Origin of the sequence: Streptomyces sp. NPDC005962 (assembly GCF_040629205.1) — a bacterium.
Taxonomy (GTDB): Bacteria; Actinomycetota; Actinomycetes; order Streptomycetales; family Streptomycetaceae; genus Streptomyces.
Map to the genome: position 1 here is coordinate 286,200 of NZ_JBEXVE010000008.1, position 43,901 is coordinate 330,100.

Consider the following 43,901-nt stretch of genomic DNA (forward strand, 5'->3'; position numbering starts at 1 on the left):
GAGTGCGACGCCCAGATCGGACTTACCGGCCGCGGTGGGGCCGACGACGGCGATGACTCGCGGCGGATGGCCTGCTGTATTCACCCGCCCAGTCTCGCAAACCCCCGGGGGCCTCCTCGAACGAGCGACGTGACGGGGGATGGCCGTGGTCGTTGCCTGTTGCGAGGTTCCGAGGTCCGGTTCGGGGAACCGGTGCCCGCGAGCGGCGCAATGGGACGCTCCGAGCGGCACGGGATTTCGCCCACACGAGTAAGCTATGGAGTAGATATGGGCGTGTTTTCCAGGTTTCGTCGTGCGCCGAAGGAGACGAGTCGTTCGTCCGACGTGGCGCCATCCGAGCAGTCCGCGGCCGACGCTGTGACGGCGGCACCGGCCCCCGGGGCCCCCGCCGAGGCGGAGCCGGAGCGGAGCGAGAGCGAGGAGGCGTCCGCGGCGGGCGAGGGGGCGTCGATCCCGAAGCAGCAGTCCGCGGCCGAGACGGCCGACAGCGAGGCCGGTGAGGGCGCCCGCACATAAGGCATCCGATGAGGGAAGGTGGCCCATGGGCCTGATGGACAATCTCAAGGCCAAGGCCGGTGTCATGAAGGACCGGGCCGGGAGCTTCGCACAGCAGCACGAGGCCAAGATCGGGCGAGGTCTCGACAAGGCTGCCAAGAAGGTCGACACCGGGACCAAGGGCAAGTACAGCGCAAAGATCGAGACTGGCACGGGCAAGGCGAAGGACGCCCTCAACCGCTTCTCCCACCGGAACGAGCCGAACGAGGATCTCGGCGGGAACGAGCGCAAGGACCAGGGCGGCGACAAGGCCTGAGCCCCGCCGGTACGCGGCCGCGACGCGGATGCCTCGCGGCCGCGGGGGCTGTGTGCCCATAACCCGCGCCGCGACACCCCGCGCCCCGATACCCCGCGCCGCCATAGCCCGCGCCACCGTGCGCCCATCCGCCCCGGCACCGGCCCGCGCCGCACGCCGCGCCGCCCGAGCGGCGGCTCGTCCCGGGACGCCGTGGTCCGGCGCCCGCGGCCGGCGACGCCCGCGCTACGCCCAGCGGGCCACGAAATACCCCACGCCGTATGGCGCCTCGTCATACCGCAACTCCCCCTTCAGCCCCGCCCCTTCGGCCGCTCCCGCGAGCACCTGCAGCGGGGCGCGGCCAGCCGCCTTCAGCTCGTAGGCCAGGTGCTCGTCGAGCGCCGCGAGAGCCGCGGTGTCGGCCGCCGCCAGCGCCCGCGCCACCTCGGCGTCGAACGCGGCGGCACGCTCGTCGAGATAGCCCGGCGCCTTCAGCGTCCGGCACGCGCTGCCGTCGCCCATGACCAGCAGCGCGACCCGCTCCGCCGACGCCGCGAGCTTCCTTCCGACTTGGATACACCGCTCGGCCGCCAAAGGTTCCCCCACCCCCAGCCCCTCGACGGGCGAAACGTCCCACCCGGCGCGCTCCAGCAGCCAGGCGCCGACCGCCAGCGACGGCGGCAGCGGCCGCCCGGACGCCCCGTCCCCGGCCTCGCCACCGCGTTCCGCGCCCGGCTCCGGCGCCACGCCCCCGAGGCGTACCTCCACATCCACGCCGAAGCCGTGGAACGATCCGGTCGCGCCCTGCGCATGGGCGCCGCGTCCGGCCTGCTCCGCCGGTCCGGCCACGATCAGCCGCTCGGGCCGGGCCGCCGCGAGCGCCGCGACCGCGTCCAGGCAGGCCGCGCGCAGCGCGTCCAGCTCGGGGGCCGCTCCGGCGGCCACCTCGGGCACCAGCAGCGGCGGACACGGACAGACGGCGGCGGCGATCAGCATGATCGCCAGCCTATCCGGCGGGGCGGCCCCGCGGCCGGGTCGGTCAGCCGCGGCCGCAGCCCGTCGCGGGCTCCGGGGCAGGGGCGGGCGCGCCGATGGTGGGCAGCCCCAGCATCACGCCCGCCGGCTTCTTCTCCCCGGCCGCGTTCCGCCGCTCCCAGGCGTCACCGGCGCGCGTGCGCCGCACACCCCGGGCCGGGCCCTCGGCCAGCAGATGGTGCGGCGCGGCGTAGGTGATGTCGACGGTGACGACGTCACCGGGGCGCACCGGCTCCTCGGGCCGGGAGAAGTGCACCAGGCGGTTGTCGGGGGCGCGGCCGGACAGCCGCCGGGTGGCGTCGTCCTTGCGGCCCTCGCCCTCGGCGACCAGCACCTCCAGCGTGCGGCCCACCTGCTTCTTGTTCTCCTCCCAGGAGATCTCCTCCTGGAGGGCGACCAGCCGCTCGTACCGCTCCTGGACGACCGCCTTCGGCAGCTGCCCGTCCATCTCGGCGGCGGGCGTCCCAGGCCGCTTGGAGTACTGGAAGGTGAACGCCTGGGCGAACCGCGCCTCGCGCACCACGTGCAGCGTCTGCTCGAAGTCCTCGTCCGTCTCGCCGGGGAAGCCGACGATGATGTCGGTCGAGATGGCGGCATCCGGCATCGCGGCGCGCACCTTCTCGATGATGCCGAGGTAGCGCTCCTGCCGGTACGAACGGCGCATCGCCTTCAGCACGGTGTCCGAGCCGGACTGCAGCGGCATGTGCAGCTGCGGCATCACGTTCTCCGTCTCCGCCATGGCGGAGATGACGTCGTCGGTGAAGTCGCGCGGATGCGGCGAGGTGAACCGGACCCGCTCCAGCCCCTCCACGTTCCCGCAGGCGCGCAGCAGCTTGCTGAACGCCTCGCGGTCACCGATGTCGGAGCCGTACGCGTTCACGTTCTGGCCGAGCAGGGTGATCTCGGTGACGCCCTCGGCGACCAGCGCCTCCACCTCGGCGAGGATGTCGCCCGGGCGGCGGTCCTTCTCCTTGCCGCGCAGCGCCGGGACGATACAGAACGTGCAGGTGTTGTTGCAGCCGACGGAGATGGAGACCCACGCGGCATACGCGGACTCGCGCCGGGTCGGGAGGGTGGAGGGGAAGGCTTCGAGCGACTCGGCGATCTCGACCTGGGCCTCTTCCTGGACCCGGGCGCGCTCCAGCAGCACCGGCAGGCTGCCGATGTTGTGGGTGCCGAAGACGACATCGACCCAGGGGGCCTTCTTGACGATGGTGTCGCGGTCCTTCTGGGCCAGGCATCCGCCCACGGCGATCTGCATGCCCGGGCGTCGCGCCTTCATCGGCGCGAGCCTGCCGAGATTGCCGTACAACCGGTTGTCGGCATTCTCCCGCACCGCGCAGGTGTTGAAGACGACGATGTCGGCCTCGCCCTCACCGGTGCCTTCGGGCGCACGGACATAACCGGCGCCTTCCAGCAGGCCGGACAGGCGCTCGGAGTCGTGGACATTCATCTGGCACCCGTAGGTGCGCACCTCGTAAGTCTTCGCACTCATCTCAATCGACCAGGGTACGTGCTCGTCCCGCTTCCCCGCCCCTCCCTTCCCGGGCCGGGGCCTGGCAGGATTCCGCCCATGGCCGTCAGTCTTCCGCGCCCGGATCGGCGCCGCGCCCTGCAGTCCGCCGCGGCGGGCGTGGTCGTCCTCGCGCTGCTGCTGTGGTGGCTGCTGCCGGTCGGCGGCGAGGCGACGCCCCGGGGGAAGGTGACCTTCGCGACGGGGGTGTCCACCGGGGTCTACCAGACCTACGGCGAGATGCTGAAGCGGGATCTGTCCCGTGACCTCCCCGATGTGGACGTCACGCTCGAGGAGACCCGGGGGTCGCCCGACAACGTGGAGCGGCTGGCCCGGGGCCAGGCCACGTTCGCCATCGCCGCCACCGACGCCGTCGCCGCCTACCACGGCAAGGACGCCGGGCGGCTGCGTGCCTGCGCGCGGCTGTACGACGACTACATGCAGCTGATCGTGCCGCAGGGCTCGAAGGTGCGCTCGGCACGGGACCTGCGGGGCCTGCGGGTCGGCGTCGGGGACGACGGCTCGGGCGTACAGCTGATCACGCGGGGGCTGCTCAAGGCCGCCGGGCTCGGCTTCGACAAGGACATCACGCCCGTGCGCTCCGGTATCGACACGATGCCGGAGCTGCTGCGGAAGGGGAAGCTGGACGCCTTCTTCTGGTCCGGCGGGCTGCCGACCACCGCGGTGCGCACCCTGGCCCGGGAGTATCCGATCAAGCTGGTCCAGCTCGGCGACCTCACCGGCCCGCTGCACCGGCAGGGCGGGGTGACGCGCTACTACCGGGCGGCGACCGTGCCCGCCGACGCGTACCAGGAGATACGCCAGCCGGATGACGTCAAAACGATCGCGGTACCGAATCTCCTGGTCACCACGGACCGGGTGGACCCGGAACTGGCGAAGGGTGTCACCCGCACGGTGATAGAGAACCGGGACCGCATCGGGGCGAAGGTGCACGCCGCACAGAAGGTGGACCTGCGGACGGCCGTTTTCACCGATCCGCTGCCGCTCCACCAGGGCGCTGCGCGCTATTACCGCTCGGAAAAGCCGTGAGATCACCGCTCCGGGAAGCCGTCAGACCACCGCTCGGAAAGGCCGTGAAGCCGCCCTCGCGCGCCCGGATCAGCACGCGTCTCACTGCGGCTTGCCACGCGGCACGGTGATGGTGACGCACAGGCCGCGGGGTTCGTTGGGCGCGTAGGCGATGGTGGCCCCGCCCGCCGTCAGCAGCGCGTGGGAGATGGACAGGCCCAGCCCCGAACCCGAGACGTTCTGGTGAAGGTTGCTGCGCCAGAAGCGGTCGCCGATCCGGGCCAGCTCGTCCTCGGTGAGGCCGGGGCCGCCGTCGGCGACGGTCAGGGCGATGGTCTCGCCCTCGGCCCGCGCCGAGACCTCGACATGGGACCCCTGCGGCGTGAACTTCAGCGCGTTGTCGACGACCGCGTCCAGAGCGCTGGACAGGGCCACCGGATCGGCCCAGCCGGTGATGGCCGAGGGGCCCGTATAGGCGAGACCGACCTCCTCGCGCCCGGCGACCGGAAGCCAGGCGTCCACCCGGTCGGCGGCCAGTTCGGCGATGTCGGTGAGCCGCAGATCGGCCGCGGTGTGTTCGGCCAGGGCGAGGTCGAGGAGGTCGTCCAGGACGCGGGCCAGGCGCTTGCCCTCGGTGCGTACCGAGGCGATCTCCTCATGGCCGTCGGGCAGTTCCAGGCCCAGCAGCTCGATGCGCAGCAGCAGCGCGGAGAGCGGGTTGCGCAGCTGGTGGGAGGCGTCGGCGACGAAGGCCCGCTGCTGTTCGAGGACTTCCTCGACATTGTCGGCCATCTCGTTGAACGAGCGGGCCAGCCGGCGCAGCTCCGGCGGGCCCGAGGCGGCCGCGACCCGGGACTGCATGCGCCCGGTCGCGATGTCGTGCGTGGCGGTGTCCAGGATGCGTACGGGCCGCAGCACCCAGCCGGTGAGCCGGATCGCGGCCCCCACCGCGAGCAGCATCGCGGCGCACTCCCCGCCCGCGATGACCAGCCAGCCGTGCAGGATGCGCGAGCGCATCCGGCCGGTGGGCGAGTCGGTCACGACGACGGCCACCACGTCCCCGTCCCGTACGACGGGGGACGCGACGGTGAGCCTGCCCCGCTGCCAGGGCCACACCTGCGGCGGATCGTGGCTGCGGCGCCCGGCCAGGGCCTCGTCGAAGGCCTCGGCACCGTTCCCGCTCCGGGGCAGCCGCCAGTCGGCGGGCGCCTTGGCCATCCGCAGGCCGTCCCGGAAGAACACCCCGGCCCGGATGCCGTACAGATCGTGGTAGCGCACGAGTTCCGAACGCAGGGTGTTGAGCCGTTCGTTGCCCTGCTCGCCGTCCTCGCCGTCCGGGCGCGCGACGGCCGTCGGCCCCGCGGTGACGTACTGGGCGAGCGCGGCGAAGCGGGCGGTGTCGTCGATCCGGTCGACGACCACGCGCTGCTGCTCCCGGGCGGCCAGGCTCCCGGCGAGCGGGAAGCCGAGCGCGAGCAGGACGCCCGCCATGAGGACGATCAGCAGCGGGAGGAGGCGAGTGCGCACGCGGAATGCCCTGGCCGCTCAGCCGGCCGGGGTGACGAGACGGTAGCCCACGCCGCGGACCGTCTCGATCAGGGCGGGCATGTGCAGCTTGGAGCGGAGCGAGGCGATGTGCACCTCCAGGGTGCGCCCGGTCCCCTCCCAGCTGGTGCGCCACACCTCACTGATGATCTGCTCACGGCGGAAGACCACACCGGGGCGTTGGGCGAGCAGCGCGAGCAGGTCGAACTCCTTGCGGGTGAGCGAGATCGTCGCGCCGTCGACCGAGACCTGGCGGGTGGGCAGTTCGATGGTGACCGGACCGAGTCGCAGCGGCGGCTGCGGGCCCTCCCCGCCCTCCTCGCCCCCGGCGCCCGTACCGGACCCGGCACCGGAGTCGGAGGGGAGGGTGCGCCTGCTGACGGCGTGGATGCGGGCGAGCAGCTCCATCGTGTCGTACGGCTTGACCACGTAGTCGTCGGCACCGAGGTTGAGCCCGTGTATGCGGGACCGTACGTCGGCGCGCGCGGTCACCATGATCACGGGCGTCGCGGTGAGCTTGCGGATGCGGCCGCACACCTCGAAACCGTCCTGGTCCGGCAGCCCGAGGTCGAGAAGTACGACGCCGAACGGCGCGCCCGCGCCGGGCAGCAGCGCCCGCAGCGCCTCCTCGCCGCTGCGGGCATGGATGACGTCGAAGCCGTGCCGCGACAGCACCGCGGACAGGGCCGCGGCGACATGGTTGTCGTCCTCGACGAGCAGCAGCCTCACCGGCCCCTCCTCCACCTTCCCTCTCATGGGTTACGCGACTTAAGGTGCGCGCGGCCCGAACGTGACCGAAGACACGGTCCCAGGGAATCCACTCCGATCCACGCGCACGCGTCAAGACGCATACAGTCACGGGGAGGTTTCCGTTACTCAGCCGGTACGGCGCACTTACGGCCCGTTACACAGAGTGCCGGGCCGAGGCCAGATCGTTATCCTCAATTTCCGCTCAGATGTAATGACGCTGATCGTGGCTGCTCATTAATGTCCTCCCAACCAAGGAGGACGGGAGCGGAAAGCCGAATGAGCGAAGTATCGGTGACCAAGGACGCCGCACCAGTGGCGAACGCGTTGGTCGCGCTGTCCGGAGTCAACAAGCATTTTGGCGCGCTGCATGTCCTCCAGGACATCGACCTGACCATATCCCGCGGCGAGGTGGTCGTCGTCATCGGGCCGTCGGGGTCCGGGAAGTCCACGCTGTGCCGCACGATCAACCGGCTGGAGACGATCGACGCCGGTTCCATCACGATCGACGGCAAGCCGCTGCCCCAGGAGGGCAGGGAGCTGGCCCGCCTGCGCGCGGACGTCGGCATGGTCTTCCAGTCCTTCAACCTCTTCGCGCACAAGACGGTGCTCGAGAACGTGGTGCTGGGCCAGATCAAGGTCCGTAAGGCCGACAAGAAGGCCGCCGAGGACAAGGCCCGCAAGCTGCTCGACCGGGTGGGCGTCGGCGCCCAGGCCGACAAGTACCCCGCGCAGCTCTCGGGCGGCCAGCAGCAGCGGGTGGCCATCGCCCGCGCGCTGGCCATGGACCCGAAGGTGATGCTCTTCGACGAGCCGACCTCGGCCCTCGACCCGGAGATGATCAACGAGGTGCTGGAGGTCATGCAGCAGCTCGCCCGGGACGGCATGACGATGGTCGTCGTCACCCACGAGATGGGCTTCGCCCGGTCCGCGGCGAACCGCGTGGTCTTCATGGCGGACGGCCGGATCGTCGAAGAGGCCGAGCCGGACCAGTTCTTCAACAATCCGCGCAGCGACCGGGCCAAGGACTTCCTCTCGAAGATCCTCCACCACTGAGCACCGCTGGGCCCCACTGAGGCCCGCTGGGCATCACTGAGGCCCGCTGGGCGCCACTGGGCCCGCGACCGCACACCCGAGTTTGCGATGACGTCAAGTCCGCGAAGACGTACGGAACCAAGGATGGGGCAGCACCATGAGGATGCGCAACACGGCAGCGGCCGCAGCGGTGGCACTCGCGCTGGCGGCGACCGCGACCGCCTGTGGCGGCGAGAAGGGCACCGCCGGCGACAAGCCCAAGGGCGGCGAGGTCTTCGACGGCTCGTACACGGTCGCCAAGGACGTGAAGCTGGACTCGAAGACCCTGAAGGCGGCGCAGAAGCGCGGCAAGATCGTCATCGGTGCCAAGGCCGACCAGCCCTACCTGGGCTTCGTGGACACCGAGGGCAAGCGCTCCGGCTTCGACATCGAGATCGCCAAGATGGTCGCCGCCGACCTGGGCTTCTCGGCCGACAAGATCACCTTCAAGACGGTCGACTCCAACGTCCGCGAGACCTCCATCTCCAAGGGCCAGGTCGACTACTACGTCGGCACCTACACGATCAACGACGAGCGCAAGAAGCAGGTCGGCTTCGCGGGCCCGTACTACCAGGCCGGCGCCGACCTGCTGGTCCGCAAGGACGAGAAGGACATCACCGGCCCGGACAGCGTCAAGGGCAAGAAGGTCTGCTCGATCGTCGGCTCCACTCCGCTCCAGGAGATCAAGAAGCCGAAGTACGGCGCCAAGACCACCGAGCTGAGCAAGTACTCGCTCTGCGTCAAGCAGCTCCTCGACGGCCAGGTCGACGCGGTCACCACCGACGACGCGATCCTCAAGGGCTACGCGGCCCAGCGCTCCACCAAGCTCAAGCTGGTCGAGAAGCCGTTCACCGAGGAGCCGTACGGCATCGGGATGAACAAGAACGACAAGGTGCTGCGCGACGCGATCACCGACTCGCTCGAGAAGCACATCAAGAACGGCGACTACAAGAAGGCGTACGTCGGCACGCTCGGCAAGTCCGGCTCCTCCTACGTCGCGCCGAAGACCCCGCTGCCCCGCTACTGAGCGGGTTCGGACCCCGGCCCCCGGGCCTCCTTCGCCCGGGGCCTCCTTCGCCGGGGCCCCTGTTCGCCCGGGCCCCCGTTCACCCGTGAAGCCGGTGCGCTCCGCACGCCGCTGACCCGACCGCTACCGCGGAGAATCGATGAACGTACTCCTCGATCATTTGCCCCAGTTCCGTGAGGGGTTCCTCGGAACCCTCGCCCTCACGGCGGCCAGTGCGGCGCTCGCCCTCGTCCTGGGCATCATCATGGCCAGCTTCCGGGTGTCCCCCATTCCGCCGCTGCGCGCCTTCGGCACGGCGTGGGTCACCCTGTTGCGCAACACCCCGCTGACCCTGCTGTTCCTGATCGCCTTCTTCGTCGTCCCGCAGATCTTCTTCCCGGGAACGAGTCCGTTCGTTCTCGCGATGATCGCGCTGGGCTGCTACACGTCGTCCTTCGTCTGCGAGGCCGTGCGGTCCGGTATCAACACCGTGCCGCTCGGCCAGGCGGAGGCCGCCCGCAGCCTGGGCATGAGCTTCACCCAGACGCTGCGGCTGATAGTCCTGCCGCAGGCCACCCGGACCGTGATCCCTCCCATGAGCAGCATCTTCATCGCCCTGACGAAGAACTCGGCCATCGCGGGCGCCTTCAGCAACGCCGAACTGTTCAACGTCTCGAAGCTGCTCAGTGACAAGGGCTTCGCGATCGGGTGGATCTTCCTGTGGGTCGCCCTGTGCTACCTCGTCATCACCTTCACCATCAGCGGTGCCTTCCGACTGCTGGAGAGCCGTCTGGAGGTGGCCCGATGAGCGCGAGCGTCCTGTACGACGCGCCCGGCCCCAAGGCCCGTATCCGCAACCGCGTCTACTCGGTCATCGGCACCCTCGCCGTCCTCGGCCTGATCGTCTTCGCCGTCCTGCGGCTGAACGCCAAGGGGCAGCTCGCGCCGGAGATGTGGGAGATCTTCAACTACGCGGGCGTGCGGACCAGCATCCGCGACGGCGTGCTCACCACCCTCCAGGTGTTCGCCGTGGCGTCGGTGCTCTCGCTGGCCTTCGGCGTCCTGCTCGCGGTCGCCCGGCTCTCGGACCACAAGCCCGTGCGCTGGCTCGCGACCGGATTCATCGAGCTGTTCCGGGCCATTCCGCTGCTGATCACCATCTACGTGCTGTGGGTGCTCTTCCTCACCTACCGCACCGACCTGGGCCTCACCGGCGACAGCACCGGCTTCTGGGCCCTGGTCATCGGGCTGACCGTCTACAACGGCTCGGTGCAGGCCGAGGTGCTGCGGGCGGGCATCAACTCGGTTCCCCGGGGGCAGCGTGAGGCCGCCTACGCACTCGGCATGAGCAAGACCCAGGTCATGACGACGGTTCTGATCCCGCAGGCCGTCCGGGCGATGCTGCCCACCATCATCAGCCAGCTCGTGGTGACCCTGAAGGACACCTCGCTCGGCTACGTCATCACCTACCAGGAACTGCTGTTCCAGCTCCAGCAGCTCGCCTCGAACACCGTCGTCAACGACGACAACCCGTACGTCCCGGTGATCATCGTCGGGGGCGCCATCTACATCGCGATGTGTCTGGCCCTCTCCTCCCTGGCCACCTGGATCGAACGGCGCGGCCGCCGCGCCAAGACCGGCATCCCGGTCGCGGGCGCCGCCCAGCCGCTCGCGGCCGCCGACGCGCTCGACCCCGTGGACCAGCCCGGGCCGGAGCAGGCGGCGGGCAAGACCGGCTGAGCGCTGAGGCAAGCGGGTTCTGACGGGCGGTGGCGCGCGCGCCACCGCCCGTCGCCGCTTGACGCGGGCACTCGCAGTCGGTTGCATGCTTTCTGTGATCGCTCACCGGGTTTCAACTGCCAGTTTCCGTACGTCACGTACGCCCCGCAGGGCCATGGGAACCGCGCCGTGGACCCGGTGATCGTCGCCGGGGCGGGCCCGGTCGGGCTCACCCTGGCCCTCGCACTCGCCCGTCAGGACGTCCCCGTCGTGCTGTTCGACGAGACCGCCGGGGGCGACGAGCCGCGCCTGGCCCGCACCGTCGTGCTGCGCCCGGACACCGCCGCCCTGCTGGAACGGCTCGGCTGCCGGGCGGCGGCCGGGGCCCGGCCGTGGACGGGATGGCGCACGATGCGCCGGCGCCAGCTCGTCCGGCATGTGCCCCTGGAGCCCGGCCCGCTCTTCGGCGCCCCTCCCCCGGCGGCGGACATCCCCGAGGACGGCGACCGGCAGGACGGCGGCGCGCGGAACGGAACCGCACGGGACAGGGCTGATCTGCCCGGTGCCGCGCGGGACGGCGACCGGCGGGACAGCGACCGGCGCGACGGTGAGCCCGAGGCGCCGGTGCACTCGCCGCTGCATCTGCCCCAGCACGAGCTGACCCGGGCGCTGCGGGCGACGCTGGCCGCCATCGGTGACGAGGACCTCGTACGGATCGTCCCCGGCACCCGGGTCGAGACCGTGGAGCAGGACGCGCGCGGGGTGAGCGTACGCACCCGGGGCGCCCAGGCCACCTGGTGGCGCGGCAGCCATCTGGTCGGCTGCGACGGCCCCCGGTCCACCGTCCGCAAGCAGCTGGGGGTGCGCTTCCCCGGCCGTACGGCGGTGGAGCGGCACGCCGTCGCCGCTCTGCGCGCCGAGCTCCCCTGGCCCGGTGAGGCCGTACTGCACCGCTCGCCGCCATGGCGCAGCATCGACGCGGAGGTGAGCGCCCGGCCGCTGCCGCACGGCGTCTGGCGGGTCGACTGGCTGCTTCCGCCAGGCCGCGACCTCGTCACCCCGGACGCCCTGATGGTCCGGGTGCGCGACACCCTCGCGGGGTGGTGCGAGGAGACCGCGATCCCCTACGAGCTTCTGGACACCGGCGTGCACACCGTGCACCACCGGCTCGCGCGGCGCTGGCGGGTGGGCCGCGCCTTCCTGGCCGGGGACGCCGCCCATCTGCACGGCGCTCTGGGCACCCAGGGGCTCGAAGAGGGGCTGCGGGACGTCGGCAACCTGGCCTGGAAGCTGGCCCTCGCCTGGCACCACGGCGCCTCCGAAGCCCTGCTCGACAGCTATCAGGCGGAGCGGCGCACGGCTGTGGCCGCACGGCTGCGCTCCGCCGATCAGGCGCTGCCCCTGGTCCGGGCGGCCGGAGGGTGGCGCGCGGTACAGCGCACCGTGCTCCCCGGGGGCACGCGCGGCCATGACGCGCTGCTCACCGACGGTCACCTCGGCCGTGGTCCGCTGGGCGCGCCCCCCGCCTACCACCGCTCCCCGCTGGCCCCCACCGCGCCCCCGGAGGGCTCCGTCACGGTGGACACGCCCACCGGGGCACCGGTGGCCGACGTCCGCGTGACCGCGCCGGACGGTGCGGTGGTGCGGCTGCGGGAGCGGCTGGGCCGGGAGCTGCTGGTGGTGCTGGTCGCGCCGGGTACCGGGGTGTGGGACCGCCGCCACTGGATGCGCGCCGGGCTGATGCCACGGCTGGCGGCGGCCGTCTCGGCCCTGCCGATGCGCACGGAACTGCTGGTCGCCGAGGAGTACCCGGGGGCTCCGGCCCACACCGTGCTGCTGGTGCGGCCGGACGGTCATCTCGCGGCGGCGCTGTCCGGCGTACGGCCGGCCGAGCTGTACGCGTGCGCGGACGCGGCGCGGGGCGGGGACACCGCCCGGGGCGCGGACTCCGACCAGCGGGACCAGCGGGACCAGCGGGACCAGCGGGACGCGGAGGCCACGGCACGCAGGTAGTGAGGCGTCCATCACGCGCCCCTGCGCGCACCATGGCGCTGACGTCGTACGCCGTGCCGTGGGTGCTCCGGGCCCGCGCCGAGACGATTGACCTCCCCGTCCGGATCATGCTTCACTGCGGAGCGTGACTGATACCGGCCTGCCTCGCTTCTGGCGGAGGGTCCATCTGGACCTCCTCCGCTATGCGGGCTGCGTGTGTCGACCGTCCTCCTGATCCGCCTTTCCTCCGCGTGGCCCGGCCGCGCCTCTTCGCGATCACTCAGGACGGTTCCCGTGTCGGACGTTTCTCTCTCCTCTCCCGTGCGCGTCTCCCCCGACGACACCTCGCCTCCCAGCGCGGCCGATCTGCTGGACTTCGTCAGCCGTACCGCCGCCGACACCGAACTCGTCGCCTCGCTCCCGCTCGATCCGGAAGGCCGCACCTGGCTGCGGCTGGACGGCCCGGGCGGCAGCGAGGCATGGCTGATCGCCTGGCCGCCCGGCACCGGCACCGGCTGGCACGACCACGGCGGTTCCCACGGCGCGTTCGTAACGGCGGCCGGTGAGCTGAACGAACAGTCGCTGGCCGCCCGCCTGCCCACCGAGGGCTGGAAGACCCTCGAACTGGCCGAGGACGTGGACCGCGAACGGCGGCTGTCCGCCGGGCGGGGCCGGGCCTTCGGCGCGCACCATGTCCATGAGGTCATCAACCCCTCATCGGAACGGCACGCGGTGTCGGTGCACGCCTACTATCCGCCGCTGCCCCTGATGCGGCGCTACAGCCGCACCGGCCAGGTGCTGCGGCTGGAGCAGGTCGAGCGGCCGCAGGAATGGGAGTAGGGGGATGAGCGCGACGAAGCGGAGCGTGGACGAGCTGCTGGCCGAGGCGCGCCAGGGGCTGGACCGGCTCGGCCCCGAGGAGGCCGCCGCTGTGCAGGCCGCGGGCGGGCTGCTGGTGGACATCCGGTACGCGGCGCTGCGGGAGCGCGACGGCACCATCCCGGGGGCGCTGATCGTCGAGCGGAACGAGCTGGAGTGGCGGCTCGACCCGCAGTGCGACCACCGGCTGCACGAGGCCACCCACCACGACCTGCGGGTGGTGGTGGTCTGCAACGAGGGCTATGCGTCGAGCTTCGCCGCGGTCTCGCTGCGACAGCTGGGCCTGACCCGGGCGACCGACCTGACCGGCGGCTTCCAGGCCTGGCGGGCGGCCGGTCTCCCGGTGCGCTGACCCACCCGTCCCCGGAGTCCCTCCCGGCCCGCTGATCCGAGCGGGCCGGAGCGCCTCCGTACGACCGGCCCCGTACCCCCCCCTCTGCCCCCGCCCGGCACCGACGGGCCGTGCGCGGCCGGGAGGGTCAGACGTCGGGCAGATGGTGCTCCAGCAGCTCCGGGTCCTCCCCTTCCTCCTCCAGCGCGCGCCGCACCACCCGCAGTGCCAGGCCCTCGGGATATCCCTTGCGGGCGAGCATTCCGGCGAGGCGGCGCAGCCGCTTCTCCCGGTCGAGCCCACGGGTGGTGCGCAGCTTGCGCTCGACCAGCTCGCGGGCGGTCTGCTCCTCCTGGTCCGCGTCGAGCTGCCCCAGGGCGTCGGCGATCAGTGCGGAGTCGACGCCCTTGGTACGCAGCTCACGGGCGAGCGCGCGACGGGCCAGCCCCCGGCTGTGGTGCCGGGACTCCACCCAGGCGCCCGCGAACGCCGCGTCGTCGATCAGCCCCACGTCCTCGAACCGGGACAGCACCTCCTGCGCCGCCTCGTCGGGGATGCCACGGGTGCGCAGGGCGTCCGCGAGCTGCTGACGGGTGCGCGGGGTCCCGGTGAGCAGGCGCAGGCAGATCGCCCGCGCCTGCTCCTCCGGGCCGAGCGGCGTCCCCTGCTCGGCCCTCGACGAGGAGGGGGCGCCGCGATCCGGACGGTCCGGGTGGTGCTCCGGACGGCCGGGGCCGTCCGGCCAGTCGGTCCGCCGTGCCATGGATCAGCTCTTCGCCACGGCGGTCTTGGCCGCCTTCGCCCCGGACTTGGCCGCCGGGGCGGCCGCGGCCTTCACCGGCGCGGCGGCGGGCACGGCATCCGCCGCGTCCGGACCGGGCTCCGGGGCCGGGTCCACGGGCTTCTTCACGCCGATGCCGAGCTTCTCCTTGATCTTCTTCTCGATCTCATTGGCGAGATCGGGGTTGTCCTTCAGGAAGTTACGGGCGTTCTCCTTGCCCTGGCCGAGCTGATCGCCCTCGTAGGTGTACCAGGCACCGGACTTGCGGACGAAGCCGTGCTCGACGCCCATGTCGATCAAACCGCCCTCGCGGCTGATGCCGTGGCCGTAGAGGATGTCGAACTCGGCCTGCTTGAAGGGCGGCGCGACCTTGTTCTTGACGACCTTGCAACGGGTGCGGTTGCCGACCGCGTCCGTACCGTCCTTGAGCGTCTCGATACGACGGATGTCGATGCGGACCGAGGCGTAGAACTTCAGTGCCCGGCCACCGGTCGTCGTCTCCGGGGAGCCGAACATGACGCCGATCTTCTCGCGCAGCTGGTTGATGAAGATCGCGGTGGTCTTGGACTGGTTGAGCGCGCTGGTGATCTTGCGGAGCGCCTGGCTCATCAGCCGGGCCTGGAGGCCGACGTGGGAGTCGCCCATCTCACCCTCGATCTCCGCGCGCGGCACCAGGGCGGCGACGGAGTCGATGACGATGAGGTCGAGAGCGCCGGAGCGGACCAGCATGTCCACGATCTCGAGCGCCTGCTCGCCGTTGTCCGGCTGGGACAGGATCAGCGAGTCGGTGTCCACGCCCAGCTTCTGCGCGTAGTCGGGGTCGAGCGCGTGCTCCGCGTCCACGAAGGCCACGGCGCCGCCCGCGCGCTGGGCGTTGGCCACCGCGTGCAGGGTCAGGGTCGTCTTGCCGGAGGACTCCGGGCCGTAGACCTCCACCACGCGGCCACGCGGAATCCCGCCCACGCCGAGGGCGACGTCAAGAGCGGTCGACCCGGTGGGGATCACCTCGATGGGGTCGTTCGGCCGGTCGCCCATACGCATGACGGCGCCTTTGCCGAACTGCCGTTCAATCTGTGCGAGCGCGGCGTCGAGCGCCTTCTCGCGGTCATTTCCTGCCATGGGTTCCACCCGGTTTGCTTGAGTCGATCGCTTCACGTCCATGACGCTAGCGCCTGCCACTGACAAGCGGCCCGGACGTGCTCGGCCTGTGGATAACCGGGCCGGGCCTCCATCAGAATGGATGTTCGATTTTTGTGTCAACTGCGCCGGGACAACGCGTGCCGCATGCGCGCCAGCGCGGAGGCACCGCGCCGCCGCGTCCGCCCGTGCATCCGCGGGTCGTCCGTCACGTCGTAGCGCTTGATGTAGGCGCCGAGGAACGCCTGCAGCGTCGCGGTCGCCGGAATCGCGATCAGCGCCCCCACCGCGCCGAGCAGCGCGGTGCCCGCGATCACCGATCCGAAGGAGACCGCGGGGTGGATGTCCACGGTCCGCGCCGTGATCCTCGGCTGCAGCAGGTAGTTCTCGAACTGCTGGTAGACCACGACGAAGACCAGCACCCAGATCGCGTACCAGGGGTTGATGGTGAAGGCGATCAGCATCGGCAGGGCGCCCGCCAGATACGTGCCGATGGTCGGGATGAACTGCGAGATGAGCCCCACCCAGACGGCCAGCGCCGGGGCGTAGGGCACGCCCAGGCTCTCCAGCAGGATGTAGTGCGCGACACCGGAGATCAGCGCCATCAGCCCGCGCGAGTAGATGTAGCCGCCGGTCTTGGCGACCGCGATCTCCCAGGCCCGCAGCACCTCGGTCTGCCGGTTCGGCGGCAGGACGGAGCACAGCGCGCGGCGCAGCCGGGGGCCGTCGGCGGCGAAGTAGAAGGCGAACAGCGTCACCGTGAGAAGCCTGAACAGCCCGCCGAGCACCTGCGCGGAGACATCCAGCACATTGTCCGCACTGTTCTTCACATAGGTCTGCAGCCAGTCGGAGTGGAGCATGCTGTCCTGGATCTCCAGCCGCGACAGCCGCGTGTGGAACGTCTCGTTGATCCAGCTGACCACCTGATCGAGGTACTTCGGGAAGTCCTGGACAATGGTCATGATCTGATCGGCCAGCATCGAGCCGAGCAGAGTGAAGAAGCCCGCGGCACCGATGAGGATGCCGATGAAGACCAGTCCGGTGGCCAGGCCCCGGCGGACGCCGCGCGCGGCCATGCGGTCCACGGCCGGTTCGATCGCGAGCGCCAGGAAGAACGCGATCAGGACGTTCAGCAGCAGCCCGGTCAGCTGATCGAAGGCCCAGGTGGCAAGCCGGTAACAGGCCACCAGGGCAAGGGCGAGCACCATGGCGCGCGGCAGCCAGCGCGGCATGCGCGCGGATTGCGCCGGCGCGTCCTTGGGGGCCTGTGCGGTGGTCGGGACGCCGTCGGCGTCGGGGGAGAGGGTCTCTTCGGTCGGGGCCACCCGGCAAGTGTGGCGTACACCCGTCCAAAAAATCCGGTCGCCCCGGGAGTCCGCCTCCCCGCCCACCTCCCGGCCGCCGCTCAGCGTCTGTCAGTGCTTGTCAGCGCCTGTCAGAGGTTCTCAGCGCTTCTCGGCAGGGATCTCCATCGCGGCGCACACCCCGCGCCAGATGTCCTTGGCGTCCCATCCCGCGGCGAGTGCCTGGTGGATGGTCCGACCGCCGAGCTGGGACATCACATGATCGCGCGCGAAGGAGTCGGCGTACGCCTCGCCGAAGTAATCCGCCATCCGCTGCCAGAAGACCGTCAACCGCATGCGCCCAGTATCGCGCTCCCGGGTCGCACCAGAGCGTGAGCCCCCTTCCACGGGTGTTTCCCGCCCTACGGTCTGTCCCATGGATCGATCCGCAGCAGTCCCCTCCTCCCAGCCCACGCCACCCGCGCCCGCCTCGCCGCTCGCGCGCGCCGCCCGGTTCGTGTGGCTGACCGCACGCGTGCTCGAACAGCGCCGGTTCGCGTATCACTTCCAGGACGCCGGCGCCGAGCCGGTCGAGACCGCGCTGGCCGCGTACCTGGGCGCCGACGGGGGCTACGGCCACGCCCTGGAACCGGATCTGCGCGGCCCGGTGAGCCAGCCGCAGCACGTCGTGCACGCCCTGCGGGTGCTCGACGGGATCGGCCGCTGCGGCGGACAGCGGGTGGAGCGGCTGTGCCGCTATCTGACCGCGATCTCCACCCCGGACGGCGCGCTGCCCGCGTGCCTCCCGTCGCTGCGCGACTACCCGGCCGCCCCCTGGCTCCGGCCGTCGGACCATCCGCGCGGCGATCTGCTGACCACCGGGCCGGTGGTGGGGCTGCTGCACCGCAACGAGGTGTGGCACGCCTGGCTGTTCCGGGCCACCGACTTCTGCTGGGCGGCGGTGACGGCGCTGGAGGAGGGCACCTCGGCGCGTCCGCACGAGGTGGGGGCGGCCGTCGCCTTCCTGGACGGCGCACCGGACCGGGCGCGCGCCGAGGAGGTGGCCGAGCGGCTGGGCCGCCGGGTACGGGAGCGGCGGCTGGTGGCGCTGGACCCCGAGCGCGCCGAGGACGGCCCCCTGCCGCCCGGCCACGGCCCCGGGGACCACACCTTCGTGTACGACGTCGCCCGCACACCCGGCTCACTGGCCCGCCGCTGGTTCACCGACGCCGAGATGGAGCGCTCGCTCGACTTCCTGGCGGACGCGCAGCGGGAGGACGGCGGCTGGCCGGCCCGGCGGCGGACCTGGACCCCGGGGGCGGCGCTGGAGTGGCGGCCGGTGGTGACCGTCGAGGCGCTGCTCACGCTGCGCGCCCACGGCCGGGCGGTCTGAGGGCCCTGGGCCGGGCTGCTGACTTGCTGACCCGCTGACCTGCGCAGACGGCTCGTTGTCAGTGGGGCGGTGCACGATGGGGGGCATGGCACGCTCGGCGCTGCACGCGTTCTCCCCGGCCACCCGCGGGTGGTTCACGGGTGCCTTCACCGCGCCCACGGCCGCGCAGGAGGGGGCGTGGCAGGCGATCGGCGAGGGCTCGGACGTGCTGGTGGTCGCCCCCACCGGCTCGGGCAAGACGCTGGCTGCGTTCCTCGCGGCGCTCGACCGGCTGGCCGCCGAGCCGCCGCCCGCCGAGCCCCGCAAGCGCTGCCGGGTGCTGTACGTGTCGCCGCTGAAGGCCCTGGCGGTGGATGTGGAGCGCAATCTGCGCAGTCCGCTCACCGGCATCCGGCAGGAGTCGGTGCGGCTCGGCCGGCCCGAGCCGGAGATCCGGGTGGGCATCCGCTCCGGCGACACCCCGGCCGCCGAGCGCCGCGCCCTGTCCACCCGGCCGCCGGACATCCTCATCACCACGCCGGAGTCGCTGTTCCTGATGCTCACCTCCGCCACCCGGGAGGCGCTGCGCGGGGTGGAGACGGTGATCCTGGACGAGGTGCACGCCGTCGCGGGGACGAAGCGCGGCGCGCATCTCGCCCTCTCCCTGGAGCGGCTGGACGAGCTGCTGGACCGGCCCGCCCGGCGGATCGGCCTGTCGGCGACGGTGCGCCCGGTCGACGAGGTCGCCCGCTTCCTGTCGCCGCGGCGCGCGGTGGAAATCGTCCAGCCGCCCTCGGGCAAGGAGTTCGACCTGTCGGTGGTCGTCCCCGTCGAGGATCTGGGGGAGCTGGGCGGCTCCCCGGCCCAGGACGGGCAGCCGGGCGAGAAGCCGTCGATCTGGCCGCATGTGGAGGAGCGGATCGCCGATCTCGTCCAGGCGCACCGGTCCACGATCGTCTTCGCCAACTCCCGCAGGCTGGCCGAGCGGCTGTGCAACCGGCTCAACGAGATCGCCTACGAGCGGGCCACCGGTGAGGCGCTGCCCGAGGACCACTCCCCCGCCGAGCTGATGGCCGAGGCCGGGGCGGCCCGTGGTGCGCCCGCGCTGCTCGCCCGCGCGCACCACGGCTCGGTGTCCAAGGAGCAGCGGGCCCTGGTCGAGGAGGATCTGAAGGCGGGCCGGCTGCCCGCCGTCGTCGCCACCTCCAGCCTGGAGCTGGGCATCGACATGGGCGCGGTGGACCTGGTCGTCCAGGTCGAGTCGCCGCCCTCGGTGGCCTCCGGGCTGCAGCGGGTGGGCCGGGCCGGTCACCAGGTGGGCGCGGTCTCCACCGGTGTGGTGTTCCCCAAGTACCGCGGCGATCTGGTGCAGGCGGCGGTGGTCACCGAGCGGATGCGGGAGGGTGCCATCGAGTCGCTGCGGGTGCCCGCGAACCCGCTGGACGTGCTCGCCCAGCAGCTCATCGCCATGACGGCCATGGACAGCTGGGACGTGGACGAACTGCTGGCCCTGGTCCGCCGCGCCGCCCCGTTCGCCTCGCTCCCGGAGTCGGCGTACACCTCGGTCCTCGACATGCTCGCGGGCCGCTATCCCTCCGACGCCTTCGCCGAGCTGCGGCCGCGCCTGGTGTGGGACCGCGTCGCCCGGACGATCACGGGGCGGCCGGGGGCGCAGCGGCTCGCGGTGACCTCCGGCGGCACCATCCCCGACCGCGGGCTGTTCGGCGTCTTCCTGGCGGGCGCTGACCCGAAGAAGGGCGGCGGCAGGGTCGGGGAGCTGGACGAGGAGATGGTCTACGAGTCGCGGGTGGGCGATGTGTTCACCCTGGGCACCACGTCCTGGCGGATCGAGGACATCACCCGCGACCGGGTCCTGGTCTCCCCCGCCCCTGGCGTCCCCGGGCGGCTGCCGTTCTGGAAGGGCGACCAGCTCGGCCGCCCGCTCGAACTGGGCCGGGCGCTGGGCGCGTTCCTGCGGGAGGTCGGCGCCCTCGCCCCCGAGAAGGCCCGGGAGCGGCTGCTGGCCGCCGGGCTCGACACCTGGGCAGCCGACAACGTGCTCGCGTACCTCGGCGAACAGCGCCAGGCCTGCGGCCATGTGCCGGACGACCGGACGATCGTGGTGGAGCGCTTCCGTGACGAGCTGGGCGACTGGCGGGTGGTGGTCCACTCCCCCTTCGGGGCGCAGGTCCACGCCCCCTGGGCGCTCGCGCTCGGCGCCCGGCTCTCCGAGCGGTACGGCATGGACGCCCAGGTGATGCACGCGGACGACGGCATCGTGCTGCGGCTGCCCGACGCCGACCTCATGGGCCTGGACCTGCTCGACTCGGACCCGATGCGGCAGGGCACCGAGTACGACGGCGAGCAGTCCCCCATCGGCGCCGCCGATGTCGCCTTCGACCGGGGAGAGGTGTCCCAGATCGTCACCGACCAGGTCGGTGGCTCCGCCCTGTTCGCCTCCCGGTTCCGCGAATGCGCCGCCCGCGCCCTGCTGTTGCCCCGCCGCGACCCCGGGAAGCGCACCCCGCTGTGGCAGCAGCGTCAGCGCGCCGCCCAGCTCCTCCAGGTGGCGAGCGAGTTCGGTTCGTTCCCGATCGTCCTGGAGGCCGTCCGCGAATGCCTCCAGGACGTCTTCGACGTGCCCGGGCTGACCGAGCTCATGGGCGACCTGGAGGCCCGGCGGGTGCGGCTGGTGGAGGTGACCACCCCGGAGCCGTCCCCCTTCGCCCGCTCGCTGCTCTTCGGCTACGTGGCGCAGTTCCTGTACGAGGGCGACTCGCCGCTGGCCGAGCGCCGCGCCGCGGCCCTCTCCCTCGACTCCCGGCTGCTGGCCGAGCTGCTGGGCCAGGCCGAGCTGCGCGAGCTGCTGGACGCCGATGTCCTGGCCGAGCTGGAGCGCGAACTGCAGTGGCTCACCGAGGACCGCCGCGTCAAGGACACCGAGGGCGTCGCCGATCTGCTGCGGCTGCTCGGCCCGCTCACCCGCACCGAGCTGGCCGTGCGCGGCGCCGACCCGGCGTGGGCGGAGGAGCTGGAGCGGGCCCGGCGCGCCATCCGGGTCCGTATCGCGGGCGAGGAGCACTGGGCGGCCGTCGAGGACGCGGGGCGGCTGCGCGACGCGCTGGGCACGGCGCTGCCGGTCGGCGTCCCCGAGGCGTTCACCGAGCCCGTGGGCGACCCGCTCGGCGATCTGCTGGCCCGCTACGCCCGCACCCACGGCCCGTTCACCTCCGCCGAGGCGGCCACCCGGCTCGGGCTGGGCACGGCCGTCACCGACGGCGCGCTGCAGCGCCTGGCCGCGAGCGGCCGCGTCGTCCAGGGCGAATTCCATCCGGCGGGCCTGGGGCAGGAATGGTGCGACGCCGCCGTGCTGCGCAGGCTGCGCCGCCGGTCGCTGGCCTCGCTGCGACAGGAGCTGGAGCCCGTACCGCCGTCCGCGCTCGCCGCGTTCCTCCCCCAGTGGCAGCATCTGGGCACCCACAGCCTGCGGGGCATCGACGGGCTGGTGCGCGCCATCGAGCAGCTCCAGGGCGCACCGGTCCCGGCGTCCGCCCTGGAGAAGCTCGTCCTGCCCTCCCGGGTCGGCGACTACAGCCCGACGATGCTCGACGAGCTGACCGCCGCCGGTGAGGTCGTCTGGGCCGGGGCGGGCGGGCTGCCCGGCAAGGACGGCTGGGTCAGCCTCCATCTCGCCGAGACCGCGCCGCTGCTCCTGCACACCCCGCACCCCTTCGAGGCGGGCCCGCTCCACCAGGCCGTGCTGGACGCGCTGGCCGGGGGCTTCGGTCTGTTCTTCCGGCAGATCGCCGAGCAGGTCCGGGCCGCCGGTCACGAGTTCCAGGACGCCCAGCTCGCCGAGGCGATATGGGACCTGACCTGGTCCGGCCGGCTCACCGGCGACACACTGGCCCCGCTGCGTTCCCTGCTGGGCTCGGGCCGCACCGCGGGCGCCACCGCCCACCGCGCCAAGCGCACGGTCCCCCGGGGCCGGTACGGCGGGCTGACGGGGCGTACCGGCCGCCCCACCGCCTCGCGCAGCGGGCCGCCGACCGTCGCCGGACGCTGGTCGCTGCTGCCGGAGCGCGAGCCCGACCCCACCCACCGCGCGCACGCCCTGGCGCGCACCCTGCTGGACCGGCACGGCGTGGTCACCCGCGGGGCGGTCGCCGCGGAGGGGGTCGAGGGCGGCTTCTCCGCCGCGTACCGGGTGCTGTCCGCATTCGAGGAGACCGGTCAGGCACGCCGCGGCTATGTGGTGGAGGGGCTGGGCGCCGCGCAGTTCGCGATGGACGGCGCGGTCGACCGGCTGCGCGCGGTCGGCACGGCGCGCGACCGGGCCGCGGGCGCGGCCTTCGGCGGTCAGCCGGGGCATCGGCCGGGGCAGTCGTCCCCGCGCACCGTCGTCCTCGCCGCCGCCGACCCCGCCAACGCCTACGGCGGGGCCCTCCCCTGGCCCGATCCGCCCGCGGGCGCGAACCACCGGGCGGGCCGCAAGGCGGGGGCGCTGGTGGTGCTGGCCGACGGCGAGCTGACCCTCTACATGGAGCGTGGCGGCAAGACCCTGCTCGCCTGGCCTTCGGGCGAGGCCGAGGCGGCGTCCCCGGAGGACGACGCCCGGCTGCGCGGCGCGGTGGAGGCCCTGGCCCAGTCCGCCCGTGCGGGCGCCCTCGGCTCGGTGACCGTCGAGCGGGTCAACGGCGCCGCGGCGCTGTCCTCGCCGATCGGCCGCGTCCTGGAGGCGGCGGGCTTCCACGCGACCCCGCGCGGCCTGCGGCTGCGTCCCTGAGGGGGCGGAGATGCCCGAGGGAGACACCGTCTGGCAGACGGCCCGGCGCCTCGACGACGCGCTGGCGGGCCCGCCGCTGACCGGCTGTGATCTGCGGGTGCCCCGGCTGGCGACCGTCGACCTCACCGGCCGCCGGGTCCTGGAGGTGGTCGCGCGCGGCAAGCATCTGCTGACCCGGGTGGAGGGCGGGCTGACCCTCCACTCCCATCTGCGGATGGACGGCGCATGGCTGGTGTACGGCCACGGCGAGCGCTGGCGCGGCGGTCCGCACCACCAGATCCGCGCCGTCCTGGCCACCGCCGAGCGCACCGCCGTCGGCTACCGCCTCCCGGTCCTGGAGCTGATGCGCACCGCGGACGAGGACCGGGCGGTGGGCCACCTCGGCCCCGACCTCCTCGGCCCGGACTGGGACCCGGCCGAGGCGCTGGGGCGGCTGCTCGACGATCCGTCCCGCCCGGTGGGCGAGGCGCTGCTGGACCAGCGCAACCTGGCCGGGATCGGCAATGTGTACAAGTGCGAGCTGTGCTTCCTGTTGCGGATCTCGCCCTGGCTGCCGATCGGCCGCGTCCCCTCCCCCGAGCGTCTGGTGGCACTCGCCAAACGCCTTCTGGAGGCCAACCGGACGCGCCGGGCCCGGGTCACCACGGCGCACACCCGCCCCGACCGGCGGCTGTGGGTGTACGGCCGCGCCGGGCGGCCCTGTCTGCGCTGCGGTACGCCGGTGCGCGCCACGGACCAGGGCCGCGCGGGTCAGGAGCGTACGACCTTCTGGTGCCCGGCGTGCCAGCCGGAGCCGCCTCCGCCGGATTAGCCCCGCCGGAGCCCGTCCCCGCCGGAGTCACCGTCCCTGCCAGAATAATTGACGGACCGTCAGATCTGGTCGTACCGTCGGCCCATGACCGTCACGGCGTACGACCTCACCGGACGCACCGCACTGGTCACCGGCGCCGCGAGCGGTATAGGCCGCGCCACCGCCGTTCTGCTGGCGTCGGCCGGGGCCGTGGTGCACTGCGCCGATCTGGACGAGACGGGCGCCCGGCGCACCGCCGAGCGCATCACCTCCGACGGCGGCAGCGCCCACGCCCACCCCCTCGACGTCACCGACCGCGCCCAGGTCGCGGCCGTCGTCTCCGCCGCCGCCACGGCGGCCGTCCGCGACGGTGGCCACCTCGCCGTGATGGCCAACATCGCCGGGATCATGCACCGCAGCCCGGTCCTGGAGACCGAGGACGCCGACCTGGACCGGGTGCTGGGAGTCAACTTCAAGGGCGTGCTGTACGGCTGCCAGGAGGCGGCCCGCACCATGATCGACCACGGCTCCGGCGGCTCCATCGTCACCATGGCGTCCGGCGCGATCGACTCCGGCACCCCCGGGCTGCTGTGCTACGGCGTCGCCAAGGCCGCCGCCGTCCAGCTGACCCGGACCCTCGCCGCCGAGGTGGGCCGCCACGGCGTCCGGGTCAACGCGGTCGCCCCCGGCTGGGTCCGTACGCCCATGACGCGGCGCGACACCACCGAGGAGCAGCGGCACGCCGAGGCACCCATGGCCCGCCGCGCACCGCTGGGGCGGGTGGGCGAGCCGGAAGACGTGGCCCACGCGGTCCTGTACCTGGCGTCGGACGCCTCCGCCTTTACGACGGGCCAGATTCTGCGCCCGAATGGCGGAGTCGCGATGCCCTGGTGATCCGCTCGCGCACGCTTGCCCGCCGGGGCGAGGGGCCGCAGTGCACGGGCAGCAGGCTCAGCCCCCAGCCACCGACGGCGTACGCCCCCTCGACCGGTCCGGTCGCGGTCGGCTGCACCGCCAGGCGGAGCACGGACCACCACCACAGGCAGCCGAGAACGAGTGCTATCGCCCATCGAACCGGCCTTCGGCGCAGGCGCAGGGTGCCGGCCCCTCCCACGGCTGCCATGCTGCCTCCTTCGGGCGACGCTAGCGGGCGACGCTAGACGCCTGTTCGCACGCGGCGGGAGGGCGCAAAGGAGGCCCGTCAGCGCGTGTCGGACCCCCGCACTCCCCCAGTGTGCCCAGCCGCACCTCGGGCCGCACCCAGAGCGGGGCATACCCGGCGGCAGACCCTTGAGCCGACGTCCGTCAGCTCGCAGACTGTGCGGCCATGCCGGAGGCCGGGGCCCCTGTCATGGCGGCCTTACACCGGCACCTTGTCCCGGCGCCTTGTCCTGCGATGACCACACAGGGTGCGAGCAGAAGTACCGCCCTGCCTGTCTCGTCGCTCAGTGTCCGTTGACGTTCTCCGCCTGGAACATCCAGTGGTGCTTCTCCAGGTCCCGGGTGAGCCCGATGAGAATGTCCTGGGTCACCGGGTCCGGCTCGTCCGTCGCGGCGATGCGCTCACGCATGCGCGAGATAATGGACCCGAGCGCGTCCACGAGCGCCCTCACGGCGTCCGTGTCCTGGGTCCAGCCCTCCTTGACGTTGCCGACGACGCTCTGCTTGGCCACCGTCTCGGCCCGTCCGTCCGGCGCTATCCCGAGCGCCGAGGCACGCTCCGCGACGGTGTCGGCGTGCGTCCTGGCCGTCGACACCACATCGTCGAGCTGGAAGTGAACCGTGCGGAAACGCGGTCCGATGACCGTCCAGTGGATCTGCTTGCCCACCAGGGCGAGGTCGACGAGGTCGACGAGGGCACCCTGCAGAGCGTCGCTGACGACCTTGAGATTCTCCTCGGCGAGCGGGCTCTTGACCACAGACATCCACTTCCTCCTGTTCGACCGTTTGACCCCCCTTGATTACCTCTCCACCACTCAGGTGACCGGAAAGGCGCCGGTCAAACATCGAGCCCCGGCCGGTATCGCTACCGGCCGGGGCTCGAAGAGCTTCCGCGCTGACGTGCGGGCCGTCAGGCCGCCACGACGTCCACGGCCTCCTTGGGCGACTTGATGGTCACCCGCTCGTCCGGGACGCCCGTCACAGAGGTGACGGACACCGAATTGAGCATGGGCCGCATCGGTGCGGGCACCTTCTCGCTCGCCGTGGCCGACTCCGCCAGCTCCGCGAGCGACAGCTCGTCGCTGACCTCGCGCATGACCTGTGACATCCGTACGTCCAGGGCGTCGCAGATCGCCGACAGCAGCTCGGACGAGGCTTCCTTCTGCCCGCGCTCGACCTCTGACAGATAGCCGAGCGACACCCGGGCGGAGGAGGAAACCTCGCGCAGAGTACGGCCCTGGCGCTGGCGCTGCCGGCGCAGCACGTCACCCAGCAGGCGACGGAGCAGAATCATCGCTGGCTCCCTCCTCGGACCTCGAATCCCGATCCTTCTCGCCCCACCGTACCGCCTCCGGCTGCGCCCGTGCGGGGAGCAATGTCGTGTTCACTCAGGGCTGCAAACATCAAAATTCGTCGCGTTGTTCCGTATCCTGTGCCCCCGCTGTCGCGATCAATTCGCTGAACAGCAGCTTGACCGCGGCGCGGACGCTCTGTGCGCGGATTCCGGCCCGGTCCCCCGCCAGCCGCAGGGCCGCTGCCGCCGGGCTGTCCGAGGGCCCGGCGACGGCCACGTGGACCGTGCCGACGGGCTGTCCGTCCTGGGGTGTGGGACCCGCCACACCGGTGGTCGCCACGCCCCAGTCGGCGCCCAGTGCGCGCCGTACGCCCCTGGCCATCTGCCGGGCGACCTCCGCGTCCACCGCCCCGCGCTCGGCCAGCAGGGCGCCGTCCACGCCCAGCAGGTCGCGCTTGAGGTCGGTGGCGTACGCGGTCACCGAGCCGCGGAAGGCCTGGGAGGCGCCGTCCACGGCGGTCAGCTCGGCGGCCACCAGACCGCCGGTCAGGGACTCGGCGACGGCCACGGTCTGCCCGCGCCGCCGCAGCAGCGCCAGCACCTCGGCCGCTCCGGCTTCCGACGCCTTGGCGCCCGCCGCCGTCCCGTCGCCGCTCATCGGGCCGGTTCCTGCCCGGGCTCCTCCTCCGCCACGCCGCTCTCCACCGCACGACCGGCCCGGCGCAGCACGATGGCCTGCCGTACGTAGTCGAGGCCGGTGAGGACGGTCAGGGCGACGGCCACGGCCATCACCCAGAACCGCAGCGTGGCCAGCGGCCCGGTGAGCACGAGGATGTACATCCCCACGGCCACGCCCTGGGCGAGGGTCTTCATCTTCCCGCCACGGCTGGCCGGGATGACCCCGATCCGGATCACCCAGAACCGCATCAGGGTGATCCCCAGTTCACGCAGGAGGATCACGCCCGTCACCCACCACGGCAGATCGCCGAGGGCCGACAGACAGATCAGCGCCGCCCCCATGATCGCCTTGTCGGCGATGGGGTCCGCGATCTTGCCGAAGTCGGTGACCAGGTTGTACCGGCGGGCCAGATGCCCGTCGAACAGGTCGGTGATCATGGCGATGGCGAAGGCGGCCCAGGCGTAGGCCCGCCAGGCCGGGTCGTAACCGCCGTTGTGGAGCATCAACAAAACCAACCCGGGCACCAGGACCAGGCGCGCCATGGTGAGGATGTTGGCGATGTTCCACAATCCGGCGGGCCGGGCGGCCGCGGCGGCCCGGTGGTGGCTCCCCGCGGCGGAGGCCGGGACGCCTGTCATCTGGCAGCCTCCTCGGTACACACGCCGCCGCCCCGCTGCTCCAGCGGTTCCAGCGGCTCCGCGACGAGGTCCACTCCCTCCGCCGCGATCACCTTCGCTTCGACCATACGTCCGGCGGCGGGCCGGGCCGATGTGCGCAGCTGCGTCTGCCCGTCGGTCTCGGGAGCCTGGTGGGCGGCCCGGCCCAGCACGGCACCGGTGTCGTCGATCTCGTCCACCAGCACCGTGACGGTCTCGCCGAGCCGCTCGTCGGCCCGCTGGGCGGTCAGCTCCTCCGCGAGCCGCGAGATGTGCTCCAGCCGGTCCGCGACCTCGTCCGGGTCGACCTTGTCCTCGTAGCCCGCGGCCTCGGTGCCGTCCTCGTCCGAGTACCCGAAGACGCCGATCGCGTCGAGCCGCGCCTCGGTGATGAAACGCTCCAGCTCGGCGACGTCGTCCTCGGTCTCGCCGGGGAATCCGACGATGAAGTTCGAGCGGGCGCCTGCCTGCGGCGCCTTGCCTCTGATCTGTTCCAGCAGATCCAGGAAGCGGTCGGTGTCGCCGAAGCGGCGCATCCGGCGCAGCACCCCGGGCGAGGAATGCTGGAAGGACAGGTCGAAGTAGGGGGCGACCTTCTCGGTGGAGGTCAGCACGTCGATCAGCCCGGGGCGCATCTCGGCGGGCTGGAGGTAGCTGACCCTGATCCGCTCGATGCCGTCCACCGCGGCCAGCTCGGGCAGCAGTGTCTCCAGCAGCCGGATGTCACCCAGGTCCTTGCCGTAGGAGGTGTTGTTCTCGGAGACCAGCATGATCTCCTTCACGCCCTGCTCGGCCAGCCACCGGGTCTCGCCCAGCACATCGGAGGGGCGGCGGGAGATGAACGAGCCGCGGAAGGACGGGATGGCGCAGAAGGAGCACCGGCGGTCGCATCCGGAGGCCAGCTTCACGGAGGCGACGGGGCTGTTCCCGAGTCTGCGGCGCAGCGGGGCGCGCGGGCCGGAGGCCGGGGCGACACCGGCGGGCAGGTCCTCGGGCGGGGTGTCCTGGGCGTGGCCGGGCAGCGCCACGGCGGAGCTGTCCTGCCGCTCGGCGGGGCTGATCGGCAGCAGTTTGCGCCGGTCGCGCGGGGTGTGGGAGGCGTGGATTCCGCCGGAGAGGATGGTCTGCAGGCGGCCGGAGATGTCGGTGTAGTCGTCGAAGCCGAGCACCCCGTCGGCCTCGGGCAGCGCCTCGGCCAGATCCTTGCCGTACCGCTCGGCCATGCAGCCGACGGCCACGACCGCCTTGGTGCGGCCGTGGTCCTTCAGATCGTTCGCCTCCAGCAGGGCGTCGACCGAGTCCTTCTTGGCGGCCTCGACGAAGCCGCAGGTGTTGACGACGGCGACGTCGGCATCGGCGGCTTGCTCGACGAGCTCCCAACCGTCCGCCGCCAAGCGGCCTGCGAGCTCCTCCGAGTCCACCTCGTTACGGGCGCAGCCAAGAGTGACAAGGGCGACAGTGCGGCGTTCGGGCATGGGCTCAGACTACTTTGTCGCAGCCCCGCCCTCCGCTGGCAGGTCTCCCACCCCGCCGCCGGGCTGGTCAGCCCGCTTCGGGATCGCCCTTGGTGTAGCTCAGGCGCTGAACCGAGCCGCTGTCGCTCAGGTTCTTCACTTCCTTGCCGTTCACGAAGAGCTTGATCGCCCCGGCATTGCCCAGCACCAGGTCGATGCGCTTGCTGTCGCTGAAGGTCTTGGACTGGCCCTTGCGCAGCACACCCTCTTCCATCAGCCGCCCGTTGTGGTCCTGCGCGGAGACCCAGCTCTGGCCGTCTTCGGCGGTCAGCTTGACGGTGACCTTGTCCGCGGGAACGCCCGCGATGGCGCTCTCGGACGGCTCGGGCTTGCGCTCGCCGGGCTTGCTGGGGTGGGCGCTGGGGCTGCTGGAGGCGGACGCGGACGGCTTGGCCGAGCCGGTCTCCTCGGCGACCGAGGAGCCGTCGCTCTTGTCGTTGCCACTGAAAAGCGTGAAGCCGACGAATCCGACGACGGCGACGATCGCGGCGACCATCGCGGCCGTCCAGTTCGGCCTGCGGGGTTCGGGACGGATGCGTTCGGCGTCGAACAGCGGCGCCGCCGGGGTCGGCTCGGGCCGGCCGCCGTGCTCGGCGTCGAATTGGTTGATCAAGGCCTCCGGGTCGAGCCGGACGGCGCGCGCGAGCACACGAATGTGCCCCCGGGCGTACACATCCCCGCCGCAGCGGGAGAAGTCGTCCTGCTCGATCCCCTGCACTATGGGGACGCGCACCCGGGTGACGGAACTGACCTCGTCGACGGTCAGCCCCGCGGCGATGCGGGCCTGCTGGAGGGCGCGACCGACGGAAGGCCGGTCTTCTTCGGGGGAGTTACCGTCTTCGGGAGCGTTGCCGATGGACACGGGGGCGCCTTTCGAGCGTGAGCCACCTGCTGGAGGTTCAGTCTAGGGGTGGGGCGAAAGGGTCGGGCAAGCGGGAGGACGGAGTTTGTCCGCCATCGGGATTGTCCTGTTACCAAGGTCCTGGGACGTCACTCCGCCACCTCCCTCAACTTGACGTCTCGGCAGGGGAAACGGTTGCCCGCCATACCCTTATGAGTGAGCCTTACCGCGGATCACCGCGATCACGCCATCCAATTCATCCGGCTTGACGAGCACATCACGCGCCTTGGACCCCTCGCTCGGCCCGACGACCCCCCGCGACTCCATGAGATCCATCAGCCGACCCGCCTTGGCGAAGCCCACCCGCAGCTTGCGCTGGAGCATCGACGTCGACCCGAACTGTGTGGAAACCACCAGCTCAGCGGCCTGACAGAGCAGATCGAGATCATCGCCGATCTCCTCGTCGATCTCCTTCTTCTGCGCCGTCCCGACGGTGACGTCCTCCCGGAAGACCGGCGCCATCTGCTCCTTGCAGTGCGCGACGATCGCCTGGACCTCGGCCTCGGTGATGAACGCGCCCTGCATCCGGACCGGCTTGTTCGCACCCATCGGCAGGAACAGCCCGTCGCCCTTGCCGATCAGCTTCTCGGCGCCCGGCTGGTCCAGGATGACCCGGCTGTCGGCCAGCGAGGAGGTGGCGAACGCGAGCCGCGAGGGGACGTTCGCCTTGATCAGACCGGTGACGACGTCCACGGACGGCCGCTGGGTGGCCAGCACCAGGTGGATGCCCGCCGCCCGGGCCAGCTGGGTGATCCGCACGATCGAGTCCTCGACGTCCCGCGGCGCGACCATCATCAGGTCCGCCAGCTCGTCGACGATCACCAGCAGATACGGATACGGCTTGAGTTCCCGCTCGCTGCCCTCGGGCTGCTTGATCTTTCCGGAGCGCACCGCCGCGTTGAAGTCGTCGATGTGGCGGTAGCCGAACGCGGCGAGGTCGTCGTACCGGAGATCCATTTCGCGGACGACCCACTGGAGGGCCTCGGCCGCGCGCTTGGGGTTGGTGATGATCGGTGTGATCAGATGCGGAATTCCCTCGTACGCGGTCAGCTCCACGCGCTTGGGGTCGACCAGCACCATCCGCACGTCGTCCGGGGTCGCGCGCACCATGACCGAAGTGATCAGGCAGTTGATGCACGACGACTTTCCGGAACCGGTCGCACCGGCCACCAGCACATGCGGCATCGAGGCCAGGTTGTGCGCCACATAGCCGCCCTCGACGTCCTTGCCGAGCCCGACGACCATCGGGTGCTTCTCGCCCATCGAGTCGGTCGAGCGCAGCACGTCCCCGAGGTTGACCATCTCGCGGTCGCTGTTGGGGATTTCGATGCCGACCGCCGACTTGCCGGGGATCGGGCTGATGATCCGCACATCGGGGCTGGCGACGGCGTAGGCGATGTTCTTGGTCAGCGCCGTGATCCGCTCGACCTTGACGGCCGGGCCCAGCTCGACCTCGTAGCGGGTGACCGTCGGGCCGCGAGTGAAGCCGGTGACCGCGGCGTCCACCTTGAACTCCGAGAACACCTTCGACAGCGACTCCACCACGGCGTCGTTGGCGGCGCTGCGGGTCTTGCCGGGGCCGCCGCGCTCCAGGAGGTCGAACGAGGGCAGTGAATAGGTGATGTCACCGGAGAGCTGCAGCTGCTCGGCGCGCGGCGGCAGCGCTTCGCCCGGCTCGGCGGCGATCCGGGTGCGGTCGGGAACCTCGGCCCGCTCCACCGCGGCGGACTCGTCCCCCCGGCCCTTCTTGCCCTTGCCGGGCGCCGCCTTGCCGGAGTCGCGCGTGCCCGGCACCCCACCGGTGCCGGTTTCGTCGTCGCGCTCGCCCGAGATGCCGCTGCTGAGCCCGGCGACGAGCGGGGAGGGCTGGACGCCGTGCAGCACCGCGCCGTCCAGCGAGGCGGCCGCGGCGGCCGCCACGTCCACGGCGTCCATGGGGCGATCCAGCGGAGGCTCTCCGGACGACTGCCGGCGCGAGCGCCGGCGCTTGCGCAGAGCCTCCTCCTCGGCCTGCTCGGCGTCGCCCGCGTCGTCCGGGCGCCCCTTGTCCAGCGAGGTCCTGCTAGGCCGCCTGGCGGGCTTCTCGCGCCACTCGTCGGCGTACTCGTCGGCACCGTCGGTGTGATCCGTCTGATCGGCGTACGCCGACTCCTCGTCCCGCACCAGGCCGAGCCGGATGCCCAGCGACCGCAGCCGCTGCGGAATCGCGGCAACCGGGGTCGCGGTGACGACCAGCAGCCCGAAGACGGTGAGCAGCACCAGCAGCGGTACGGCCAGCACATCGCCCATCGCGTAGATCAGCGGCCGGGAGACGGCCCAGCCGATCAGCCCGCCCGCGTCCTGGATCGCCGCGTCGCCCTGGCCGCGCCCGGGGGCGCCGCAGGCGATGTGGACCTGTCCGAGGACGCCGATCACCAGCGCGGACAGGCCGATGACGATCCGCCCGTTGGCCTCGGGGCGTTCGGGGTGGAGGAACAGCCGCCCGGCGATGGCGCCCAGGAGTATCGGCACCACCAGATCCAGGCGGCCGAAGGCGCCGGTGACGAGCATCTCGACCAGATCGCCCACCGGCCCCTGGAGGCTGGACCAGGTACCGGCCGCGACGATCAGGGCCAGGGCGAGCAGCAGCAGCGCGCTGCCGTCCTTGCGATGAGCCGGGTCGAGCCCCTTCGCGCCGCGCCCTATGGAACGGAACATCGCCGCGACGGCGCGCGCGAGGCCCATCCAGACGGCGCGCGCGGCGCGGTAGACACCGCTGGTGGGGCTGGGCGCGGGAGGCGGCGGGGCTTTGGCGGCCGCCTTCTTCCTCGGGGCCGCCTTCTTCGCGGGCGCGGTGGACTTCTTGGCGGGCGCCTTCTTCGCGGGCGCCTTCTTCACAGCGCCTCCGGACTGCCCGGCGCGCTTCTTCGGGGTGCCCGCCGTGCTCTGGGAACCCTTGCCGGACGTACGAGAGGCCATGGGTGCGAGATTACCCGCGTCCGCCGTACGGAGCACGTATGCCATGGGCATCCGGCGCCGCTGAGGTCACACCCGTGCCGCATCCGGACGCGACACCGGCCGGACGGTGAAGGAAGAGTGACAGGACGTCAACGGCCCGGTGGCCACGCGGTGGTGCGGTGCCAGGCGTCGGAGCCCGGCATGCCCGGCAAGACACCAGCTAGTTCTGCGAGGGGACCTGGCCCGCTCCGCTGCCCGCGCCGGGCTCCAGCGCGTCCAGGGCCCGGCGCAGACCGGTGAGCTTGCGCTCCAGATGGGCGGCGGTGGCCACCGCCGCCGCGTCGGCCGACTCGTCCAGCTGCTTGGACAGCGCCTCGGCCTGCTCCTCCACGGCGGCGAGCCGGGCGGACAGCTCGGCCAGCAGCCCGGCCGACTCCTTGTCACCGGCGGCCGGCTGACCGCCCTCCAACTGGAGCCGCAGCAGGGAGGCCTGCTCCCGCAGCTGGCAGTTCTTCATGTACAGATCGACGAAGACCGAGACCTTCGCTCTGAGCACCCAGGGGTCGAAGGGTTTGGAGATGTAGTCGACCGCGCCCGCCGCGTATCCGCGGAAGGTGTGGTGCGGGCCGTGGTTGATCGCGGTGAGGAAGATGATCGGGATGTCCCGGGTCCGCTCCCGCCGCTTGATGTGCGCCGCGGTCTCGAAACCGTCCATGCCCGGCATCTGGACGTCCAGCAGGATCACCGCGAAGTCGTCTGTCAGCAGCGCCTTGAGCGCTTCCTCCCCTGACGATGCCCGCACCAGGGTCTGATCGAGCGCGGAGAGAATGGCCTCCAGCGCCAGCAGATTCTCCGGCCGGTCATCGACCAGGAGGATCTTGGCCTTCTGCACCATGCCCCGTCCTCCTCGTCCCGGCTTGGGGTCTCCCCAGCTCGATGCGCTGGGGGAAGCACCGGGCGCCGCCCCAGGGAGCGACTCCCTTGCGTCGCCCGTCCTTGTGCCGGTCATGGTAGCCGCACCCCGCTGTTCGCCACACCCTGTCACCGCGATGTCACTGTGCACGTAGCAGAAACGCGGCGGGAGACCAGAAGGTTCCCCGATTCCCGCGTTCCCACACGTGTTCGGCGACAGTCAGTCAACACCACGATGGCGTCCAGTGTCCCATCGGACACTCCCCTGCCTTTCACCTGGTCACTCTTCCGACATCCACTGCTCCATCACCGTAAGGAGATGATCGGTGTCGACGGGCTTGGTGACATAGTCCGACGCACCCGCCTCGATGCTCTTCTCCCGGTCGCCCTTCATCGCCTTCGCGGTAAGCGCGATGATGGGCAGCCCGGCGAACTGCGGCATCCTGCGGATCGCCGCCGTCGTGGCGTAACCGTCCATCTCCGGCATCATGATGTCCATCAGGACGAGCACCACATCGTCGTGCTGCTCCAGGACTTCGATGCCCTCCCGGCCGTTCTCGGCGTAGAGCACCTGCAGACCGTGCTGTTCCAGCACGCTGGTGAGCGCGAAGACGTTGCGGATGTCGTCGTCGACGATGAGCACCTTCTCACCGTGGAAGCCGCCCACCGGCTCCGGGGCCACCAGATCCTGACCACCCAGCATCCACGGCTCGGACGCCTGCGGCTGCCGGCTGCCCGGACGGCCGCCGGTCCGGCCGCTGTCCCTGCGGATCTCCGGGAGCGCGGGCTGCGGCTCGGAAGCCTGTGAGGGCTCCTGCTCGGTCCGCTGACGCCGCCGGAAGAGCCCGGCGGCACCGCGGGTCCGCTGCGCCGTGGCGTCGGCGGTGACGTCGTGCTCGGGCGCCCGCTCCGCCGCGGTCCCGGGCTCGTCGTCCTCCACGCCCTCGGACGGGTTGTACGCCTCCAGCGCCGGCGGACCCGCACTGCCCGGTGTGAGCTGCGGGTAGCCCTGCGGCGGCAGTTCGCTGGGGTGCAGCGGCAGGTACAGGGTGAAGGTCGAGCCGCGGCCCGGCTCACTGGCCGCGTGGATCTCACCGCCGAGCAGCCGGGCGATCTCCCGGCTGATGGACAGGCCGAGTCCGGTGCCGCCGTACTTCCTGCTGGTGGTCCCGTCGGCCTGCTTGAACGCCTCGAAGATGACCCGCATCTTGCTCGCGGCGATGCCGATGCCGGTGTCCGTGACCGAGAAGGCGATCATGTCGCCCTCCGGGTCGCGCAACGCGCCGTGTTCCAGCAGCTGTTCCCGGATGGCGTTGGGCACATCCGCCCCGGCCGGCCGGATGACCAGCTCCACGGCGCCGCCGTCGGTGAACTTCACCGCGTTGGACAGCAGGTTGCGGAGCACCTGCAGCAGCCGCTGCTCATCGGTGTGCAGCGTCGCCGGAAGCTCCGGCGAGACCCGTACGGAGAAGTCGAGGCCCTTCTCGGCGGTCAGCGGCCGGAACGTCGCCTCCACGTAGTCGACGAGCTGGACCAGGGCGATCCGCGTCGGGCTGACGTCCATCTTGCCCGCCTCGACCTTCGACAGGTCGAGGATGTCGTTGATCAGCTGCAGCAGGTCCGAGCCGGCGCCGTGGATCGTCTCGGCGAACTCCACCTGCTTCGGCGACAGATTGCCCTCGGCGTTGTCCGCGAGCAGCTTGGCGAGGATCAGCAGCGAGTTGAGCGGCGTGCGCAGCTCGTGCGACATGTTCGCCAGGAACTCGCTCTTGTAGCGCATCGAGACCGCGAGCTGCTCGGCGCGCTCCTCCAGGACCTGCCGGGCCTCCTCGATCTCGGTGTTCTTGACCTCGATGTCGCGGTTCTGCCGGGCCAGCCGGTCGGACTTCTCCTCCAGCTCCGCGTTGGACGACTGGAGCGCCTTCTGCCGGTTCTCCAGCTCCGCCGACCGCTCCCGCAGCTGCTCGGTCAGCTCCTGCGACTGCTTGAGCAGCACCTCGGTCTTGGTGTTGACGCTGATGGTGTTGACGCTGGTGCCGATCATCTCGGCGATCTGGTTGAGGAAGTCCTTCTGGATCTGCGCGAAGGGCTGGAAGGAGGCCAGCTCGATCACGCCGAGCAGCTGCCCCTCGAAGAGCACCGGCAGCACGATCACATGGGCCGGGGCCGCCTCGCCGAGCCCCGAGGCGATCTTGAGGTAGCCCGGCGGCACGTTCTCCACCAGGATCGGGCGCTTCTCCTCGGCGACCGTGCCGATGAGCGTCTCACCGGGCCGGAAGGACGTGGGCATCGAGCCGATGGCGTAGCCGTACGAGCCGATCAGACGCAGCTCGTAGCCCTCCTCGGCAGTGCTGTCCGCGACCACCTCGGTGCCTTCGCCGACCGGGACGGCCAGGAAGAACGCGCCGTGCTGGGCGGAGACCACCGGGGTCAGCTCGCTCATGATCAGCCGGGCGACGTCCTCCAGGTCGCGGCGGCCCTGCATCAGACCGGAGATCCGGGCGAGGTTGCCCTTCAGCCAGTCCTGCTCCTTGTTGGCGAGCGTGGTCTCGCGCAGGTTGGCGATCATGGTGTTGATGTGGTCCTGGAGGACCTGGATCTCGCCGGAGGCGTCCACGTCGATCTTGAGATTGAGGTCGCCACGGGTCACCGCGGTGGCGACCTCGGCGATGGCGCGCACCTGACGGGTCAGGTTCCCGGCCATCTCGTTCACCGACTCGGTGAGGTCCTTCCAGGTACCGGCCACGTCCCGCACCCGGGCCTGGCCGCCCAACTGCCCCTCGGTACCCACCTCGCGGGCCACCCGGGTCACCTGATCGGCGAACGACGACAGCTGGTCCACCATCGTGTTGATCGTGGTCTTGAGTTCGAGGATCTCGCCCCGCGCCTCGATGTCGATCTTCTTGGTCAGGTCGCCCTGGGCGATCGCCGTGGTGACCATCGCGATGTTGCGCACCTGTCCGGTCAGGTTGGACGCCATCGAGTTCACGGACTCGGTGAGGTCCTTCCACGTCCCCGACACGCCCGGCACCCGCGCCTGGCCGCCGAGGATGCCGTCCGTGCCCACCTCGCGCGCCACACGGGTGACCTCGTCCGCGAACGAGGACAGCGTCGTCACCATCGTGTTGACGGTGTCGGCCAGCGCCGCGACCTCGCCGCGCGCCTCGACCGTCACCTTCTTCGTCAGATCGCCGTTGGCGACCGCGGCCGAGACCTGCGAGATGTTGCGCACCTGGATGGTCAGGTTATTGGCCATCAGGTTCACGTTGTTGCTGAGGTCCTTCCAGATGCCGGTCACGCCCGGCACCCGCGCCTGACCGCCCAACTGCCCTTCCGTACCCACCTCACGGGCCACCCGGGTGACCTGCTCGGCGAACGAGGAGAGCTGGTCCACCATCGTGTTCACGGTGGTGACGAGCTCCAGGATCTCGCCCTTGGCGTCCACCGTGATCTTCTTCGACAGGTCGCCCTTGGCGACCGCCGTCGTCACCTCGGCGATGGAACGCACCTGGGACGTCAGGTTGTTGGCCATGCCGTTGACGGACTGGGTCAGGTCCTTCCAGGTGCCGGAGACGCCCTGCACCTCGGCCTGGCCGCCCAACTGGCCCTCGGTGCCCACCTCACGGGCGACCCGGGTGACCTCCTCCGCGAAGGACGACAGCTGGTCGACCATCGTGTTGAGGGTGTTCTTCAGCTCCAGGATCTCGCCCCGGGCGTCCACGTCGATCTTCTGCGACAGGTCACCGCGCGCCACCGCCGTGGCGACCTGCGCGATGTTACGGACCTGGGCGGTCAGGTTGCCCGCCATGCCGTTCACCGAGTCGGTCAGATCGCGCCAGACGCCCGCGACGCCGGGCACCTGGGCCTGACCGCCGAGGCGGCCGTCCGTACCCACCTCGCGGGCGACCCGGGTCACCTGTTCGGCGAAGTCGGACAGCTGATCGACCATCGTGTTGATGGTGTTCTTCAGCTCCAGGATCTCGCCCCGGGCATCGACGTCGATCTTCTGTGACAGATCACCGCGCGCCACCGCGGTGGTCACCTGAGCGATCCCGCGCACCTGAGCGGTCAGGTTGCCCGCCATCGAGTTGACGGAGTCCGTCAGGTCCTTCCAGGTGCCGCTGACGCCGTCCACCCGGGCCTGGCCGCCCAACCGCCCCTCGGTGCCCACGTCCCGCGCCATCCGGGTGACCTGATCGGCGAACGAGGAGAGCTGGTCCACCATGGTGTTCACGGTGTTCTTCAACTTGAGCATCTCGCCGGAGACATCGACGGTGACCTTCTGCGACAGATCGCCGTTCGCCACCGCCGTCGTCACCTGGGCGATGTTGCGCACCTGTCCGGTGAGGTTACGGAACGCCGTGTTCACCGAATCGGTGAGATCCTTCCACGTCCCCGCCACACCCGGTACCTGCGCCTGACCGCCCAGCTCGCCCTCGACGCCGATCTCCCGGGCCACCCGCGTCACTTCGACGCCGAACGACTGCAGCTGGTCCACCATCGTGTTGACGGTGTTCTTCAGCTCCAGCATCTCGCCGGCCACGTCCACGGTGACCTTCTGCGACAGATCACCGTTCGCCACCGCGGTCGTCACCTGCGCGATGTCCCGCACCTGCGCCGTCAGGTTACGGAAAGCGGTGTTCACCGAATCGGTGAGGTCCTTCCACGTGCCCGCCGCACCCGGCACCTGCGCCTGACCGCCCAGCAGCCCCTCGGCGCCGACCTCGCTGGCCACTCGCGTGACTTCATCCGCGAAGGTGCGCAGCGTCTCCGTCATCGTGTTGATCGTGTCGGCCAGCTGCGCGACCTCGCCGCGTGCGCTCACCGTCACCTTCTGCGACAGATCACCGTTGGCGACCGCCGTCGTGACCTGGGCGATCCCGCGCACCTGGGCGGTGAGGTTCCCCGCCATCAGATTGACGGAGTCGGTCAGGTCCTTCCAGACGCCCGCGACGCCCGGCACCTTCGCCTGGCCGCCGAGTTCACCCTCGGTGCCCACCTCACGGGCGACCCGCGTCACCTCGGCGGCGAACGAGGAGAGCTGGTCCACCATCGTGTTGACGGTTTCCTTCAGCTCGAGCATCTCCCCGGACACGTGAACCGTGACCTTCCGGGACAGATCACCCTTCGCCACCGCCGTCGTCACCAGGGCGATATCCCGCACCTGAGCCGTGAGCCGGGACGCCATCGTGTTGACGGACTCCGTGAGGTCCTTCCACGAACCCGACATACCGCGCACCCGGGCCTGGCCGCCCAGCTTGCCCTCGGTACCGACCTCACTGGCGACTCTCGTCACCTCGTCGGTGAACGCCGAGAGCTGATCCACCAGCCCGTTGACGGTGCGCCCCACCTTGAGGAACTCACCGCGCAGCGGATGCGCCGACCCGTCGGCGCCCTGGGCCCGCAGGTCCATGCGCTGTTCAAGGTCGCCCTCGGCGACCGCGGACAGCACGCGGCCCACCTCGGACACCGGCCGGACAAGATCGTCCACCAACGCGTTGGACGCGTCAATAGCCGCCGCCCACTGCCCCTCACAGGCGCCGGTCTCCAGCCGCTCCGTGAGCTTTCCCTCACGGCCGACCACTCGCCGCACCCGGGTCAGCTCGCCCGTGAGCTGCAGATTCCGGTCCGCGACCTCATTGAAGACCGCGGCGATTTCGGACATGACGCCCTCGCCCGAGACCGTCAGCCGCTTGCGGAAGTTGCCGTCCCGCATCGCCGTCATCGCGGTCAGCAGCCGGTTCAGGGCCGCTGTATCCACTTCGGTCGTCCCATTGCTCCGGGACCGTCCGCCTTTCGCGCGCGTATTCGTGCCCCGCGCCGCTGCGCCAGACTCCACCGTGTCCCTCCCGCAGGGTTGACCATCCTCGTCGGGTTCTTCTTCCAGCTTGCCCAGTGTTTCACCATGGCCCAACCAGGCCATAACAGTTCGGCAGCATCGCACACCGGCGCCAGCCCCCTCCGGGTGGAATCACGGCGGACCGGCATTCGCGGGGGCGGTTGAGGTAAGTAACCTGGCATCCGGCCAGGCATCGGAGGGGCACTGCGTTATGGGTGAGCAGTTCGCCGAGACACGTATGAGGAGATCTGTGATCACCGCGCGGGCAGCCGCCACCTTCGAGCCGGTGGGACGATCGGTCGCCGCCGCCCGCACCTTTGTCCGGGACACCCTGCAGGGCTGGGGCCTGACCGACATCGTGGACGACGCGGTCGTCCTCACCAGCGAACTCGTCACCAACGCCGTGGTGCACGCCGGTACCACCGCCGATGTCGTCTGCGTCCGCGCGGACACCGGCGTTCGCGTCGAGGTCGCCGACCGCTACCCCGAACGGGAAGTTCCGCTCCAGAGCAACGGCGGCCACCACTTCGGCAGCCCTGATCGCGAAGGCGGCCGTGGTCTGCTACTGTGCGCCGCACTCGCCGCCCGCTGGGGTGTCGAGTACTCGGCCACCCACAAGCAGGTCTGGTTCCAGCTCGACTTCCCCGAGCGCCCGGCCGGCACCCGGGCGGCCGGTCCCGCTCTGCCCTCCAGCGCCCTGCCGATCGCCGACTCCCGGGTCCGGGTTGGAGTCGTCCAGGTCGACAACGACGGCGTCGTCAGCGCCTGGAACGACGACGCTCAGGAACTGTTCGGCTACAGCCCGGAGCAGATCGTCGGCAAGCCCCTGACCGACCTCGCCGCCTGGCCGCACACCCCCGGCACCAGCACCGGCGTCGCCGAGGCGCTCCGGCTCTCCCGCTGGGAGGGCTCGTACGGCATCCGCGGCGCCGACGGCCGGGTCTCCCCCGTCTACGCCTCCCACCTGCGCATCCGCGATACCGACGGCGATCCCTCCACCGTCTGTCTCCTGGTCCGCGACCTTGAGCGCGCCGTGCTGCAGAGCCCGATGCGCGGTGCCGCGGCCGACACCGCCGACTCCTCCGAGCGCGGTCCGGCCAGCGACGCCTTCGAGGTCTTCATCGGCTCACCCGCCCCCGACGACCTCGACGGGCTCCTCCAGCGCACCGTCGAACGCGCCCGTGACATGCTCGACGGGGACGCCGCCTATCTGCTGCTCGCCACCGACGACGAGACCGAGCTGGAGGTGCGCGCCTCCACCGGACTCCCCTCCGCCCGACAGCGGTTCGCCCGCGTCCCCGTCGAAGCGGGCACCGGACGCTACGGGTCGGCCCGGATGCCCGCCGTCCACGAGGATCTCTCCGCCGTGCCCGGCGCGGTGCCCCTGCTCGTCAACACCGGTATGCGCTCGGTCGTCACCGTCCCGCTCAAGGTCGAGGGCCGCCTCACCGGCTCGCTCGGTGTCGCCGCCGAGTCCGCCGGCCGCTACAGCAACGAGGAAGCGCTGCGGCTGCAGTTCGCCGCCGACCGTATCGCGCTCGCCGTCGAACGCGCCCGCCTCACCGAGCTGGAGCGGCTGCGCCGCGGCTCCCTCTCGTTCCTCGTCGAGGCGTCCGATCTCCTCGCGGGCACCCTCGACCGCGACCAGACTCTGGCGCTCATGGCACAGATGACGGTGCCCACCCTGGCCAGTTGGTGCGCCGTCTATACGGTCGCCGACCAGGCGTCCGACCCGGAGCTGTCGTACGTCCTGCATGAGGACGAGGACCGCATCGACGGGCTCAAGGCGCTGCTCACCAAGATCGACCCACCGGAGCAGGTGCCCACCGGGGGCGCCCGCGGCTGGACCGGCCCCTACGAGGCGGCCCACGCGGCCGCGCTGCGCACCTCGCTGCGCAGCCTCAGCCTCGGCGACTCCGCCCGGCCTTCCTCGGGGCCGGGCGCCTCGCTCGCGACCGCGTCCGCCGTCGGCGGCGAGACGGTCGTCCTGCCGCTGGTGGCCCGTAACCGCGTCATCGGCATGCTCACCCTCGGAAAGCCCACCGACGAGCACTTCCGCCAGGAGAACCTGGAGCTGGCCGAGGACCTCTCCCGCCGGGCCGCGCTCGCGCTCGACAACGCGCGGCTCTACTCGGAGCGCACCGCCATCAGCCAGTCCCTGCAGCGCAGTCTGCTGCCGCCGGAGCAGCCCGAGGTCCCCGGAGTCGAGGTCGAGGTCATCTACCGGGCCGCGGGCGAGGGCAACGAGGTCGGCGGCGACTTCTACGACCTCTTCCCGATCCGCGACGGCGCCTACGGCTTCGCCATCGGCGACGTCTGCGGCACCGGGCCGGAGGCCGCCGCGGTCACCGGCCTGGCCCGGCACGCGCTGCGGCTGCTCGCCCGCGAGGGCTTCGGCGGCCCGGCGGTCCTGGAGCGGCTCAACGCGGCGATCCTCGACGAGGGCGCCCGCAGCCGCTTCCTCACCCTCCTCTACGGGGAGCTGTGGCCGCAGCAGGACGGTGGCGCGGTGCTCAAGGTCGTCTGCGCGGGCCATCCGCTGCCGCTCCGGCTGCGCCAGGACGGCTCCATCGAGGCGGCGGCCGAACCGCAGCCCCTGCTCGGCGTCATGGACGACCTGGAGCTGTACGAGCAGACGGTGACCCTCGACCCCGGCGACGTCCTGCTGTGCGTCACCGACGGGGTGACCGAGCGGCGCGAAGGCACCCGGATGCTCGGCGACGACGGCCTGGTCGACGTGCTCACCACCTGCACCGGGCTCACCGCGGGAGCGGTGGCCGCCCGGGTGCTGCGCGCGGTCGAGCGTTTCGCGGCCGAGCCGCCGTCCGACGACATGGCGATCCTCGCGATGCGCGTCCCCGAGAAGCAGGACGCCTGACCGCCGCGGCCGGGGCACCCCACCGGTGCCCCGGCGCTGTGCGACACCACCGGCACTGTGACGGTTTTCAACATGACGAAGGCCCCCGCCAATTGGCGGGGGCCTTTCGCAGGAGAGCCCCAATACGGAATCGAACCGTAGACCTTCTCCTTACCATGGAGACGCTCTGCCGACTGAGCTATTGGGGCGCGGCAACGGGATAGATCATACCCGAACTCGAGTGCGCTCTCGACCACCTGCCCCATCGACCGCTCAGGCCGCTGACTGCAACAGGCCTCCCAGCGCATTGCAGGCCGAGACCACGCGCTGCAACTCCCGCCGGGACATTGCCGGGTCGACGGGGAGGGCGAGGCATTCATCGGCCGCCCGTTCCGTCTCCGCGAGCCACAGATCGCGCCGGAAGCGCGCTGTGCGGTGCGCCGGGGTCTGGATGGGTACGTGGCACACGACGCCGCGAGAACGCAGCGTACGGGCGAACGCGTCCCGGTCCGGGCGCCCATTGCCCGGCACCCTCACGACGTACTGCTGATACGTATGTTCCATGCCGGGCCTGGCCGCTGGGGTGACGACCCCGCGCAGCTTGCCGTTCAGATAGGCGGCGTTGGCCTGTCGGCGCAGAACCTCTCCCACCGGCTCGCCCACCGCGCCGTGCCCGACCACCAGCACACCATGCCGCTGTCCCAGCTCGGTGAGACGTGCCATGTCGGCCGGGTGCCCAAAGGTGTGTATGGCCACGATGGCCGCGGTCCGTGGCGTCAGCGCCGCGGCCACCGCGTCCGGGTGTATGCAGAAGGTCCGGGCGTCGATGTCCGCGAACACCGGCCGCGCGCCGGCGAGAAGCACCGCTTCCGCCGCCTCGGGTGTGCCGTAGGACGGCACGATCACCTCGTCGCCCGGCCGTACGCCCGACCGGGTCAGCTCACGCCACAGCTCATCCGTTGGAGTCCCCATGAACAGCATGTTGCCCACGCAACATGAACACCGAGTGGCCCGCAACACAACAAAAAGAGAGGCCTGTCGGGAACTAAAGTTCCGACAGGCCTCTCTCTAATATTTGTTCGGCGGCGTCCTACTCTCCCACAGGGTCCCCCCTGCAGTACCATCGGCGCTGAAAGGCTTAGCTTCCGGGTTCGGAATGTAACCGGGCGTTTCCCTAACGCAAAGACCACCGAAACACTATGAAACAAACAAACCGGATAACAACACAGTTCGTTATTTCAGAACCAACACAGTGGACGCGAGCAACTGAGGACAAGCCCTCGGCCTATTAGTACCAGTCAACTCCACCGGTCACCCGGCTTCCATATCTGGCCTATCAACC

General features: G+C 71.4%; 36 protein-coding genes, 1 tRNA gene and 1 rRNA gene (1 of these 38 only partly in view). 16 read left to right on the forward strand and 22 right to left on the reverse strand.

Annotated features, from left to right (window positions below; translation table 11 throughout):
- Positions 1–84 carry the beginning of a tRNA (adenosine(37)-N6)-dimethylallyltransferase MiaA gene (gene miaA / locus ABZ370_RS16605; RefSeq protein WP_358620830.1) on the reverse strand. Its footprint begins 855 nt before the window's first position, so only the first 84 of its 939 coding nucleotides appear in the window; the start codon lies at positions 82–84; its stop codon lies off the left edge, out of view.
- 240 nt (positions 85–324) lie between these two features.
- Between miaA and ABZ370_RS16610 the strand changes: the two genes are divergently transcribed.
- Positions 325–516 carry a gliding motility protein gene (locus ABZ370_RS16610; protein ID WP_358620833.1) on the forward strand — a complete coding sequence of 64 codons (192 nt, stop codon included), beginning with the start codon at positions 325–327 and terminating at the stop codon, positions 514–516.
- 25 nt (positions 517–541) lie between these two features.
- The gene (locus tag ABZ370_RS16615) at positions 542–811 is read left to right on the forward strand and encodes an antitoxin (protein ID WP_358620836.1); all 270 of its coding nucleotides are present in this window, start codon (positions 542–544) and stop codon (positions 809–811) included.
- Between the two features lie 225 nt (positions 812–1,036).
- Here the strand turns inward: ABZ370_RS16615 and ABZ370_RS16620 are convergent, their stop codons facing one another.
- Positions 1,037–1,786, reverse strand: coding sequence for a class III extradiol dioxygenase subunit B-like domain-containing protein (locus ABZ370_RS16620; RefSeq protein ID WP_358620839.1), 750 nt, complete (start codon positions 1,784–1,786; stop codon positions 1,037–1,039).
- Between the two features lie 43 nt (positions 1,787–1,829).
- Positions 1,830–3,320 carry a tRNA (N6-isopentenyl adenosine(37)-C2)-methylthiotransferase MiaB gene (miaB, locus tag ABZ370_RS16625; RefSeq protein ID WP_358620842.1) on the reverse strand — a complete coding sequence of 497 codons (1,491 nt, stop codon included), beginning with the start codon at positions 3,318–3,320 and terminating at the stop codon, positions 1,830–1,832.
- A gap of 78 nt (positions 3,321–3,398) precedes the next feature.
- Here miaB and ABZ370_RS16630 point away from each other — a divergent pair, with 78 nt between their 5' ends.
- Entirely contained in the window at positions 3,399–4,388 is a 990-nt protein-coding gene (locus tag ABZ370_RS16630; RefSeq protein ID WP_358620844.1) for a TAXI family TRAP transporter solute-binding subunit, read from the forward strand.
- Between the two features lie 81 nt (positions 4,389–4,469).
- Here ABZ370_RS16630 and ABZ370_RS16635 read toward each other — a convergent pair whose 3' ends face one another.
- Positions 4,470–5,894, reverse strand: coding sequence for a HAMP domain-containing sensor histidine kinase (locus tag ABZ370_RS16635; RefSeq protein WP_358620847.1), 1,425 nt, complete (start codon positions 5,892–5,894; stop codon positions 4,470–4,472).
- Between the two features lie 18 nt (positions 5,895–5,912).
- Positions 5,913–6,641, reverse strand: coding sequence for a response regulator transcription factor (locus tag ABZ370_RS16640; protein ID WP_358620849.1), 729 nt, complete (start codon positions 6,639–6,641; stop codon positions 5,913–5,915).
- Positions 6,642–6,938: 297 nt separating this feature from the next.
- On the opposite strand from ABZ370_RS16640, the gene ABZ370_RS16645 reads away from it, so the two are divergent.
- From ABZ370_RS16645 to ABZ370_RS16680, 8 genes are all read left to right on the forward strand, one after another.
- Positions 6,939–7,715, forward strand: coding sequence for an amino acid ABC transporter ATP-binding protein (locus tag ABZ370_RS16645; RefSeq protein WP_009714604.1), 777 nt, complete (start codon positions 6,939–6,941; stop codon positions 7,713–7,715).
- Between the two features lie 136 nt (positions 7,716–7,851).
- Positions 7,852–8,760: a glutamate ABC transporter substrate-binding protein gene (locus ABZ370_RS16650; RefSeq protein ID WP_358620851.1), complete on the forward strand. Its 909-nt coding sequence runs from the start codon at positions 7,852–7,854 to the stop codon at positions 8,758–8,760.
- 139 nt (positions 8,761–8,899) lie between these two features.
- Positions 8,900–9,547, forward strand: a complete 648-nt coding sequence (locus ABZ370_RS16655; protein ID WP_358620853.1) for an amino acid ABC transporter permease — start codon at positions 8,900–8,902, stop codon at positions 9,545–9,547.
- Entirely contained in the window at positions 9,544–10,479 is a 936-nt protein-coding gene (locus tag ABZ370_RS16660) for an amino acid ABC transporter permease (RefSeq protein ID WP_358620856.1), read from the forward strand. The genes ABZ370_RS16655 and ABZ370_RS16660 overlap by 4 nt, the downstream gene beginning before the upstream one ends.
- Before the next feature lie 168 nt (positions 10,480–10,647).
- A complete protein-coding gene (locus ABZ370_RS16665) occupies positions 10,648–12,471 on the forward strand; it encodes an FAD-dependent monooxygenase (protein ID WP_358620858.1) in 1,824 nt (607 codons plus the stop codon).
- A gap of 124 nt (positions 12,472–12,595) precedes the next feature.
- Positions 12,596–12,685, forward strand: coding sequence for a putative leader peptide (locus ABZ370_RS16670; protein ID WP_358620861.1), 90 nt, complete (start codon positions 12,596–12,598; stop codon positions 12,683–12,685).
- A gap of 59 nt (positions 12,686–12,744) precedes the next feature.
- Positions 12,745–13,290: a cysteine dioxygenase gene (locus ABZ370_RS16675; protein WP_358620864.1), complete on the forward strand. Its 546-nt coding sequence runs from the start codon at positions 12,745–12,747 to the stop codon at positions 13,288–13,290.
- 4 nt (positions 13,291–13,294) lie between these two features.
- On the forward strand, positions 13,295–13,681 hold the full coding sequence (locus tag ABZ370_RS16680) for a rhodanese-like domain-containing protein (RefSeq protein ID WP_358620867.1): 387 nt from the start codon (positions 13,295–13,297) through the stop codon (positions 13,679–13,681).
- A gap of 127 nt (positions 13,682–13,808) precedes the next feature.
- On the opposite strand, the gene recX is transcribed toward ABZ370_RS16680, so the two are convergent.
- The 4 genes from recX to ABZ370_RS16700 all read right to left on the reverse strand — a co-directional run bounded on the left by recX (position 13,809) and on the right by ABZ370_RS16700 (position 17,218).
- Positions 13,809–14,423, reverse strand: coding sequence for a recombination regulator RecX (gene recX / locus ABZ370_RS16685; RefSeq protein WP_358620869.1), 615 nt, complete (start codon positions 14,421–14,423; stop codon positions 13,809–13,811).
- 3 nt (positions 14,424–14,426) lie between these two features.
- Positions 14,427–15,560 (reverse strand): recombinase RecA, encoded by a 1,134-nt coding sequence (gene recA, locus ABZ370_RS16690; protein ID WP_358620872.1) that lies wholly within the window; start codon positions 15,558–15,560, stop codon positions 14,427–14,429.
- Positions 15,561–15,697: 137 nt separating this feature from the next.
- Complete coding sequence (locus tag ABZ370_RS16695; protein ID WP_358620875.1) at positions 15,698–16,903, reverse strand: AI-2E family transporter; 1,206 nt, start codon at positions 16,901–16,903, stop codon at positions 15,698–15,700.
- Positions 16,904–17,023: 120 nt separating this feature from the next.
- On the reverse strand, positions 17,024–17,218 hold the full coding sequence (locus ABZ370_RS16700) for a DUF3046 domain-containing protein (protein ID WP_358620877.1): 195 nt from the start codon (positions 17,216–17,218) through the stop codon (positions 17,024–17,026).
- A gap of 79 nt (positions 17,219–17,297) precedes the next feature.
- On the opposite strand from ABZ370_RS16700, the gene ABZ370_RS16705 reads away from it, so the two are divergent.
- The 4 genes from ABZ370_RS16705 to ABZ370_RS16720 all read left to right on the forward strand — a co-directional run bounded on the left by ABZ370_RS16705 (position 17,298) and on the right by ABZ370_RS16720 (position 24,703).
- A complete protein-coding gene (locus tag ABZ370_RS16705) occupies positions 17,298–18,254 on the forward strand; it encodes a hypothetical protein (RefSeq protein WP_358620880.1) in 957 nt (318 codons plus the stop codon).
- An 85-nt stretch (positions 18,255–18,339) separates the two neighbouring features.
- Positions 18,340–23,019 carry an ATP-dependent helicase gene (locus tag ABZ370_RS16710; RefSeq protein WP_358620882.1) on the forward strand — a complete coding sequence of 1,560 codons (4,680 nt, stop codon included), beginning with the start codon at positions 18,340–18,342 and terminating at the stop codon, positions 23,017–23,019.
- Between the two features lie 10 nt (positions 23,020–23,029).
- Positions 23,030–23,830, forward strand: a complete 801-nt coding sequence (locus ABZ370_RS16715; protein WP_358620885.1) for a DNA-formamidopyrimidine glycosylase family protein — start codon at positions 23,030–23,032, stop codon at positions 23,828–23,830.
- Positions 23,831–23,914: 84 nt separating this feature from the next.
- Positions 23,915–24,703 (forward strand): SDR family NAD(P)-dependent oxidoreductase, encoded by a 789-nt coding sequence (locus ABZ370_RS16720; RefSeq protein ID WP_358620888.1) that lies wholly within the window; start codon positions 23,915–23,917, stop codon positions 24,701–24,703.
- On the opposite strand, the gene ABZ370_RS16725 is transcribed toward ABZ370_RS16720, so the two are convergent.
- The 10 genes from ABZ370_RS16725 to ABZ370_RS16770 all read right to left on the reverse strand — a co-directional run bounded on the left by ABZ370_RS16725 (position 24,651) and on the right by ABZ370_RS16770 (position 39,702).
- Positions 24,651–24,932 (reverse strand): hypothetical protein, encoded by a 282-nt coding sequence (locus ABZ370_RS16725; RefSeq protein WP_358620890.1) that lies wholly within the window; start codon positions 24,930–24,932, stop codon positions 24,651–24,653. The genes ABZ370_RS16720 and ABZ370_RS16725 overlap by 53 nt on opposite strands.
- Positions 24,933–25,254: 322 nt before the next feature.
- Positions 25,255–25,734, reverse strand: coding sequence for a DNA starvation/stationary phase protection protein (locus tag ABZ370_RS16730; RefSeq protein WP_358620893.1), 480 nt, complete (start codon positions 25,732–25,734; stop codon positions 25,255–25,257).
- A 146-nt stretch (positions 25,735–25,880) separates the two neighbouring features.
- Entirely contained in the window at positions 25,881–26,264 is a 384-nt protein-coding gene (locus ABZ370_RS16735) for a helix-turn-helix transcriptional regulator (protein ID WP_055549938.1), read from the reverse strand.
- Positions 26,265–26,373: 109 nt separating this feature from the next.
- Entirely contained in the window at positions 26,374–26,922 is a 549-nt protein-coding gene (locus ABZ370_RS16740) for a CinA family protein (RefSeq protein ID WP_358620896.1), read from the reverse strand.
- The gene (gene pgsA / locus ABZ370_RS16745) at positions 26,919–27,581 is read right to left on the reverse strand and encodes a CDP-diacylglycerol--glycerol-3-phosphate 3-phosphatidyltransferase (protein WP_358620898.1); all 663 of its coding nucleotides are present in this window, start codon (positions 27,579–27,581) and stop codon (positions 26,919–26,921) included. The genes ABZ370_RS16740 and pgsA overlap by 4 nt, the downstream gene beginning before the upstream one ends.
- Positions 27,578–29,074: a 30S ribosomal protein S12 methylthiotransferase RimO gene (gene rimO / locus ABZ370_RS16750; protein WP_358620900.1), complete on the reverse strand. Its 1,497-nt coding sequence runs from the start codon at positions 29,072–29,074 to the stop codon at positions 27,578–27,580. The genes pgsA and rimO overlap by 4 nt, the downstream gene beginning before the upstream one ends.
- A gap of 67 nt (positions 29,075–29,141) precedes the next feature.
- Positions 29,142–29,975 (reverse strand): helix-turn-helix domain-containing protein, encoded by an 834-nt coding sequence (locus ABZ370_RS16755; protein ID WP_358620903.1) that lies wholly within the window; start codon positions 29,973–29,975, stop codon positions 29,142–29,144.
- A gap of 189 nt (positions 29,976–30,164) precedes the next feature.
- Positions 30,165–32,972 carry a DNA translocase FtsK gene (locus tag ABZ370_RS16760; protein WP_358620905.1) on the reverse strand — a complete coding sequence of 936 codons (2,808 nt, stop codon included), beginning with the start codon at positions 32,970–32,972 and terminating at the stop codon, positions 30,165–30,167.
- A 199-nt stretch (positions 32,973–33,171) separates the two neighbouring features.
- Positions 33,172–33,846, reverse strand: a complete 675-nt coding sequence (locus ABZ370_RS16765; RefSeq protein ID WP_009714629.1) for a response regulator — start codon at positions 33,844–33,846, stop codon at positions 33,172–33,174.
- A 297-nt stretch (positions 33,847–34,143) separates the two neighbouring features.
- Positions 34,144–39,702, reverse strand: a complete 5,559-nt coding sequence (locus tag ABZ370_RS16770; protein WP_358620909.1) for a HAMP domain-containing protein — start codon at positions 39,700–39,702, stop codon at positions 34,144–34,146.
- 250 nt (positions 39,703–39,952) lie between these two features.
- On the opposite strand from ABZ370_RS16770, the gene ABZ370_RS16775 reads away from it, so the two are divergent.
- Positions 39,953–42,580, forward strand: coding sequence for a SpoIIE family protein phosphatase (locus ABZ370_RS16775; protein WP_358620912.1), 2,628 nt, complete (start codon positions 39,953–39,955; stop codon positions 42,578–42,580).
- A gap of 115 nt (positions 42,581–42,695) precedes the next feature.
- Here ABZ370_RS16775 and ABZ370_RS16780 read toward each other — a convergent pair.
- From ABZ370_RS16780 to rrf, 3 genes are all read right to left on the reverse strand, one after another.
- Positions 42,696–42,768, reverse strand: a tRNA-Thr gene (locus ABZ370_RS16780).
- A gap of 64 nt (positions 42,769–42,832) precedes the next feature.
- Positions 42,833–43,531, reverse strand: a complete 699-nt coding sequence (locus tag ABZ370_RS16785) for a DegT/DnrJ/EryC1/StrS family aminotransferase (protein WP_358620915.1) — start codon at positions 43,529–43,531, stop codon at positions 42,833–42,835.
- Between the two features lie 105 nt (positions 43,532–43,636).
- Positions 43,637–43,753 (reverse strand): 5S ribosomal RNA (rrf, locus tag ABZ370_RS16790).
- Between the last annotated feature and the right edge of the window lie 148 nt (positions 43,754–43,901).

Bases quoted from the DNA above. Each gene is read 5' to 3' on its own strand.
- ABZ370_RS16735 (WP_055549938.1), bottom strand. From the start codon at position 26,264: ATGATTCTGCTCCGTCGCCTGCTGGGTGACGTGCTGCGCCGGCAGCGC.
- recA (WP_358620872.1), bottom strand. From the start codon at position 15,560: ATGGCAGGAAATGACCGCGAGAAGGCGCTCGACGCCGCGCTCGCACAG.
- ABZ370_RS16710 (WP_358620882.1), top strand. From the start codon at position 18,340: ATGGCACGCTCGGCGCTGCACGCGTTCTCCCCGGCCACCCGCGGGTGG.
- miaB (WP_358620842.1), bottom strand. From the start codon at position 3,320: ATGAGTGCGAAGACTTACGAGGTGCGCACCTACGGGTGCCAGATGAAT.
- ABZ370_RS16660 (WP_358620856.1), top strand. From the start codon at position 9,544: ATGAGCGCGAGCGTCCTGTACGACGCGCCCGGCCCCAAGGCCCGTATC.
- recX (WP_358620869.1), bottom strand. From the start codon at position 14,423: ATGGCACGGCGGACCGACTGGCCGGACGGCCCCGGCCGTCCGGAGCAC.
- ABZ370_RS16680 (WP_358620867.1), top strand. From the start codon at position 13,295: ATGAGCGCGACGAAGCGGAGCGTGGACGAGCTGCTGGCCGAGGCGCGC.
- ABZ370_RS16725 (WP_358620890.1), bottom strand. From the start codon at position 24,932: ATGGCAGCCGTGGGAGGGGCCGGCACCCTGCGCCTGCGCCGAAGGCCG.
- ABZ370_RS16650 (WP_358620851.1), top strand. From the start codon at position 7,852: ATGAGGATGCGCAACACGGCAGCGGCCGCAGCGGTGGCACTCGCGCTG.
- ABZ370_RS16630 (WP_358620844.1), top strand. From the start codon at position 3,399: ATGGCCGTCAGTCTTCCGCGCCCGGATCGGCGCCGCGCCCTGCAGTCC.
- ABZ370_RS16740 (WP_358620896.1), bottom strand. From the start codon at position 26,922: ATGAGCGGCGACGGGACGGCGGCGGGCGCCAAGGCGTCGGAAGCCGGA.
- ABZ370_RS16705 (WP_358620880.1), top strand. From the start codon at position 17,298: ATGGATCGATCCGCAGCAGTCCCCTCCTCCCAGCCCACGCCACCCGCG.
- ABZ370_RS16760 (WP_358620905.1), bottom strand. From the start codon at position 32,972: ATGGCCTCTCGTACGTCCGGCAAGGGTTCCCAGAGCACGGCGGGCACC.
- ABZ370_RS16765 (WP_009714629.1), bottom strand. From the start codon at position 33,846: ATGGTGCAGAAGGCCAAGATCCTCCTGGTCGATGACCGGCCGGAGAAT.
- ABZ370_RS16730 (WP_358620893.1), bottom strand. From the start codon at position 25,734: ATGTCTGTGGTCAAGAGCCCGCTCGCCGAGGAGAATCTCAAGGTCGTC.
- ABZ370_RS16785 (WP_358620915.1), bottom strand. From the start codon at position 43,531: ATGGGGACTCCAACGGATGAGCTGTGGCGTGAGCTGACCCGGTCGGGC.
- ABZ370_RS16615 (WP_358620836.1), top strand. From the start codon at position 542: ATGGGCCTGATGGACAATCTCAAGGCCAAGGCCGGTGTCATGAAGGAC.
- rimO (WP_358620900.1), bottom strand. From the start codon at position 29,074: ATGCCCGAACGCCGCACTGTCGCCCTTGTCACTCTTGGCTGCGCCCGT.
- pgsA (WP_358620898.1), bottom strand. From the start codon at position 27,581: ATGACAGGCGTCCCGGCCTCCGCCGCGGGGAGCCACCACCGGGCCGCC.
- ABZ370_RS16655 (WP_358620853.1), top strand. From the start codon at position 8,900: ATGAACGTACTCCTCGATCATTTGCCCCAGTTCCGTGAGGGGTTCCTC.
- ABZ370_RS16645 (WP_009714604.1), top strand. From the start codon at position 6,939: ATGAGCGAAGTATCGGTGACCAAGGACGCCGCACCAGTGGCGAACGCG.
- ABZ370_RS16620 (WP_358620839.1), bottom strand. From the start codon at position 1,786: ATGCTGATCGCCGCCGCCGTCTGTCCGTGTCCGCCGCTGCTGGTGCCC.
- ABZ370_RS16720 (WP_358620888.1), top strand. From the start codon at position 23,915: ATGACCGTCACGGCGTACGACCTCACCGGACGCACCGCACTGGTCACC.
- ABZ370_RS16700 (WP_358620877.1), bottom strand. From the start codon at position 17,218: ATGCGGTTGACGGTCTTCTGGCAGCGGATGGCGGATTACTTCGGCGAG.
- ABZ370_RS16715 (WP_358620885.1), top strand. From the start codon at position 23,030: ATGCCCGAGGGAGACACCGTCTGGCAGACGGCCCGGCGCCTCGACGAC.